Below are 57,671 nucleotides of genomic sequence, written 5' to 3' on the forward strand. Positions count from 1 at the left end.
CCACCCTAACCCTCCCCTTAGAAAGGGGAGGGAACTGAATTTCTCTTATTTCCACCCTTTCACGCGTGGGGATTAAGGGGGTAATATTGTGATTAAAATCACAACCAACCACTTTTCAAACAACCTCTGATAGATATGTCTTTTTGCGTTGTTTTTAATTAATTATCTTGCTACACAATAATTTCATAATGACAATCACTATTTCAATGGTAACTTTACACTTTTTTTGGTATTTGTTAAATATGGGTCTTTGCAAGCATTAGAGAAACCAGGGGAAATACTAAATCTTTTAAAGAGGAAAATAATTACGGCTTATACCAATTCCGTATGAAGATGCGCCTTATAAAACCCTTGTGTAGTTCCCCCAAGGCATCGGGGGATACCGGAGGCGGGGAAAAATAATTGCGTTTTCATAAAGAAACGGTATTAGTCTGAAGGAGTTTTCTCAAAGTCCACACTGAAAGAAGACCGGGGGTACTGAGAAAATTCTGAAAACTCACTAAGTTTTTAAACATTACGCTAGTCGTTTCTAAGCACGTAGGATTATGCTCCCTATGAATAAAAATTTATCCGCTTCGTCAAGTATTGAATCAGACAAACAATTAAATTACTGGAAACAACAACTAGCAAATGCTAGCTTAGTGTTGGAATTACCTACAGATAAGCCACGACCTTCAGTGCAAAGACGGGAAGTAATAAAGCAGTCTTTTATACTTAATCGAACTTTGTTACAAGCGCTGTATGTAGTATCGCAACAAGAGGGTATAACCGTTTTCTCCACATTATTAGCAGCTTTCCAAACTCTTCTGTATCGATATAGTCGGCAAGAAGACATCTTAGTTGGATGTCCCATCATGGCAGACGATCGCCACCTCATGGAGGCAAAAGCTAGTACTTTGGTGTTGCGAACCAATATGTCTGGCAATCCCAGTTTTCGGGATTTATTACAAAAAGTGCGTTTGGTTGTTTTAGAAGCAAGAGCTAACCAAGGCTTACCGTTTGAAAAACTTGTAGAAGAACTGCAGATAGAGCGATCGCCTTCATATCATCCGTTGTTCCAAGTCATGTTTGCTTTACAAAACACATCCGAGCAAACATTGGAATTCCCAGGGCAAACCATTACACCTGAGGATTTAGATAGCCTGACATCAAAATTAGATTTGACCTTATTAGTAGAAGAGCAGGAGAAAGAACTAAAATTACAACTGGTATACCAGTGCTCTTTATTTTCGCCAGAACGCATCAATTGCATTCTGAATCAATACCAATATTTGCTTGAACAAATTGTTGCCGATACAAACAAACCGATTAATTCCTATTCTCTGGTGACGCCAGAAACCCGTCCTTTACTTCCCGATCCAAGTGCAGTTCTACCCGAACCACGGTATGAGCTAGTCACTGATATGTTCGCATCGCGGGCTAACCTGACTCCAGAACAGTTCGCTATTTGTCAGGGCGATTGTTCTTGGACTTACGGAGAATTAGCTCGTCATGCAAATGCGATCGCAAAATTTCTGCTATCTCACAACATCAAGCCCGGAGATACGGTAGCTGTTTGCGGGTTAAAAAGTTTTGGGCTGATTGCCAGTATGCTCGGCGTCCTTTTAAGTAGAGGAGTCCTGCTAACTCTCGATAGCAACCTTCCTCGCAATCGCCAACAGCTCATGCTTGAGGCTGCAAAAGCAAAGCACATACTGTACGTTGGCGCTCGGCGACCTGAAGATAGCTGGATGCAGGAGATTGTGTCTGTTGATGTCACTTCGGTAGACTCAGACAAAGGGCTATTACTGGATAGCGAAGCTTTTTCAAACTTAGAAACAGTCAATCTCCCCGAACTCGATCCTGACGATGCTGCTTACATTTTCTTTACTTCTGGAACCACCGGCACTCCTAAGGGAGTTTTGGGTTGTCACAAAGGGCTGAGCCACTTTCTCAGTTGGCAGAGACAAACATTTGCCATCACACCTCAAGATCGTAGCGCTCAATTAACAGGTCTATCGTTTGATGTTGTACTGAGAGACATTTTCTTGCCCTTAACCAGTGGAGCAACTCTTTGTCTGCTGCAAGACAGTTATGACCTCAGACCAGATCGCATTATCACCTGGTTAGAACGCGAGCGGATCTCTATACTGCATACCGTTCCAGCACTTGCCCAATCGTGGTTGGTCGGGGTTCCGCAAGCAGTATCCTTGCCTTCTTTACGATGGGTGTTCTTCGCAGGAGAACCTCTGACAGATACTCTCGTGCGTCAGTGGCGTAAATTTTTTCCTCTATCGAGAGAAATTGTCAATCTTTATGGGCCAACAGAAACAACTCTGGCAAAATGTTTCTATCAAGTGCCTGTCGATCCTTCACCAGGCGTTCAGCCAGTAGGATTACCACTGCCTGAAACTCAAGCATTGGTGTTGGGAGAGAACCATACATTGTGCGGTATTGGTGAATCGGGTGAAATTGTTCTGCGTACACCATTCCGCACTTTAGGTTACGTCAATGCTCCGGAAGAATATCAAAAGCGGTTTGTGCAAAACCCCGATCGTAATGATAAGCAAGACCTACTTTACTATACAGGCGATCGCGGACGCTACCGTCTAGATGGTTCTTTAGAAATTCTGGGACGCCTCGACCACCAAGTTAAGATTCGCGGGATACGGGTCGAACTTGGAGAAATTCAGTCTGTACTGGGACAACACCCCGGCGTGAGAGAGAATGTTGTTTTATGCCGAGAGGACATTCTAGGCGAAAAGCGTTTGGTCGCTTATGTTGTTCTCAATCGAGAGCAGCCACCAACAATCACCGAACTGCGAAACTTCTTAAAGCAGCAGTTACCAGAATTTATGGTGCCATCAGTCTTCATGTTACTGGATAAGCTACCCCTGACAGCAAACGGCAAGGTCAATAGATGGGCACTACCTGCACCAGATACAAGCAGACCCGATATTGAAGGAGTTTTTGTAGCACCCCGAAATCAGGTAGAAGAAGACCTAGCAGGAATTTGGTCGCAAATCCTCAGATTGGACTGCATTGGTATCCAAGATAACTTCTTTGAATTGGGAGGACATTCCCTGCAAGCAATGCAAGTCATTGGTCGGGTGCGCCAAACCTTTGGTGTAGAAATTCCGTTACAGTCGTTATTTGAGACACCAACAATCGCGAGTTTAGCAAGTGCGATCGCCTTAAAGCAGAGCCAAGGAAACAAAGAATATCAAACCATAACTCGAACCACCAACCGACAGTCATCTCCTTTATCCTTTGCACAAGCTAGACTGTGGTTTTTGGAACAACTAGAGCCGAATAACGCCGCTTATCACATTCCCGAAGTTTTGCGGTTGCAAGGTGACTTAAACGTAAGTGTGTTGCAACAGTCCTTAGACGCAATTGTTACCCATCACGAAGTTTTGCGAACCAACTTTGTTGCAGAAGATGGCAATCCAGTACAGGTTATTCGCGAACCAAGAGCCGTAGAACTGAAAATTTACGACCTCAAGGCTGCTTCGGAAACTGAAAATTCCCCTGTTGTACAACAGTTACTTCAAGATGAAGTACAGCGTCCTTTCGACCTCACATCAGATTTGATGTTGCGTGGTTGCTTGATAGTGCGATCGCCACAAGAGCATATTTTATTGCTGGTGATGCACCATATCGCCACAGATGGTTGGTCAAAGAGCATTGTATTTGAGCAATTGACAACTCTTTACCAAGTATTCGTTAATGGTTTGCCCAATCCACTACCAGAATTACCCATCCAGTATGCCGACTATGCAAATTGGCAACGTCAATGGCTCTGTGGTGAGGTGCTGAAAAGCCAACTGAACTATTGGCGACAGCAAATAGCAGGTGCAAACCCAGTTTTGGAATTACCTACAGATAGACCGCGACCACCCGTACAAACTTACCGAGGTGCAAAGCAGTCTTTTCTCATACCTAAAGATTTATTTACATCCGTACAAGCACTGTCACGGCAAGAGGGTGTGACGCTGTTTATGACATTGCTAGCAGCATTCCAAACTTTGCTGTACCGTTATAGCGGTCAGGAAGACATTTTGGTTGGTTCTCCCATTGCAGGGCGAAATCATGCCGAGACAGAAGGATTAATAGGATTTTTTGTCAATACATTGGTTTTCCGCAGCAACCTGTCTGGTAATCTCAGTTTTCGGGAATTATTGCAAAAGGTAAGATTGACGGCGATGTCCGCTTACGCCAATCAAGACTTACCCTTTGAAAAACTTGTTCAAGAGTTGCAACCAGAGCGATCGCTCTCGTACCATCCCCTGTTCCAAGTGATGTTTGTCTTACAAAACACACCCAGACAAACATTAGAGTTGCCTGGATTGACTGTGACTCCTGTAGAAATAGATAGCTTAGCATCCCAATTAGATTTGGCTTTGTCAATTGAAGAAACCGAACAGGGATTGCGAGGAATATGGGAATACAACACCGACTTGTTTGACGTCGGCACTATCGAGCGCCTGAACGGGCATTTTCAGACATTACTAGAAGCAATTGTTGCTTTTCCAGAGCAAGTAGTTGGTCAATTGCCAATGCTCACATCCGCCGAACACCAATTGTTAAGTGAGTGGAATAATACTCAAGTAGATTATCCGCAACGGTGCATTCATGAATTGTTTGAAGAGCAAGTCAAGCGCAGTCCAAATGCCGTGGCAGCTGTGTTCGAGAATGAGCAATTGACATATCAAGAGTTGAACAATCGCGCCAACCAATTAGCCCACTACCTGAAAACTCTGGGTGTCGAACCAGGTGTCTTAGTTGGCATTTGTATGGAACGTTCTTTAGAGGTAGTCGTAGGGCAGTTGGGAATTCTGAAGGCTGGTGGGGCTTATGTACCTCTCGATCCAGAGTATCCAAAAGACCGATTAACCTTCCTCATAGAAGATACCCAAGTACCAGTCATACTGACTCACAAAAAGTGTATTGAAAGTTTACCAACTCATGAAGCGCAATTGGTTTGTTTGGATTCAGATTGGGAACTCATAAGTGGGTATAGCCAACAAAACCCTGACTGTCAGATAAGAGCTGATTCTTTGCTGTACATCATCTACACCTCTGGTTCTACAGGAAAACCCAAAGGTGTCATGATTCCTCACCGTGGAATCAGTAATATGCTCCACTGGCGGCAAGAAACGTTTAGACTGACTGCACAAGATAAAGTCTTACAAACCTATTCTTTGAGCTTTGACCCCTCAGTGTGGCAAATATTCTGGCCCTTATCATTTGGTGCTCAGTTGGTGATGGCTCGTCCTCACGGACACAAAGATACGGGTTATTTGGTGAATGAGATTATTGAGCGACAAATCACCGTTATTGGCTTAGTGCCATCTATAATGAATGCGTTGTTAGAGGAAAAGAAATTTGAACAGTGTCGAAGCCTCAGACACGTCACTACTGGTGGTGAAGTTCTATCAGTAGAGTTGATGGATCGCTTTCACGAGCGTTTAAATTTAGGCAATCTTTTGGTAAATTGCTACGGTCCTACAGAAGCGTCTATCGATGTTACGGCTTGGCTGAGTCAGCCCGGTGTACAAAACACTAATGTTCCCATTGGTCGTCCAATTCCTAACGTGCAGACCTATATCTTAGACGCAAATTTACAGCCCGTGCCTGTTGGTCATGTAGGAGAGTTGCACATAGGCGGGATTGGTTTGGCGACAGGTTATCTCAACCGTCCCGAACTGACACAAGAAAAGTTTATTCCCAACTCATGGAGTCATGAAACAGGAGCAAAACTTTACAAAACTGGAGATTTAGCACGTTACTTGTCAGATGGAAATATTGAATTTTTGGGTAGAATTGATTACCAAGTCAAAATTCGCGGTTTCCGTATTGAATTGGGAGAAGTTGAAGCATCGCTCAGCCAACATCCAGCAGTACAACAAACATTAGTCATGGCTAGAGAGGATGTTCCTGGGGACAAACGGTTGGTTGCGTATGTTGTTCTCAATCCCGATTCAAATGCCTTAAACTCAAATGAATTGCGAAGTTTTTTAAAAGAGTGTCTACCAGAGCATATGGTGCCATCTGCTTTTGTCATCTTGGATAAGATGCCATTGTACCCGAATGGAAAAGTAAATCGGCGTGAATTACCTGCTCCAGATGCATCTCATTTTAGCGCTCGTAACAACTTTGTTGCACCCCGAACTTCTACAGAGGAAGCTCTTGCTGAGATTTGGTCGCAAGTTCTGGGTATAGAACAAGTTAGCATTTACGATAACTTCTTTGAACTAGGCGGGCATTCACTATTGGTTACACAAGCAATATCCCGCTCGCGCCAAGCTTTCGGTATAGAAATGCCTTTGAGCCGCTTTTTTGAAACGCCAAGAATTGCTGATTTAGCTGAATTTATTCTCCAAATTCAAGCTGAGACAATAAAGGATGATGAAATAAATTCTTTGTTAGCTGAATTGGATAATTTATCAGATGAAGAAGCGCAATTTTTATTGGCTAATGGCTAATAGCTAATGGCTAATAGCTAATGGCTAATGGCTACTAAAAGTTAGCTCTGGTGCAATACTGCAAGGGCTGAGAGAATTGTAGGTTGGGTTGAGCACAAGCGTTACCCAACAAATGCCGATAAATGTTGGGTTTCGTTCCTCAACCCAACCTACCTTAAATTTGAATTTTTAGCTTAACCGACAAGTATTGGGTGATATCTAATATCATTTGAGGTGGGAATATTTTTGAGTATTTTTGCTGTATTCTCAATACTGTATCCACTGCTTGCTGCTTTTACCAAAATCTCAAACAAACTCTGCTGGTCATGAACTTCTCGATGATAGACTTCCCAAAAGCCGATCGCGAATCGCTCTTAATTCCTCCTGGCTATCAACCGGACATCGAGGCGGCGGCAGTTCAGTATTAGGCCAGCCAGCTAAATCAAAGCAAGGGCATAGCAGAGGCGGCATACCCATATTCCTTGCGGGTATTGGCATATTGCAACGAGCACAAGGAGCCACTTCCCAAGCAGGTGACAGCAATTGTGCTATTGTTTCGTGAGTACCTTCCAGATAACAGTCTCCTGCATCTGGCGAAGTAATTCGCTCCCAACACTCTTCAAATTCATCACTGTACCGATTGCCATTAACAACTTCTCTCAGCTGCAAGGTTGCAGCGCCGTTGTCAATAACAACCCTTTTGCCTAGCTGAAACCAGTAAGCTAAATACTGTTTAACGTCGTTTGTTGATGCCATATAACAATTTTACAGTTTGTATCTGGGCTTTTCAGTTGCGAATCTTGAATAAACAATTAAGAATAGTTTCTAATTAATTAGAAATGATTCATTAGTTATGAGTCATCTGTCATTAGTCAATTGTGTTCGTTACTCCCTCATCCTCCCGAACCTGATATTGGAGAACCAAGTATGTTGAGATTAAGAGCATAGCCCCCAGTGACCAAATAAACAGTATCAGCAATCCCACCTAACTGACGTACCAAAGAACCCAAGCGATCGCGAAACGTTCTCCCCGCAGAATAGGCAGGCACTACACCCCAACCCGTTTCCTCAGCGACAAAAATCAGATCGGCAGCAACAAGCTGCACGGTGTCTAAAAACTCTTGAACGGTATTTTGCCAGTTGCAATCATCTTGTTCTAAAAGATTGGCAACCCAAGTTCCTAAAGCATCTACCAAAAGGCACGTATTTGGTTTAGCCTCAGCAAGTGCAGCTGATAATTCCTCTGGCACCTCCAATGTCACCCAATCGTGGGGACGCCGTTGTTGGTGCTGTTGAACGCGTTGCATCCACTCTTCATCATTTGAATCAAGAGTTGCCGTTGCTATGTAGACAACTGCTTTGTTTGACTGTACTGCCAAAGTTTCTGCCCATTCACTTTTACCAGAACGTGTCGGTCCGGTTACTAAAATAATTTTACTCAAAGCTATTTACCAAATTTTTCATTTCGAGACTGGCATTTTGTAGCCTAATAACTTTAAATATAAAGACTGGCACGATTTCAAGGAGAAAGTGTAAAGTGAATAAATGTAATTTATTTTACAACTTTATCCTGAATCATTCATCCTTTATCCTTTCTAGAGATATTCATATGAGAACAGGAGTAAAACGCATAGAAGCAACTTTACACGATTTGGGGACTCGCAATACCGCCTCCACCGAACCAGAGACTTCCACCAAGAAACCTCTATCGTTTCGGATTAGCATTGGGACATCAGAAACAGCTTCTAATACTGAGGTACCATCTGAAAACGAGTTAACTACTCCACCAGAGGAGGATTTACCCCCTCATGATAATTCCGTGCAGACGTTTCCCGCGCAAGAAAGCGGTTGCAAAGCACCCAGTCTCCCAAAATTAAAAACTCCTAACTTTTCCAGCCACCGAAATGCAGCTAATCCAGGATTAGCAATGAATATATTGCTAGAAATCCAAGAGACTGTTGCTTCTTGGCAATCAGAATTACAAATAATTGTTAAGCAAATTCAAGATATTTACTTAGAGGGACCGATTGTCAATGGTTGGTTGGAGTCTCGCGAACGCCAATCGCAACAAGGAGGAACTGCAACATTGCGCCATGCAGAAGTCGATCGCCTCATGGATTATGTAGAAGAAATTTGTACATCTGACGGTAATGTTGCCTGTCAATCATCTCGTGCTGGGTATCGTTTGTGTGGCTTGGATACCTCAGGTAGAGTGTGGTCGCGCCCGTGTCCGCAAGAACAAGTTGCTAGTGTCAGTGTAGCGATCGCACGTTACCAAAAACTGCGCCAACTCCTGGGACGCAAGCAATATTTAGAAACCCGTCTTGCACGACTGGCAGAAACTCTCGTGATTTTGCACGGTCACATTCAAACACCGTAAGTTAAGAATTCTCGTAGTTGGACAAAAAATCAAAAATTCTTTTGTTTTCTCCGAAAAAACTCGGTTGGTGATATGGAAATCTTTGGTATAGATTAGCTCCAGAGTAGGCTAAAACAGTAATCAGTGAAGAGTTATCAGTCATAACTGATAACTGATAACCCATCACCGATCGCTAATAACTGATGACTAAATATGCCACAAATACCAATTTCTGCCATTATTTGTACTCACAACCGCGAAAAATACTTAGGGGCTGCCATAGATAGTCTTTTGGCACAAGACTTTGCTGGAGACTTTGAAGTCATAGTTGTGGATAATGGGTCGAGCGATCGCACCCGTGAAATTACGGAACAAAGAAACCACGATCCCCGGCTCAAGTATGTTTTTGAACCAGTTTTGGGACTTTCCGTTGCCCGCAACACTGGCGCTCAAGTAGCTAGTGGAGAAATTTTAGCGTACCTGGATGACGATGCAGAAGCGAGCTCGCGCTGGCTGCAAGTTTTGTACACAGCGTATCAAGACAACCCTAACTTAGCAATTGCAGGCGGCAAAGTTACCTTACTGTGGCCCCAAGGAACGCAACCTCCAAGTTGGCTATCTACAGGATTAGCCGCTAACTTAGGAGCATACGATCTAGGCAATAGCGTAGTCTACATCAAAGACCCAGGAGCAACCCCCAGGGGCTTGAATTACTCTATACGCCGTAGTTTTTTGCAAGAAATAGGAGGTTTTGATACAAATCTCGGTCGAGTTGGTACTAATTTACTATCGCAAGAAGAATTGCACGTGACCGAACTTGCTCTTGAGCGAGGGATGCAAGTTGCTTATCTTCCTGATGCTCTTGTAGCTCATAACGTTGCTCCCGAACGCCTTCAGCGCTCTTGGTTCCTAAATCGAGGCTGGTGGCAAGGAATCAGCGATTGCTACCGGGAAAACCTAATTGGCAAAGCTGGTATAGGTCAATTGCTGCGTGGTAGCGAGCGATTCTTGCGAGGTTTGTACAAATCATTGCAGCATTTTTCAGACCCTGCAGAACGCTTTGATAAACTTGTCTATACTTATGGTCAAATTGGTTATTTAAACGCTGCTATTAAGGGTCTTCTACTTACATCCAAAAAAGATAACAAATAAAGCTTAGTTATTATGTCTTCCAAAATACCAGTCTCTGTACTTATTCCAGCAAAAAACGAACAAGCCAATTTACCTGCTTGTCTGACCAGTGTTCAAAGAGCAGATGAAGTTTTTGTTGTCGATTCCCAAAGTAGTGATAAAAGTGTCGAAATAGCTCAAAGTTATGGTGCAAATGTTGTACAATTTCACTTCAACGGACGCTGGCCAAAAAAGAAAAATTGGTCTTTAGAAAACCTTCCATTTAGCAACGAATGGGTGCTAATTGTTGATTGTGACGAACGCATTCCAGACGAATTATGGGATGAAATTGCCCAAGCCATTGAAAATTCTGAATTCAATGGTTATTACCTCAACCGTCGAGTTTATTTCTTAGGAACATGGATTCGTCATGGAGGCAAATACCCCGATTGGAATTTGCGTTTGTTCAAGCACAAAAGCGGTCGTTACGAAAACCTCAACACTGAAGATATTCCCAATACAGGCGATAACGAAGTTCACGAACACGTTATTTTGGATGGAAAAGTAGGATACCTTAAACATGATATGATACACGAAGACTTCCGCGACCTATTCCATTGGATAGAGCGGCACAACCGTTATTCTAATTGGGAAGCCCGTGTTTATCACAATTTGCTCACAGGCAAAGATGACAACGGTACTATTGGTGCAAGTCTCTTTGGAGATGCCGTGCAACGCAAGCGCTTCTTGAAAAAATTGTGGGTAAGATTGCCCTTTAAACCGTTGTTACGATTTGTTTTATTCTACATTATTCAACGTGGGTTCCTAGATGGCAGAGCAGGGTACATTTACGGACGGTTATTAAGTCAGTATGAATATCAAATTGGCGTCAAACTTTACGAATTACGCCAACACAATGGGCGCTTAAATACCTCATCGCAACCCACTGCACAGCCCCCCTCCTTATCTAAAGAAATAGGGCAAACAGTAATATAAAAGTTAGTGGTTAGTGGTTAGTGGTTAGTGGTTAGTGGCAATTCCAACCAACAACTAACAACCAACAACTAACAACTAACAAATAACAACGAACAACTAACAACTAACGAATGACAAATGACAAACCTTTCGTAGATTTACGCAAATACGACCAATCTTGGTTTGACCGAGGGCGACCCGGTTGGTATATTTTATTATGGTGGTTTGTACAAGCGATCGCCTTTCCGCTCACCCCTCACCCCCTAAACGGTTTGCGCTGTGCTTTACTGCGCTTATTTGGTGCTCGTATAGGTCAAGGAGTCCTTATTCGACCAACTGCTCGTTTCACCTATCCGTGGAAAGTCACTATTGGTGACTACAGTTGGATTGGAGATGACGTAGTTTTCTACAGTCTTGACTGTATCCGCATAGGAGAGCACTGCGTCATCTCCCAAAAAAGTTACCTGTGTACTGGAAACCACGATCTTCGAGATCCAGCTTTTGGCTTAAAAACAGCAAGTATTACCGTTGGCAATGGAGCATGGATAGCTACAGATTGCTTTGTCGGACCGGGAGTTACAATTGGGTCTAATGCTGTTATTGGTGCTCGTAGCAGTGTTTTTAGCAACATTCCCTCTGCACAAGTTTGCTGGGGAAGCCCCTGTGTAGCTCGTTATGAGAGAAAATGTGAGTTAACCTCGTAAAAATAACTGCGTAATGTAGTAAGTACTGCCAATTTTCCAAACTCCGACCCCAGTCTCTCTAAAAATTGGACGTAAAATATTCTCACGGTGTCCGGGGCTTTTCATCCAACCATCCACTGCCACTGGTACAGGTTGGGGAATATTTGTACTTTTGAATAAATTTTCACCTACCACCCAGTAGATAATTCCTCCCGATTGTGCTCTTTGGGAAAGAGTACTTCCGTCAGATCCAGTATGGCTAAAAAAGTTTTTCTTAGCCATCTGGCGACTGTACCTTCGAGCAACTTCTGCTAGTTTTTCATTGTTTTGCAAAGGTTTCAGCCCGTATTTAACACGAACTTTATTAATATCTTGCCTAACTGCTGCTTCTATATTAGCTGTTGCAGAAGTTTGGGCGAGAACAGGAGGTTTTCGAGGTTTGCTAGATGGCACTTCAATTTTAGGTAAAGGAGGCAAATACTCTACAGCCTCCTCACAACCTGTAGTTAAAAATGCAAGTGTTAATCCTACAACTGAAATTATTTGGGTTCTCCAGCTTTTGCGCTTGTATTTTTTATGGAATTTCGACAACAAATTTCTCCTCTGAATTTTTCCCTCTATTGCAATCATAAATCATTTGTAAAATTCTCTCTTCTCTCTTTCCTTCGCGCTCTTTGTGTCTTTGCGTTTAACAATTTTTACCTATCAAATAGGACTCCTATCTAATAGATACAATCAGGAAAAATCAACTGATAACTAACATCACTAGCGACGCTCAGAAATTGCTACTAATATTGCTCAAGCACAGGCAAAGTATCACGCAGGTAAAGTATTCCGAGAAACAGTTGAGCAGATAATTTCTGAGTTGAGGCAGTAAGTGAGAACGATAGTTTTCGCATCTTCGTTCAAGCGAGCTTTCAAAAAACTACTGTTGATATTGGTTCTTATGATGAAGTGTATTAACACTTTCCTATTTTCTAGTATATCGATGCTTAACTCCTACAGGAAAATATTCAGGGTCACCAAATGGTGCTAAAGCAACTTGCGGCATTTGGTATTCTTGAGGTACGTAGTTAGCAAATTCGCTATTGAGGCGTTTTAGCTGTTCGAGAATAGAAAATGCGATCGCTTGTTTTTTATCTTCACTTTCTTCTATACCTGGTGCTAATTCCACAACTACAGATAAGTATCGATTTTTATCTGCATCTTCTTTCACCTGCAACACAAATTTACCCGTCACCCATTCTCTAATGACGGCTTGCTCCAATCCTACAGTGACGTTTTCTGGATAAATATTTGCTCCGAAATATGAAACCGTAAAGTTTGAGCGTCCGAAGACATAAACAAACGGTAGCGAACGAATTCCTCTGCCGCCATTTCTTTGAAGCTCCATCACAGGATCGAAGCCCCATTTTGCTAAAAACTGGAGCATAGCATCGTAAGGAACTATACCTCCATTATCCAATATATTATAACGAACCAGAGGGATACCGTTGTTTCCTGAAAATAACAACGCGCCATCTTTGACTTCAAAAAAGCGACTGATGGGATCGTATTGTACTAGTGTCGGTAAGCGCGATTCACCAAATAAAGCGCGTGCTGCTTCTGGATTGTTTGCCAAAAAACGCCGAATACAAATACTTAAAGGTGTCTCATTGCCCAACACGCCTGCATCAGCTGTACCATAGAGTGATGCCGAATCATAGCAGAAATTACGGGAACCGAGGCGATCGCCAACTAAGCTGCGCCATTCCTCACTAAATACCTCGCCTGCCATAACCAACTTTACCTGATATCGCTGCCACTCAATCCCACGAGCTATACCAGTGTCAATAATATCTTTTAAAAATGGTGGGTACCCCAACAGAACAACTTGCTCAAAAGCTGAACCCAGTTCCTGCACAACTCGAAAAATCTCTTCTTTATTATTACCAGGAGTAATCACAGTAATAGGATAACCTTTGCTCGCTAGATAACGACAGCAATTGGCTGTAAACATACCACCAACCCAAGTTCCCAGAGTGAAACAAATGACAGCGAGAGTGGATTTAGTATCTGCGGAAAAACTATCATGAAACACTTGCTCAAAACGCGTCGCAATTTGCATCTCATCAGAGAAAAATCGAGGCCAAAATGTAGGTTTTCCTGTAGAACCAGAGGAGACAGCCACCATATCGCACGTTTCTAGCTGTCCGTAACGGCATAAGTTAGCTAAAGAGTAACGCTGCAAGTAATTTTGTTTTGTCAGTTCCGGAAGTCTTTGGAAATCCTCAGCAATTTGGTACTCATCAGGATTTATCGCGTGTTGTGCCAAGAAATCTTTGTAAGCAGGGACATTACTAGCTATATCGTGAAATAATGCCAAGGCTGCTGTGAATGCATCCGTGTTGATATGTTGCTGTAGGAGGGAGTCTAAGGGTGTAGTTAAAAACTTTTGAAATGCTGTAATAGCACGTTGCTGTTGTTCTACCTTCATTTCCAACACTCCCCCCACTTTTTGTATAGCTACAGATTTAATGGTTCCACCATTACAATAAAAGCATATCTCGCAATTTTTGAATTATACTGCAGGCAAAGAGTTTTGAGCTTTTCCCGGAATGCGCGATCGAAGGAAGTCAAAAAGTGAATATCAAACTGGATGAAAATCTTGGTAATTTGCGGGTTGTTACTAGACTGCGTTTAGCAGGGCATGATGTCACAACAGTAAGAGAACAAGGACTAACTTCAGCACCAGATGAGGAGTTAATTGATGTCTGCCGTGATGAAGGAGGATATTGGTTACCTGCGACAGAGGATTTGGAAATCGCCTGAAATATAATCCTTAAAACTATGCAGGAATCGTGGTCATTCGGTTATCTCCCCGTTCTAACTTTAGTGATTGGTGTGAAGCAATAGAGACGTTAATCACTGGATTGGAAGCTGCAGATGTGACAGGACAACTATGGATTATCAAAAATGGAAATATTCAAGAGTACCGAACAATTGAACCAGAAAACAAAAATTGATAACTGAAACTTTATTCAACAATTTGTAGGAGCAATTGCTAAGTATGGCATTTGCAAGAGATTCGCATAACCATTACAATAAAAGTATATCTTGCAAATTTCATCGCATTTAGTATGACAACCGTCATCTACAGACCCTCATCCTTACTTGGCAGTATCAGAATGGAAAAGGTGGATAACTTTCACCTCTTTAAATTTAATAATGAACTACAAGCACGGATGGAAGAACTTCTAGAACGCAAAAAAGCTGATTTACTGACTCCTGAAGAGGTGATTGAACTTGAGGAAATCGGAGAGATGGACAGGATTTTCACCCATATAAACGCGATGTTGGTAGCTCAGCGATGACTATTGATGATGCTAGCAGAGAGTTTGTGCGAAGACGAGCCAATTATCTGTGTGAGTATTGCCACTCTCCAGAACGTATTTGTACAACAAGGTTTACAGTAGACCATATAATACCAAAGTCTCTTGGTGGTTTGGATGGTTTTGATAATTTAGCTTTGGCTTGTCGGCGCTGCAATAAACGTCGCTACAATTTTTTAGCAGGAATCGATCCAAAAACTCAAGCCATAGTACCTCTGTTTAATCCCAGGACTCAAGTGTGGTCTGAGCATTTCACTTGGTCAAAAAACCTAGAGCGTTAGTACACTAGTCAAATAGTCAAGCAGGGGGGCAGAAGCTTACAACAATGGTAATCTACCATTATGGTTGTTCTATCTTCATTTCTAACACTCCCCAGCTTTTTGTATGGCTACAGATTTAATGGCTGAAAAAAGTAGAAGAAGAAAAGCTACTCTCTCCGGTGCTATAAGATTACCGCTTGTATGTTCTTTTTTCTCCCTTGCTCTTTGCGTCGAGTGCGGTTTATTTAAATAGGTAATCTTTGGGTGAGAAGGGAGTAATATGCGTAAAAGGAGCTTATCGCCTTGTAGCCATCTATAAAAATCTTTGATTCATCCTTCAGCACCATGCACGTCTATTGCAGCAAAAATCACGCCAATAAAGAGGGTAACCGCTTTTGCACTCAGTGCGGAGAACCATTGCCTCTTGCACCAGAACAGGTTGTGGACAATCGGTATCGAATTATACGACATTTAGGGGAAGGTGGTTTTGGGCGCACCTACGTAGCTGAGGATTTAAAGCAGTCTCCACAACAGTGCGTGCTGAAGGAATTTGCACCCCAAGTTGAAGAACAGCAGGATTTACAGAAAGCAAAAGAGCTTTTTGAACGAGAAGCGAGTGTTTTGAAACAACTACAGCATCCTCAGATTCCGCGTTTTCATGAATCGCTGCAAGTGAAGGTTGGTAACAAAGATTTTTTCCTACTGGTGCAAGACTATATAGAGGGTGATAATTATTGGGATCTGTTACAAGAGCGTTACGAACAGGGGCAAAGCTTTAGTGAAGAAGAAGTTGTCAAACTTCTGCAACAACTTCTACCTGTATTATCTTACATTCATTCTCGCAATGTGATTCACCGCGATATTTCTCCTGATAATTTGATTTTGCGGCGTAGCGATCGCATGCCAGTGTTGATTGATTTTGGTGGCGTTAAACAATTACCAGCTTCTAAAGGTTTTTGGTTTACTCAGCTCAGTGGCAATCGCACTATCTTAGGTAAAAAAGGATATGCTCCAGAAGAACAGTTACGTCAGGGCAAAGCCTATCCTTGTAGTGACTTATACTCTTTAGCAGTGACTGCACTCGTATTATTAACAGGTAAAGAACCGCAGCAACTTTACGATACTTATGGAGGAACTTGGCGCTGGGGAACAGACATTCAAGTTAGTCCAAAACTGGAAGCAGTGTTAAAAATAATGCTTGCCTACAAACCAAGCGATCGCTACCAAAAAGCTGACGAAGTTCTCAAAAATCTACAACTATATGCTCCTGTGAAACCAACAAGCCCCCATCAAACGACCAAAATCAAAACAATGGTTGTAGCACCGGGAAGAAAACCCATCAGAACTATTGTTACCAATCTTCATAATAGAACTCAAGCCATTGCCCAAACACTCCCATTACCTGCTTGGCTTCGCCCCTTTGCTTTCAGCCTTGTAGGGACAAGTGTTGTTCTGTTAACCTTTGCAGGAACTTGGGCGCTAGTGAATGCTGTTATTGCTACAGTATCATCTATTACTATACCAAGCATTTCTTTACCAAAATTACCCGATGGTTCCAACCCAGCTACCAATCCCTCAACCAATAATGAAGGAAACCGGATAAATGCGATCGTGAGTCGTCGCCAGCAACTAGAAATTCCAGATGCCTATTTTACTCCAACTATAGATAAACTTTTTTATACCAAACATCCTGAAGCACAAGGACGCGTTTTAACAAATAATCCAGAAGATGCTGCTTTAAGAAATAACTGGTATCGTATTGCCGAAGACTTGCTAGATAAGTTAGAAAGAGCAGAACTGAGCACCAGAGCTAGGAACAAACTAGGAAGGTACAGTGGTACAGATTACCAAACTTGGAGGAAACAAGCAGAATCAGGACAATTAGGAGATTATACTATCGAACAACTCACCAAAGATACAAATAAAAAATTTGATAGATTATTTCCAGGGTTGCGCCGTGGAAGTGAGAAACTCGAAACCCAAACATATGGTCAAATTTGGTATGCTCTAGCTGCCGATCGAGTGAGTAAACTAGAATCTGCAAACTAAGAGAGGTTAGTGGTTAGTGGTTAGTAGTTAGTCGTTTCCCCCTACTAACAACTAACAACTAACAACTAACAACTAACAACTAACACTGTTATGGTTTATTGCTCCAAAGGACATGAAAATCCCACAGGTAGTCGCTTTTGTCTTCATTGCGGCGAAAAATTGGATAACCAGGTAAATCTTGCTGGTATTCAACCGGGGCAAACTTTGGGCAATCGATATTTTATAGTGCGTCAACTTGGGCAAGGAGGATTTGGGCGCACGTATTTGGCTGAGGATAGTAATCGTTTTAACGAACTTTGTGTTTTAAAAGAATTTTCGCCTCAAGTTCAAACACCATACGTTTTACAAAAAGCGGAAGAACTCTTTCAACGGGAAGCCACAGTTCTCTATAAGTTGCAACATCCTCAGATACCCCGCTTTCGAGAATTATTCCGCAATAATATTAACGGGAAGGAATACTTATTTCTCGTACAAGATTATGTAGAAGGGCGAACTTACGGATCTTTATTAGATGCCAGAAAACAGCAAGGTTCGCGATTTTCAGAAGCAGAAACCCGTTTGCTGTTGGAGCAAATTTTGCCAGTTATACAGTACATCCATTCTATAGGAGTTATTCACCGCGATATTTCTCCAGACAATTTAATGCTTCGCCAAATTGACCAACTACCAGTTTTAATTGACTTTGGTGGTGTTAAGCAAGTGGCTGCGGCTGTTGAATCACAATATTATCAACCTGAGGCTGTGGTATCTCCCGTGCCACCCACGCTTCTGGGTAAGGCTGGGTATTCTCCCCCCGAACAGATGCAGACAGGGTTAGTTGAACCGCACAGCGATTTGTACGCTTTAGCAGCAACGATTCTCGTTTTATTGACAGGCAAACAACCACAAGAATTAATTGATACGCAAAGTTTGGCTTGGCAGTGGCGGTTGTTCGCGAACATCACCCCTTCTTTAGGGATGATTTTGGATAAAATGCTGTCTCCAACACCAGGAGTCCGTTTCCAAAGTGCGGCTCAAGTCCTCCAAGCACTTAACCCAGTTCCTGTGGTTTCGCCACCATCACCTCCTTCTCCTCCACCAACACCTCCACAACGCACAGAACAAACCATAGCTATATCCCCTCCTCTTCCCCCTTCCCCCCCTCTCCCCCTCCCCTCCCCGTATCGCCCACTCCCGCCAAAAGTTGGTGGACACCAGCTAAAATCATCGTCATAGCCGCAGTATTGACTATAACGGCTGGTGTAGGTTTTTGGGGAGTGAGTCAGTTAATCAACTCTTCTGGTGATGGAATTCTGTCATCAGACGATCCCAAGTTACCCCCAGAAGAACGACAGCGCAAAGCAAGACTTGAGGAACGCCGACAGCAATTGGGGATCGATGTCCAATTTTTAAACGATGTCGTCAATCAATTGTTTTGGGAAAAAAAACCGAATTTACGCAACCGCACACTGACAGATTCTCCAGATGATTTACAATTGAGAGCGGATTGGGACGCTATTGCAGATGACACTTTATCAAAAATTTCTGTGTTGAGTTCTGGTTCACGCAGGCAGTTGGGTAGTTTTACATCGGCAGATCGCGATCGCTGGAAAGTGCAAGTCAATCAAGTAAATGTTGGTAGCCGTTCTTTATTTGATTTAGGAGATGCGGCATTCTTTAGATATTTTCCACAACAGCGAGGTAAGAATTTTCTCGCTCAACCTATCGGGCAAATATGGCATGGATTTGTGACTGATAAACTCAATGCTATCTTAGCTGGAAGTGCTTTTAGAAAAATTTCATTTGAAACAGGAACTACCAGTACCAGAAGACAGGGAACTTTAAAACCAGGTGAAGGTCAAGTTTTTATAGCAGAGCTTCGGAAAGAGCAGCTGATGGAAGTCAGATTGAGTGCGAGCCTCAAAATTTTGCTTTCCGTCTACTCTCCCAGTGGCAAGCTTAAAATTTTAGAAGATTCACAAAAACGGAATTTATCTCTCAAACTGAACGAGAGCGGATTTTATGAATTTGTGGTTGTCTCTACAGCTTCAAGAGACGCTTTAGATTACACGTTAACCATTACAGCAACTACAGAAACTCCCAAGCCAACGATCACTCCTACACCAACACCAATAGAAACACCAACGCCCACTCCGACACCCACAGAAACACCTACACCAGTGCCAACAGAAACACCTACACTCACTCCGACATCAACAGAAACACCTACACCAATACCTACAGAAACACCTACAGAAACACCTACACCAATACCTACAGAAACACCTACCCCTACTCCATCAAATATCTAAAATCAAAAATGATAAGCAAAAAAAAAGTATACACAAAGACACTATAGGTGTGCCATAATTGCCGTTCTGTGCAGTTATGCACGGCAGCCTCTTAAGTACAATTATTTACTGTAAAGTAGCGAAATACAGCAGATTTCAACTTGGTGAGGTACAAAAATTACCCCCCTCTGTCCCCCCAAAGCATCGGGGGGATGAAAGGGGGGTGTACCTCATTCAGATGCAAAGCGCTGTATGTATTTAATGCCAGGAGTTCATTATTCTGTAGTCTTTTGTGTTTTAAGGGTGGAAATTTGGAAATGCAATCTTACCTGGTGGGGGACACACCTTTGGTTCCAGTTGGCAGACACTGCATTTTAGAGCTTTACGACTGTCCAACATACTTACTCGACAATCCTGTTTTTATTAAACAGGCTCTTGAGGAAGCAGCTAAAGTGGCAAAGTCCACTTTGCTTTCTGAGGTGACTCACCATTTCGAGCCTTATGGAGTTACTGGTCTAGCACTTTTAGCTGAGTCTCACATCTCAATACATACTTGGCCGGAATATGGTTATATAGCTGTGGATATTTTTACCTGCGGTGAATATGCCGAACCGGAGAAAGCCTGCAAATACCTTGTGCTCGCTTTCCAAGCCAGCAGTCATACCCTCTTAACACTTCCCAGAGGGAAGTTATCGCCTGAAATCCAAAAACGACTTGAGGACAGTTTGGTTATTCAATAATTTGTAATTAGGGCTTGCAAGATGCCCGACTTGTTGAAGGATGCTGTTAGCAAATCAGAAATATCACCGCTCAGTTGATGCTTTCTCGTCCTCTCGTTCCCAGCAGAACCGGGAACGAGGTGATAAGGTGACAAGTTATTTTAGAGCAAGTTCATCAAGAGAACACCCAAAATGCCCTGCACCTCGAATTAATTGAGAGCTAGCGATCTGATTATCAAACGAACTATAGACTACTTTATCGAAGAAAAGAGAACCTTTATAGATATTGGTTAACAAGAATTTTAAGCCAGAAAAGAGAAACTCTGGAAGAGAGTTATTTCCAAATTTAATGGATTCGACAGTAGGTAAGAGTGCTTTGAAATGACCTGGATCGTTAAAGACAAGACATAAGCTGCTAAATATTAAATATTCTTCATTGCTATGGTTAATTCCTAACAAGGATGTTGTTTGTCTTTCGGCAATGTATTTTAATGTTTGTGCTGCTGCTACAAATTGTTGAACTTTAAGAATTAATTCATCTGCAGTTAACGAATCGCAATTTAACCAGGATATATAGCTGAGGCACGTGTTGTTAAATTTAATTGCACTTAGGGAGAAGTTAGCTTGTAGCTGTTGAAAGAAACACATAATTTCAGCTTCTGAGAGGACGGGACAAGTGTTTCCATTCTCGGGAAACACTTGAGCCAAGCTGAGTGTTTCTTTGGGGCAATGCAGGGTTGCGATCGCATGAGAAAACCAAGAACCTAAATTATTTTGTGTCTCTTCATGCGCGAGTTGTCTAAGAATTTTGTCCTGTTCAGTTTTTGAATTTGTAATGAAGAGGAACCCTTTTGGGCTTAAAGCATGAATTATATGAGTTTCATAATCTTGAAATGTTCTTAAGTGATAGATTTTCATAATCCTGTCTCCTTAATTTTTCCTTTAGATACGTAGAGCGACACCCAATACTACGTAGGTTTTGCTAAAAACACAAATTCAAGGTAGGTTGGGTTGAGGAACGAAACCCAACATCTATCAGCATTTGTTGGGTTTCGCTTACGCTCTACCCAACCTACAATTTCTCTCAGCCCTTGCAGTATTGGAGCGACACCCTTTTAAAGCGTGAGCGTTAAATAACAGAAAACCTATACAAAAGTTTTTTAAGTCAGTCGCCATAAATAACACAAATAATCCTTAGTGGTTCGTAGTTGCGCTGAGCACGCTAAAGCGAAACTACGAACGGAAGTTAGATACTTTACATTTAGTTACAAAACCGTGTTTTTTCTTGCCGACCTACTTAAGTACTTTTGCTCAGTTTGGTGCCGTTCAGTTTTTAAGCTAAAGGAAAATTGTGAGGAAGTTGTGAGTGACACCTGTTCCTTAGTCGATCTAATCAAAGTCTGTGGGCAAATTTGGATTGCGGTAATGTTCAAAAAGTCGAGCGATTTGAGTTGGTGTCACGCGCCCAAGAGACAGTTGTGGAATGCCATCTTCAGGAAAAAAATCGACTTCTTCGGTTTCAATACTGGGTGATGGAGAACCACTTATAAGTTCGCAAAGAAAAAACAGCTTGTAGACGTAATTCGGATGGGGTGGATGTCCGTGTCTGTTCCTGTCATAAACAGCTAGCAGTTTGACAGCACGGGTAAGATAACCAGATTCTTCTCGGATTTCTTTGACGACGGCTTCGCTTGGCGATTCTCCAACATCAGCCCATCCGCCAGGTAACGTCCAACAACCGTCTTCTCGTTCTTTCACTAACAATATCTGATTGTCGCGAAACACAACTCCGCGCACGTCAACCTTGGGTGTTGCGTACCCAACTTCACGAGTAAATAAATCAAGAATATAGCTATGTTCGACGTTTGAATGAGTCGCTGCGATTTCAGCTGCAATAAGCTGTATTGATTTAAACCGTTCTATGTCGTAAGGATTTTGAGAATAGGTCAGACCAATTTGAGCGATCGCTTGCAATTTTTGCGCCCATTCAAGCCACTGCATAATTTTTTGTTAGTAGTTAGTAGTTAGTAGTTAGTAGTTAGTAGTCTTTCTACTATCCACTAACAACTAACCACTAACAACTAACCATTATCCCATTTTACGCTTCATCCAAGGCAGCGATACCGGGTAGTACCTTACCTTCGAGCAACTCCAAGCTAGCGCCCCCACCAGTGGAGATGTGACTCATTTGGTCGGCTAAACCAACTTTTTCCACAGCCGCTACAGAATCACCACCGCCAATAATGGTGATAGCGCCTGTTTTGCTGATATCGGCAAGAGTCTGGGCAACTGCCTCAGTACCAGCAGCAAACTTATCAAATTCAAACACACCCATTGGACCGTTCCAAATGACCGTTTTGCAATCAGCAAGGGCATCTTGGAAAAGTTTTACAGAGTCGGGACCAATATCCAACCCCATCCAACCATCGGGTATATTTTCCACACTCACGGTTTGTGAGTTGGCATCAGCAGCGAATTTATCTGCGACGACCACATCAGTAGGAAGTAGGAAAGTTACGCCCTTTTCCTTTGCCTTAGCTTCCAAAGACTTAGCTAATTCTAGCTTGTCCTCTTCCACCAAAGACTTACCGACACTTAAACCACGGGCTTTAAAGAAAGTGAATATCATACCACCACCCAGGATCAGTTTGTCACACTTCTCCAGGAGGGCTTCAATCACGCCAATCTTGCTGGAAACTTTAGAACCACCAATAATAGCCACCAAAGGACGTTGGGGATTCTCGATCGCGTTTTGCAGGTACTGCAATTCTTTTTCAATCAAATAACCAGCAACAGAAGGGGATAGGTATTTTGTGACACCTTCAGTAGAAGCATGGGCGCGGTGTGCGGTACCAAAAGCATCATTAACATACAAATCTGCATTTGCCGCTAATTTTTGGGCAAATTCAGGGTCATTTTGTTCCTCTTGCTTGTAAAAACGGACGTTTTCGAGTAAGAGAACTTGACCGTTTTGCAGCCCTGCCACCTTGGCTGCAACATCATCGCCGATGGAGTCATCAGTTTTTACAACTTCTTGCCCCAATAACTCAGAGAGGCGCTTGGCAACCGGAGTTAGGCGAAGTTTATCATCGACACCCTTGGGTCGTCCAAAATGACTTGCTAGAATTACCTTAGCTCCCTTCTGTGTCAAATCCTGAATGGTTGGTAAAGCTGCCCGGATGCGCGTATCATCTGTGATGTTACCGGCATCATCTAGAGGTACGTTAAAGTCAACTCGCACTAGGGCGCGTTTACCAGACAAGTCTGCTGCAGACAAATTTGCCAAAGATTTCTTTGACACGTTACGAACCTCCTGATTGCCTTTTTGATATGTTTTGATAAGTAGACCCATCCAGATTTTACCGACTCAGGGGGGCGGAGGTGAATCCAAATGTTTAAAACTGTTTTATTTCCAATTGACCAAAGTAGGGAAGCACGAGAAGCAGCCGATATGGTTGTGAATATTGTGCAAAAGTATGGTAGTAACTTGGTGCTGCTGAGTGTGGTTGAAGAAGTTGCAGATTCCACTGGAAGTGTAATGACATCCCCAGAGACAGTAGCCCAACTGCTAGAAAGTGCCAAATCCTTGTTTTCCCAACAAGGAATTTCAGCCGAAACTCTTGAACGGCAAGGAAAACCAGCTTTTACTATCTGCGATGTTGCAGATGAGGTAGGAGCAGATTTAATCATCATGGGCTGTCGCGGCTTGGGATTAACGGACGAGGGGTCACAAGATAGCGTGACAACTCGCGTCATTAATCTTTCCCCCTGTCCCGTGTTGATAGTGCCGTAGCAGTGACCAGTGACCAGTGACCAGGTAGATAGTTTTTTGGCTAGGGAGTGTATCTACCTTTGAGTTCTTGTAGGGTGGGCATTTTGCCCGCCTTATTACTTATGACGGGCGAGACGCTCATACCACAATTTAAATCCAAAATCCAAAATCTAAAATCTAAAATTTTAAATCCACAATACGCTTGGCTAGATTTTCCAACAAGAGCGACTGTGCTGAATTTATAAAAAAGTGGTCACCTGGAAGCATCTTTAATGAGAAAGCAGAATTTGTTTGTTCTCGCCATGCTTCCAGTTCCTCATAATTAGCTTCTGTATCTTCCAAGCCACCAAAAGTAGCTATGGGAAAGTTAAGCGGTGGCTCATAACTGTAAACATAGGTTTCCAAAACTGCAAAATCTGCTCGTACAATAGGGACTAGTACTTCCATCAATTCGGCATTTTCCAGTACTGCTTTGGGAGTCCCATTGAGGCGGCGTAATTCTTCTTTGAATTCAGAATCGCCTAAAGTGTGGATCGGAGGCTTTGTATTGGGGATTTGAGGAGCGCGACGACCAGAAACGAACAATTGTACTGGTTCTAAAGTGTACTGTTTTCTTAGAAAACGGGCAAGTTCAAAGCTGACAAGGGCACCCATACTGTGACCAAAAAAGGCAAATGGTTTGTCTAAATGTGGTTTGATAGCTTGAGCTAAAGCCTCAACTAAAGATTCCAGTAGAGTGAATGGAGCTAGCTTCATTTGGCTTCCCCGTCCGGGAAGTTCCACTGGGCAAACTTCTACATTTCGGGGTAGACTGTCTGACCATGTGCGAAAAATCAGAGAGCTACCACCTGCATAGGGGAAGCAGAACAAACGTAAGTTTGCGCGAGGGTTGGGTTTGGGATAGGTTACCCAGGATTTAAAGGTCGATGTATTAGTCATAACTTAATAATTTTACTTTAAACAAATCTCCGATGGGCGCACTCCAAAATGGTGTGTTACGGCGCATGAAGTGAGTGTATACTTAAATGCGTAAAAGTTTAGCACCTACCAGAAGAGAGAAATAATGTTCTAATAGCGAATATTTATGATGATGTATGTTTATGATAGATATTTTATATGAATACTGTGTTGCTCAATGCTGCGTACTTCTCTTAAGATGACAGCAAAGAATTGATAAATACTCTCAACAAGTATTCTCTTGTAAGGTTAGAAGCTACAAGCAAGCGATCGCTATTTGCTCAAGCTTGCTTAGACTTTTAGGGTATGCCTCTTTTCAGCTAGGTGTTAGTCTTGCATGAGAAATATAAAGGACGGGCTGGATGCTCATCCCACACAACTATGAAAAATATCCTGGAAATATGCAACGCCAGCGCTCCAATATCATTTCTAAGAGGGAATTAGGACTTACGCACTGTACAAATTGACCATCATATGAATCAACGAATAATGGTCGTTTCAGGCTTGTAGGGGCGCAAGGCATTGCGCCCCTGCGGTAGGTGATGATGGTTCTCAGGTATGTCTTCATTTCCAAGCAAGTGTCAATCATCTTGCCAATAAAACTTCTTCAGTACTTCAATAGAATTGGCAATATTGGTCGTGCATCAAGAATTTTTCCTCTCATCTCACTATCAAACGTCAACTCTAGCAGTGGGGATGTTCTTTTTTCTATAGTGACAATCCCATGCAAACACAGCAAGGAGATAGCATGACTTAAAGGTCGATCGCCACTAACTGTCACTTTAACTCCTGTTAGCTTGTTTATACCGAGAGGATGAGACATTAACTGCCGATGTGCTGACAATGAGGCATCAAGCGAAGTTGTAAGAGCAATGGAGTTAGGAATAACAAAGCAAATAGGCTCTTCCAAACTGGCAACATTAGGGACTGCAAAGTGAACAGACACATCTGGTTGCGTACTTTCTATTCTTCGTCGCCTAAAAGATAAGGGTGATTTGGCTGTAACAAACTTGGAACGTAAACCAATACCGAAGGGTGATGCTCCCGTGCGCTGCCAGTCAAAACGTGCTGAAGTATGGATACCAGTACACGCAGCGTGCCGTTCAAAAGCACGTTCGTCTTCTACCCAAATCAGTTCAAGATAAGTGTTCTCAAAAAAAATTATCCTTGAGGCTGTTCCTTGTTCTACACGTTGAACCAGATGCGGTGAGCAATGAAGACCAAGTTCTTGAAGAACTAAAGCATCGGCAACACATTTTGTTGTGCAAACAAAAATGTGATCGATTTCTAGTATGAAATTATTCACGCTTAGTTGTAGTGAGGAAGTCAACATAGCAACTATTTTTAGATGTGGCTTTATCTACTGAACTTGGAGCGAGGTCAAGAGATTTGATTTGCCTCGCTCCAAGTGTGGAGAAGATTGGAATGGAATTTAGAAAGTTTTTATTGACTTGCCGTAAGACGAGCAAGACCATGACTTGGAGGTTAATAGATTGCGAAGCAAAGACCTGCTGTACAAGCAACCGCTTTATAAAAGTTAACCAAAATTGGTTAACAAAGAACCAAAAAAACCTGCCCTTAGGGCAAAGTCTGACAAATTTTGGACGACATTACCCAAATCTAAAACATCACTATGTGGGATACTCCACAAAAATTTTGGCTCTAAAACCTTGGTTCTTTCATTTGTCATGAGTGAATACAGTATTTAATTAAAATATTTCTCATTAAGAATACCATGGAATTGAGCAATCTACAATCGGATTAACATTATAATATTGACTTAAATATTTTGAAGGGCTTTGAAAACTTGTGTAGCTTGGCAAAAGCAATTAACCAACTAGAGTGAAGTCAGGATAACCTTGAAGGCATTGCGGAATTTAAATATGAGTAACTTTCTCAATAGGAGCGCATTTGTTACAAAGAATTTTTTGGCATCTAGCGTGCCTACTCAAATCTAGTCAAGTGGCTTCTCGAAAATTCGTAATTATTACCCTACGGAAGTTTCGGGGAGCTTGAATAAAGAAGCTCCGTATTTGTGCTAATCTACACTAAATAGTAAATGCCATACAATAATATTATACGCTTAAAGTATATAACCTAATGCTACAAGGAAAGCAGCCTAAAGGAATTGTAAGCAAGTTGGAAAAACAGAACCAAGTAGTCACTGGTTTTGACTATGATGCTTTGGATAACAAACAGCGTAGTGTTGTTCAGCAGCGAACCGGAGAAATTAAAGAGCGTTTGCGGCGCACAGCTCAGGATATATGGGAAATCGGTCAAAAGCTGGCAGAGGTGCGATCGCAGCTAAAGCATGGTCAGTTTGAGACGTGGCTGAAAGCTGAGTTTGGGTGGAGTCGGCGTACAGCTTATAACTTTATTAATGTTTATGAAGCGTTTGGTGAATGTGCAAATCTTGCACAAATAGATATTGGCACAACTGCTCTTTATATACTAGCTGCACCATCAACCCCACAATCCGTGCGTCAGCAATTTCTACAACGAGCTAAAGAAGGTGAAAATATAACTAGCAAAAACCTTCGTCAGGTGATTGAGTCAGAAAAATCACAACCAACTTCTGCTGTTGTTTCGTCTAAGCCACCAAAGCCACTCACTCAAGAGCAGGAGAGCACTACTACAGTACCTCAGGCAGTTGCTGAGGTCAAAACACCAATGATAGAGGTGACTGCACCGAAGAAATCTACGACTTCTTCTGCTGTTGCTATCGGTAACGAACTTCAACCAGGGTGGTATTTGCTGGGAAAGCAGCATCTTTTATTTTGTGGTGATACAGCTTCACAAGAGTTTATCGAACGCATACCCTTTTCTGCTCTTGCGATTGCGATTACCTCTGATGACTGGGATCACGATTGGTTAATTGAACGGGCGAAGAGGGTGATCGTTCTTCCAGAATCGGATCTCAAAGAGCAAGTGATTGAACAGCTCATTAAGATGTTTTCTGCAACTGAGGAGACAATCATTTTACCCTGGTTACCAAGCCGAGATATGATAGAAGTTGCTCATAAGCTACAGAGAAAGATTTTTGCAGGCGATCCGTCAGAGGAGCGGTGTCTTCAAGCGATCGCTCAATCGGGGCTAACGGCTGCGCTATTAAGGATGCCATAGCTGTTAAGTCTTCAATCTTTACAAATCAACACACCTTTTTTAAGTTCTGTCTGGAAGAATTGGGCAACAGCCTTACCTTGAACCGTCTGCAAGGCTTGGCGATCCTTGTTAAGCAAACATCCCATTAATAAGATCGCGATAGCGTTCCATTACGATGTGTCGCCTAACTTTTAGTGTTTGTGTCATCATGCCATTTTCTATAGAAAACGGCTCCAAAATCAACTTGAATAAACCAATGCGGTCATTAGGTCGATAACCAGGACGGTTTTGCACTTCCCGATTCAATTCTTGCCGAAATAAATCCTGAACTATTTTACTCTCTAGATCCACTTCCGTTTTGAATTCTGAATTCTGAATTCTGAATTCTGAATTCTGAGTTTCTGCCCATTTTTGCAGGGCTTCCAGATTGGGAACAATCAAAGCACCGAGACTACGTCGATCTTGCCCAACAAGCATAATTTGATCGATATAGGGCGATCGCAAACAAGCGTCTTCTATCGGTTGTGGCTCGATATTTTCTCCATTTGTTAATACAATTGTGTCTTTCGCCCGTCCAGTCAGTACCAAATCATTTTGCGGTGTAACCCAACCCAAATCACCGCTATCAAACCAACCTTCGGTGTCAATTGCTTTCGCCGTTGCTTCAGGATTTTGGTAATAGCCTTGCATAATTTGCGGTCCTTTGAGCAGCACCAAACCTCGCTCTCCAGTGGGTAGGGGTTTGCGAGTCTCAGGATCTACTATTTTAGTTTCTGTACCAGATATCGGTTGCCCTGCAGAACCGCGTAAATTATGCCAAGAACGACGCACATGAGTGACGGGAGAAGTTTCCGTTAAACCATAGCCCTGCAAAAGCTCGACATTAATAATCTCAAAAAAGTTATCTATATGCTTGGGAAGTGCTCCACCACCACTAATCATCTGCTTGATTCTTCCCCCTGTTGCTTCTCGTACCTTGGCATAAACTAGCCGTTCTCCCAAAGCGTGGAGAGGTAACAAAGCTGATGCTTGTATTCTAGCTGCTAAGCGAGCGACTAATGAGGGGTTCAAATTTTCTAAACTCAATCCTTGGGCAACTCGTTGCGCTTTGATATATTTCTCACTAACGCCCAGAAAATAGTTAATCAAGCGTTGCTTATTTGCAGGTTGTTCGCGAAACTGCTTTTGTGCTCCTTCATAAATCGATTCCCATAGGCGCGGTACACCCAACATATAATTGGGTTTAAATTCTTTCAAATCCTGTTTGACAAAGCGTAAGTTGGTGTAGATTTGCGTGCAACCTTGAGAAAGTAAAAAATATTCAACCGTCCGTTCATAAACGTGCCAAGTAGGAAGGATGCTGAGGGCTATGTCTCCTGGTTGCGGTTGCAGTACTGTCCCTAACACTATCACCTGATGTATCAAATTGCCGTGAGAAAGCATCACCCCTTTGGGTTTGCCTGTGGTACCAGAAGTATATATGAGTGTCGCCAAAGTATCGTGGGTTTGCTTTACTGGTGTCAAACTACGCTTTGCCCCAATTTCCAACAACTGAGTGAAGTTAACTATTTTTAGGGTTTCGTCTGTCGGGGAGGCTTCATCTGAAAGTAAGACGACTAATTGAATTGGCAGCTCGTGAAGACGCTCTTGTAACTTATTGAAAGTTTTTAAATCTTCCACAACCAGCGCCGTGCTGCCACTATTGGCGATGATAAATAACAGTTCTTCTCGTTCAGCTTGGGAGCTACGCACCGCATCAACCGCCCCTGCAGTCATAATGCCCTGATCTGCAACGAACCAACGAGGACTATTATCCGAAATCAGGGAGACACGCTCAAGGGCTTTCACCCCTAATGCTTGTAAGCCAGCAGCAAATTGTTGAATTTGTTGATTGAGTTGAGTAAATGTCAAAATGACTTCTGGTTTAGCATGAGGGTCGCGAAGGACGACAATATCATTAAATCGCTTTGCTGCCAATGGCCAAATTTCTGGAAGAGACTTAATGTTGGAGTAATCTGCTAAACGCTGTAATCCTTGGCGTTCTTGCTCAGTAATGTTAGATAGTAAAGAAGAGTTACCGTATGTTTTTGTCATAAAACATTGTCTAAATAGTAAATCTGTTGTGTGTCCAGTTTATTCCGATAACGGCTGAGCTATTGAGTATGCCATAGTTGTTGAGTTTTTAATCCCTACAAATCAACATACCTTTTTTGAGTTCTGCCTGGAAGAATTGGGCAACAGCCTTACCTTGAACCGTCTGCAAGGCTGGCGATCCTGGTGAGTAAAGAAAATAAGTCCATCGGGATCTCGAATAAAGTCAATGTCACGGAGCATACAGCCGAAGGAGCAATCCAAATTAATGGGTTCTTCTGTGCCATCTGGGGGTTCAAAGTGAGCCACAAACTCACGACAGCCAAAATAAGGTTGTTGAAAGCATTGACCTTTTTTCAGACGGCGTAAGAATTGTTCTTCATAAGCACGTACTAGCTTATCAGCATGAGGTAAAAGTTCCGTGTGTGCTGATACTAAGTAAGCAACGTCTTTAAGAATCAGTGAGTGCCGTTGGGTTCTGTCTGTTTCGATAAAGTATTTACCTACACCATTTTACGCCAATTTGCCAGCTAGGCGATCGCTCTGTCGTGATTTAATCTTGTTTCTCATAATCGACTTTGAGCATTACATCCCGATTTTAGGGGGCAGACTCGCCTCTTTTTTTGTCACTATCAATTGTCAATTGATTACGGCGTGTGGGTGACAGTTCTATTGTAGAATCGCTACTCCTAAATTTAGCTCGATAACGATACCGCCACATCACAAAGCCAGTGATGAACAAAATTAACGGTGCAAGTCCAACAAACACGTAGAGAATGCGCGTTGGTAATCCACCGAAAGTACCGAAGTGTAAAGGGACAAAAGAATTGAGGATGCGATCGCCCAATGATAGCTTTAAAGAACTATCTACTCGCAAAACTTTACCACTATATTGGTCGAGATAAACAATGCTTTGACCATAATCTGCATTTTCTTGGGGAAGCTTCAAGCGAACCATTAAGGCTTTTTCTGGTTTGTCAGGAAAATAAATTCCCCTGAGCGTTGCATCTGGTAAAGCAGCTTGAGCGGTTTTTAATTGTTCTGTAAGTCCGAGCGCTTCCTGACTTGTCAGGGGAACAGATACTGGATCTGCTTGCTTCTTGCTGAAGGTGACAGCGTAGATCATTGGGTTGACGAACTCAGCAAAGCTCCAGCAAAATCCTGTAAAAAATGCAAACAGGAGAAAAACTGCTGTGACAACGCCAGCCACTTTGTGAACATCAAAGTTAACCCGCTTGGGATGGGCATTCCACTTAATTTTGAAGCCGGAAATCAACTTGCGCCAACCGGGCCAAAGAATAATACCTGTTATGCTCATGAAAGACATCAGTAAACCAATAATACCAACAAACTTATAGCCCATGTCACCACTTAAGAGAGTATAGTGGAGTGGGTAGACGATTTCAAAAAACTTATTCACAAAACTTGGCTGCAAGTTATTGCCGAGAATCTCTCCTGTGTAAGGGTTAACGTAGTTTTCTGTCCAGTCCTTTTCCTTGGTTTTTAGGACAACATTTATCGGCTCATTTGGCTTCAAGGGCAGAATAATAGTCTGGAGAGTTGCGTCTGGTTGATTGGCATATGTCTTTTTCACAGTATTCAGGACAACTTCAACTGGGAGTTGTGTACCTTGAGGGGTAATTTTGCCAATTCGACGATGCTGCTCGAAGTTGCTAATTTCGGAGTGGAAAACTAATAGACTACCAGTTAAGCCGACAATAATTGCAATCAGTCCCACCGCTAAACCGATGTAGCGGTGTAGGGTAAATACCAAGTCGCGTAGTTTTTTAGATTTCATAGTAGGTACGTTGAAATATTTTTGTTTGCCAAGCTAGAGGGGAGTCAGCCGTGGAGAGTGGGGTCTCTTTTTATTTGTCTTTTATAGGTCCAATGAACTACTTTTTTGCGCTCGCGAAATGGCGGTTTCCGCATCGCAATTTTGGCAAAGCCTAAAAAACCCATTCTGTCGTCAGTAATTTGAAAACTTAGATCGTACAGGAGCAAACGGACAGTTATCAGTGGGATTAGCTTTTACGAAAGTCACTTGCACTACTTCAGGAGTTGGTGCTGTTTCTGGTGTTGGCGACTGTATTAACTGTTGAGTGCTGGTGTGAGGAAGTTCTACTTCCCCTAATCGTGGAATCTCTCTAATCGTCCTAGGATTGAGTAATACAAGAGCGATCGCAGAAGAATTTTGTCTGTGTTGAGAGGGTACTTGCTGAGCAGTTGCACGGATTGCAACGCAGAACCAAATAGAGCTTGTAAGCAATAAAATTTTCAATATTTGCCTTAACACCATTTGCCACCCCTACACTTACTCCCTATCTGCCATTAACTCTCAATAATTTAGCAAATAGCTGCTAGTTACTGAGATCGGTAATGAGCTACTTGAGAATAAATCTTACAGGAGATGACTCAGCAATTGCAAAGAATTATTAGATTTTCTTTACAACAAGAGATGACAGACGGCAGGATTTTACTTTGATGACTGTGATTTCAGTTACTTGATTGACTGAGTTAATTGATAATTATCTTCAGTCAAAAAATTATTAATGATAATTATGGCGTTGCATAAATGCGGGATGATTAGGTAAATACGGGTAATTCTCTATACTTTAAGTAATGAAGTAGTAATCTAATTGAGTGTTTAAGCATATCCACGGATTTTGAATAACATAGTGTTTTTCGCCGTAATCTTGCCAGATAATGACGTAGGCGAGTATTTTCGCCTTCAACCCTAGTCATATAGGTTTTACTAACAATATGGTCGCCTGGATCAATAAAACAAGGGTAAACTACCCAACCATCTGTTACGTAAAAATAACATTCCCAACAAGAAACAATGTTCCACAAAAATTTAAACGTTTCACTACTGCGATCGCCAAGAGTCCAAGCTAAAATTCCTGGGCGAAAATGATTTACCGCTGTCCATAACCAAACTTTGTTTTTTTTGACCCTACAAAGGTTTCTAGCTCATCTAATTCACCAACTTCTGGTATCTCTTGAAATTCCGGTGCGTCTGGAAGTTGCGAGCCAACTTGTTTAACCCAGTTAATTATGGTCGTATGATGAACCCCTTTGTCTCGCTCGATAGCTCGGAATCCCATGCCATTTACGTATAATCTTAAACATTCTTTTTTTACTTCATCTGAGTACCCTCTCGGCGGACTGTAAACATCTATAAATTGACGACCACAATTAGTACACTTGTGGTTTTGTTTACCTCTTCGCTTGCCGTTTTTCAGAATCTCCGTAGACTCGCAGTATGGACATTGCATAGTAGAACACCTCAAATCCTCCCTCTATTATGCAACGCCGATTCTGTTTGGGGTGCTGGCGACTGCACTAGTAGCATTTGGGCGCTGGTGATGGGACGCTCTATTTCACTGAGTTGCCGAATCTTTCTAGTCGCCTCAACAAGCTGCGCTTTGGTCACAATAGGTGCAAGTCGAGTAGAACTGACGCTCTTGTCAGTAGATGCCGTATTGTTTTTCCGGTTAGTTGATAATATTTCCTCACTTCTACTAGGAGTTGTGACCAAGACTACGATCGCGCCTGTTAGCAACAGACACCGAACAAGTTGCCCTAATTTCATTGTTTCTGTCTGAACTCCATCACGCCACTGAATCTGCAGCTAGTTACGCAAGCAGGATAGAGATTATTAAAAGTTATTTGCACTGAGTAAAGCAAGCCCAATGAGACTACAACAAATAAAAATTTACACAAACAGAGGAAATCTTAACCTAATTATTGCTACTTCTTATCACTTATTGATGAGATTTAGCCGTTATGTTAAGTCGGTATTCAGCCAAACCTTGGAAGCCTCTTGTGTATTTCTACACTAAACAATTCACCGTATTTTAAAAGAAAGCATTGCGCTATCAAATCTTCTTGGTGAGTTCATCTCAGTAACTAAGACTACACAGAATCTGTAGACTAGAGCGAGACAAGCAAAATTTAGAGATTTTGTATTTATCATCTATCAAAAGTCATAACTTTTGGCAAATTAGTGGCACCAGATAGTTAGAGAAAACATTGATAACTTTTGTCTATAACTCCGGAGGTTGCAAAAAAAATAAAATGCCCGTAGAGTAAAAAGAGTTAACTGAAAATTAATAGCAACAAGTTAGAACCAAGACCTGCGTGGCTATCTGGGTGGTTGCGCTATAGATTCTGTAAAGTAACTGTTGAGGTTTATCAGAGAAAAATTTTCCAAACATTAATTATGAAGGCTTAAAGGCAGTGTCTCTTCTCAAGAGAGGGTTGAATTTGTCATTGAGCTTGCCCTGTTTAACCATTGAAAGCGTATATCTGATTGCTTGAGGCAGAAAATGACTCAAATTTTCAATAAATTACAAAACATTTCCCATCAGTATGCGACAATTGTTGATGTTCTGCGCGATCGCAGTTCCAGAACACCGCACACACAAGCATTCACCTTCCTTGAAGACGGAGAGACTTTAGAATCGACGCTGACTTACCATGAGTTGGATCGGCGCTCTCGGGCGATCGCATCTCAACTCCAAGACTTGGGGTTAAGTGGTGAACGTGCTTTACTGCTGTATCCGCCCGGTCTAGATTACTTAACGGCATTTTTTGGTTGCTTGTATGCAGGAGTCGTAGCGGTTCCTGCTTACCCGCCGCACAATCAGCGCAACACCCCCAGAGTACAGGCGATTGTCTCAGATGCACAAATTCGTGTTGCGCTAACTACAACCACTCTGTTGTCTAAATTACAATCTCTGCTTGCTCAAAAAACGAATTTAAAGGATTTGCGATGGCTAACGACTGACAACCTAGCACAGGAAATAGAAGACTCTTGGGAACATCCTGCTATTCATCAAGATTCTCTAGCCTTTCTACAATACACATCAGGCTCTACAGGAATGCCGAAGGGAGTGATGGTGAGTCATGGCAATTTGCTACACAATTCGGAGTACATAAAGCAAGCGTTTGAACTCACACCAGAAAGTGTGTCCGTTACGTGGTTACCTAGTTTCCATGATATGGGACTGATTGATGGGATTATCCAACCCTTGTATACGGGATTTCTGGGTGTTTTGATGCCGCCCGGAGCTTTTATTCAGAGACCAATTCGATGGCTTCAAGCAATTACGCGTTACAGAGCAACTCATTGTGGTGGTCCCAACTTTGGCTACGAGCATTGTGTTAACAAAATTACTCCAGAACAACGGGAAACTCTTGACTTAAGCAGTTGGCGTAGCGCTTACAGTGGAGCAGAGCCGATTCGCCAAGAAACCTTGGAGAAGTTTGCAACATTTTTCAAACCCTGTGGTTTTCAGTCTAGCTTTTTCTATCCCTGTTATGGTATGGCTGAAGCCACTTTGATGGTTTCAGGCGGTGATGTGAAAGATGAACCGATTTACTGTACTGTTCAAGCAAATGCTTTAGAACAAAACCAAGTTGTGGAAGCATCTGAAAATACCGAGAATGTTAGCCATTTAGTAGGATGTGGACATTCGTGGCTGGATACAAAAATTGTGATTGCTGACCCAGAATCACTAACTCTGTGTGCTTCTGACAGAGTGGGGGAAATTTGGGTATCAGGAGCGAGTGTTGCTCGGGGTTATTGGAATCGTCAAGAAGAAACGGAACAAACCTTCCATGTCTACTTGCAAGACACAGGAGAAGGACCTTTTTTGCGAACTGGGGATCTAGGCTTTTTGCACAATGGAGAGCTTTTTATCACCGGGAGAGCCAAAGATTTAATCATTATCCGGGGTCGCAACCTCTACCCACAGGATATAGAACTGACAGCTGAGCGCAGTCACTCTTCATTGCGTTTAAGTAGTAATGCTGCTTTTTCCGTGGAAGTGGGTCATGAAGAACGGCTGGTTGTGGTGCAAGAATTGGAGTTTCGCGCTAAACCGAATATTGATGAAGCGATCGCAGCAATCCGTCAAACAGTCACCGAAGAACATGAGGTGGAAGTGTATGCGGTAGTGCTCATTAAACCAGGTAGTATTTGCAAAACCTCTAGTGGTAAGATTCAACGCCGCGCTACTAAAGCAGATTTTTTGGCTGGCAAATTGGATGTAGTTGGTAGCAGCATCCTCAAAACAGCTGATGTTGAAACCCAGGAAAATAGGTTGCAACGCGACGCTCTCTTGGCGCTTACCCCACAAGAGAGTCAGCCGTTGTTAGAGTCCTATTTAGTAGAACAAGTAGCGCGTGTGCTTTCAATCACACCGCAATCCGTCAACTCTCAACAACCACTTAGTACTTTAGGACTCGATTCTTTAAAAGTTTTTGAGTTAAAAAATCGAATAGAGGTTGACTTGGAAGTGACTGTATCTGTTGCTGATTTCTTTGAAGGCTTGAGTGCGCGATCGCTTTCCATCAAAATACTTGCTCTTCTAACAACAGAGGCTGATAAACCCTCCGTTTCTCAAGTGCAAAAAACTACTTCCTTTCATCCTCTCTCTTTTGCCCAGCAGCGATTGTGGTTTATCAATCAACTAGCTCTGAACTCCCCTGTATATAATATTCCTATCATTATTAACCTAACAGGACATATTAACGTAGCTGTACTAGAGAAAAGCCTAAACGAAATCATCAGACGCCACGAAGTTTTACGGACTAACTTTATAGTCAATGAAAGCAAACCCGTTCAGGTTATCAAATCAGATGTAGCTTTAACTTTGTCAGTTGAGGACTTGCGAGAATTATCAGAGAGCGAGCGCACAAAAGAAGTACAACGTTTATCCACTCTCATCGCTCAACAACCCTTCGATCTGTCGAGGGAACCTCTTTGGTGTGCAAAACTTCTACGAAACGCCGAACAAGAGTACAAACTACTCCTGACACTGCATCATATTATTGCAGATGGATGGTCTACAAAAGTCCTTATTAAAGAACTAGCAGCACTGTATGAAGCATTCTCGCAAGGAAAACCCTCTCCACTTCCTGAATTACCCATTCAATATGTAGATTTTACTTATTGGCAGCACCAGTGGTTACAAAGCGAGCAAATTCAACCTTTGTTAGAGTACTGGAAGCAGCAGTTAAGTGGAAATTTGCCAGTATTGAACTTACCGACCGACCGACCGCGATCGCCAGTTCAAACCTTCAATGGTGCTCAAGCGAAATTAGTTCTGTCTCAAACTCTGACAAAAGCACTGAAGAAACTGAGCCATGAAGAAGGCGTAACCTTGTTTATGACCTTGCTTACAGCCTTCAAAATCTTGCTTTATCGCTACACAGGGCAGACTGATATTGTAGTCGGTTCGCCAATCGCCAGTCGTAACCGAGCAGAAATTGAGTCATTAATAGGATTTTTTGTTAATGTTTTGGTACTGCGTACAGACTTTTCTGGCGACCTGAGTTTTCAGGATTTGCTAGCGCGGGTGAAGTCAACAGCTTTAGAAGCTTATGTTCATCAGGACTTACCTTTTGAAAAATTAGTAGAAGAATTACAGCCAAACAGAGACTTGAGCTACAATCCACTGTTTCAGGTGATGTTCGTTCTTCAAAATGTGCCAAAACCCAATCTAAGTCTATCGGATGTATCAGTGACTTATGAAGAAGGTTACAACGGCACATCTAAGTTTGATTTGACATTGTTCATGGAGAATTCCGAGCAAGGTTTGGTTGCGACTTGTGAGTACAACACAGATTTATTTAATCCAGATACCATTACCCGGATGCTGGGACATTTCCAGACTTTACTGTCAAGCATAGTTAGCGATCCCAAACAACGTATTTCAGAATTGCAATTATTAACGCCACCTGAAGTACAGCAGTTACTAGTGGAGTGGAATGATACCAAGAAAGAATATCCACAAGATAAGTGCATTCATCAACTGTTTGAAGCCCAGGTAGAGAAAACGCCGTCTGACATTGCTGTTATCTTTGAAAAGCAACAAATAACTTACCGAGAGTTAAACAACCGAGCAAATCGGCTGGCACGCTACTTGCATCAGCTAGGCGTGAAGCCAGATGTTATGGTTGGTATCTGTATGGAGCGTTCTATTGAAATGGTGGTAGGATTACTAGCCATTATGAAGGCAGGGGGTGCTTATATGCCCCTAGATCCAGCCTATCCGAAAGAGCGCTTGGCTTTTACTTTGGCAGATTCTCAGGTATCGGTATTGTTAGCACATCCTCATTTAGTTAATGACTTACCACCAAATTCGGCACAACTAGTATGTATAGACACCGACAGTACAGCGTTTGCTGATTACAGTGCAGAAAATGTAGTCAGTAATGTGAATCCAGAAAATTTAGCCTATGTAATTTATACATCTGGTTCAACTGGGAAACCCAAAGGAGTACAAATTCCTCACGGTGCTGTGGTTAATTTCCTAAGTACCATGCGTCAAATCCCAGGACTCGCTAAGGAAGATATTCTCCTATCTGTCACCACGTTATCTTTTGACATTGCAGCACTAGAATTGTACCTGCCACTGATTGTTGGCGCTCGTTTAGTATTAGTTAATCAAGAGGTGATCGCCGATGGCACTCAGTTGTTAAAAGAATTAGTCTCCAATGATGTAACAGTTATGCAAGCTACCCCTGCTACTTGGAGAATTCTGGTAACTGCTGGGTGGCAAAGCCAGAATAGCATAAAAATTCTTTGTGGTGGTGAAGCCCTCGACTCTTCACTTGCTCATCAATTGCTAGAACGAGGTCAAGAAGTGTGGAACTTATATGGACCGACAGAAACCACTATTTGGTCTGCTGCACTTCATGTAAAATATAAAGAGCAACAGCAGGCTGTTAGCTCTATTGGTTGTCCCATTGCCAACACCCAGTTCTATATTTTAGACTCACATCAACAATTAGTTCCTGTTGGAGTTCCAGGTGAATTGCATATTGGCGGTGTTGGACTGGCGCGAGGTTATTGGAATAGACCTGAGTTAACTGGAGAAAAGTTTATTCCTAGTCCTTTTGAATCAGGAAAACGTCTTTATAAAACTGGAGATTTGGCGCGTTACCTAACAGATGGCAAGATTGAATTTTTGGGCAGAATTGACCATCAAGTGAAAATTCGCGGTTTCCGTATTGAACTAGGAGAAATTGAAGCTTTATTAGAGCAACATCCACAGGTACGAGAAACGGTAGTAGTAGCTAGAGAAGATATACCAAATGACTATCGTCTAGTTGCATATCTAGTTACTCATGAGAATGCTAAGCTTTCTGTAAATGAACTACGGGGATTTCTTAAACAAAAACTACCCGAATATATGCTTCCTTCTGCCTTTATCGGGTTAGATGCTTTACCTTTGACTCCTAATGGCAAAATAGACCGTCGTGCTTTACCAGCACCAGACAATCAGCGTCCAGAGTTAACAGCGACTTTTAAGCCACCCCAGTCTGAAATGGAACAGCAGATTGCCAAGTTTTGGCAAGAAGTGCTGCATCTAGGTAAAGTGGGTATTCATGATAACTTTTTTGATTTAGGCGGGAATTCATTACTGATGCTTCAAGTTAATAACAAACTGCGTACAATTTTGCAGCAAGATATATCAGTAGTGACGATGTTTCAGAACTCAACTATTTACTCTTTAGCGCAATATTTAAGTCAAACAACAGAAGAGAAATCTATTTTTGAACCGATGCGCGATCGTGTGCAAAAACAAATAGAAGTGCGTCAGAAACAAAAACAATTACTTATGAGGAAATCAAGAAATAATTCTCGCTGATGTTAAGTGGCAATTTTGGAGTTTATCAATAATGCTTTCTATCCCTCCTCGTCCTTGGCAGCTATTAGTAATTTCTGCTCAGACTGACTCAGCACTAAAAACTGCTACTGTAAACCTTGCAGATTATTTGAGACAGCATCCTGACTTAAGCCTTGCGGATGTAGCTCATACATTGCAACGCGAACAACAGGCTTTTAAGCATCGGCGGATGGTTGTTTGTCAGGATATAGAAGATGCTCTAGTTGCACTTGAAGATCCCAAGCGGATACTTACCAATATCCAAGAAACAAAAGAACGTCCTCTAGCCTTTATGTTTCCTGGACTTGGTACTCATTATGTAAATATGGCTTGGGAACTTTACCAAGGTGAACCAATATTTTGGGATCGAGTTGACTACTGTTGTGAATTTCTTAAACCGCTTCTCAATCAAGATTTGCGAGATATAATTTATCCTAAAAGAGCTTCTCAGCAAGACCAGCAGTTGTCTCTAGAAAATTCTGAAGGCTTAGATTTACGAAAAATGTTAGGTCGCAGCCAGACACAAGCGGACGCTTTGACTGTGGCTGCAACATCTTTACTCAATCAAACTCACCTCGCTCAACCAGCCATTTTTGTGATTGAATATGCCTTAGCGCAGCTATTGATATCCTGGGGAATTCGTCCTCAAGCAATGATAGGCTATAGCATAGGTGAATATGTAGCAGCAACTTTGGCAGAGGTTTTATCTTTAGAAGAGGGTTTAACACTGATTGCTGCAAGAGCGCAGATGATTCAAAAATTGCCAAGTGGAGCAATGCTTGCAGTTCCACTTTCGCAAACAGAGATATCTTCCCTACTCAATGACAAACTCTCACTTTGTGCGGTCAATGGCCCATCTATGGGTGTAATCGCTGGTGAAACCGATGCTATAAAAGCTTTGGAACAACAGTTAACTAAAGAAGGTTTAGCTTGTCGTCGTCTAGAAACTTCTCATGCTTTTCACTCTCACATGATGGAGGGTGCTGCCTCTGATTTACATAAGTTGGTAACAACATTTAACCTGCAAGCCCCAAAAACTCCTTATATATCTAACGTCACAGGAACTTGGATAACAGCAGCATCAGCTACAAATCCCGATTATTGGGTTAAGCATATGTGTCAACCTGTATTGTTTGCTCCGGGTATACAAGAATTGTGGAAAAAACAATATCCAATTTTGTTGGAAGTAGGCCCTGGACAGACTCTAGGTAGCTTTGCGCTGCAATGCATAGAAGATAATCCAGCGGTAAGTCAGATTATCTTACCCACTCTCAGATATTCCTACGATAAAAAACCAGATCTGGCATTCTTACTGAAAACATTGGGTAGGCTTTGGATAGCAGGAGCACACATAGATTGGGCGGGATTTGTATCGGCTCAAAAAGTATGCCAAGCTTAGTTCCTTCGTCTGAATTACATAGCTAATATTAAGACATCCACGATTATGTTATGTCAGAAAAACTAACAGTACCGAAACCTACACTTTCTACAATCGATGCAGGAGCTTTGATTGTTGGAATGGTGGTGGGTGTAGGTATTTTTGAAACGCCAACTTTAGTAGCAGCAAATGCCCAAGATGCTGGAGTTACGATATTTGCATGGTTTTTGGGCGGAGTCATGTCTTTGATTGGTGCTTTGTGCTACGCAGAGCTAGCCACAGCCTATCCGGATGCGGGTGGTACATATTATTACCTGATGCGGGCTTTCGGTAAGAATTTAGCCTTTCTGTTTGCTTGGGCGCGGATGGCGATAATTCAGACAGGCTCGATCGCCCTGCTAGCATTTGTATTTGGTGATTATGCTTCCCAGATGTTACCTTTGGGGGAGTTTTCTTCAGCCTTGTACGCCAGTGGAGCGATCGCACTCTTGACAGTCATAAATTTACTGGGTTTAAAGCAAGGTAAACGGGCGCAAAACTGGTTAACAGTAGCCAAAATTTTAGGATTACTGTTGGTGATTGTCGCTGGAATCGTTCTTGCAACAACCCAAGGTGGGAATGAAGCGATGGAGCAAAGCACCAGCCTTGCGAATGCATCTAGCAATCAAACAGGTAATTTTGGTTTAGCGATGGTATTTGTCTTGCTTACCTATGGCGGTTGGAACGAAGCTGCATATATTTCCGCCGAAGTGCGCGAAGCAAAACGAAATATGGTATTGGTATTATTAGGAAGTATCATTATCATCACAGCCATATATCTACTAATTAACTTTGCTTACTTGCACGGCTTGGGACTAGTAGCAATGCAAGTGTCCAAAGCACCAGCAGCCGAATTAATGCGTCGTGCCTGGGGAAATAGCGGTGCAGTCTTTGTGAGTTTCCTAATCGCAGTCTCTGCCTTGGGTACAGCCAATGCTACTATTTTTACAGGAGCGCGGACTAACTATGCTTTAGGGCGAGACTTTCTAGTGCTGGGATTTTTGGGCAAGTGGGGAAAACGCACTTCCTCACCTAGCAAAGCCCTGATTTTGCAAAGTGCGATCGCCATCCTCCTGGTAGTCTATGGTGCAATCCAACGTAAAGGCTTTAGCACAATGGTAGATTACACTGCACCCGTCTTCTGGTTTTTCTTCCTACTCTCAGCAGTCAGTCTTTTAGTTCTACGTTTCCGAGAACCAGAAACACAACGTCCCTTCCGAGTCCCTCTCTACCCTGTGATCCCCTTGCTTTTTTGTGCAATTTGTGGATATATGCTGCAATCCAGCCTTGCTTACACGGGTTCCGGCGCACGTCTGGGAATCGTAGTTTTACTTACAGGCATACCTGTATTACTGCTTAACTACCGCATTTCCAGTAGTCAGCACCATTCAAATATCAGAGAAAAGAAAAAAGTTTAAATATTTTCTTGCATCAAGTCACATTCCTAATAGGAGACAAATATCTAAATATCATGTTAGCAAACTCACTTTTAAAAATCTTTCTTGTCACTATGAGTGTAGGTAGCCTCTTAGTTGCAGGCTGTACCCAACAAACAACTTCCGAATTCAACACCAATCCTGCAACAACAAACTCCAATACGGTAGAAGTTCAGCAATCGACCCCCGAAAGTCTACCCAACAAAGGAGATCCAGATTACCTAGATGGTGCATTTTACGAACCCACACCTCAAGCAATAGTAGATAAAATGCTGAAAATAGCAAAGGTAGGCAAGGATGATATACTTTATGACCTTGGTAGCGGCGACGGTAGGATTCCCATCACTGCGGCGAAAAAGTTTGGTGCTCGTGGTGTCGGTATAGATATCAACCCAGAACTTGTCAAAACAGCAAATGAAAACGCTAAAAACGCGGGTGTAACCGATAAAGTCAAGTTCCTTCAGCAAGACATTTTTAAAAGTGACTTCAGGGATGCAACAGTCGTGACTCTGTACTTGGATGACGGAGTTAACATAAAATTGAGACCACAATTATTTAAGCAACTTAAACCTGGTACTCGTGTAGTATCTTTCCAACATCATATGGGAGACTGGGTAGACTACGAGCATATAGAAGAAGCTGATTGTCAGCCAGAAGATAATTGTAGTTTAGAAGATAAACATAGTGTAATTTATATGTGGAAGATTCCGGAAAATGTGCCAGAAAATTTGCGACCCGATCCTAACATCGATTCCCAGCGTCTTAAATAGCAAGGTTTTTGTACTACAGGGGTAATGTGACCCAAGTCAAACTGTTGGCGTTTTTAGAGGATGATAAATTGAAGTTATGAACATTCAAACAGTAGGTGTTGTCGGTGCAGGCGTAATGGGGATAGGGGTTGCACAAAACCTCGCTCAAACAGGTCATCAAGTTATCCTGGTAGATATTTCAGAAAATATCCTAGATAAAGCTAAACACGAAATTAGGAATAATATTCGCTTTCAAAGTTTTTTCAAAAAAAGCGTAGGCGAAGCCCGCCAAAGGCATCGCAAAGAAAATCCAGATGATATCATAGAAAAAATAGAGTTTTCTACAAACTATAAAATTTTAGAAAATGCAGATTTTGTAGTTGAAAATGTCACCGAAAAATGGGATATTAAAAAGCAGGTATACTCACTACTAGATTCTATTTGTCCAGCAGATTGCGTATTCGCTGCTAACACATCAGCAATTCCTATTACCCGCATTGCTTCAGTTACAAAACGTGCTGATAAGGTTGTTGGTATTCACTTTATGAATCCTGTACCGATGAAGCCAATGGTGGAGATGATTCGTGGCTACCATACTTCTGAGTTAACAATTGAGACAGCAAAAAAAATGCTAGCTCAAATGGGAAAAGAATGCATCATTGTGAATGATTCACCCGGTTTTGTTTCCAACCGCGTGTTAATGTTAACTATTAACGAAGCTGTTTTTCTGTTACAAGACCAAGTTGCGACAGCAGAAGATGTAGACAAAATCTTTAAAGGCTGTTTCGGTCACAAAATGGGTCCTTTAGAAACAGCAGACTTGATTGGGCTAGACACCATTTTATTTTCTATCGAAGTCTTGTACGAAAACTTTAACGATAGTAAATACAGACCATGCCCCTTACTCAAAAAAATGGTGGATGCAGGATTGCATGGTAGAAAAAGTGGTAAAGGATTTTACGTATATCAATAAATAGGAATAATCTCAGAATCATGAACGAAATTCAAGCTAGAATCAAAACTTTCCTGTCAAAATTTTTCGGCAATCACGATTTACAACCAGATGAAGACATTTTTGCTCTAGGTTTTGTCAATTCCATGTTTGCCATGCAACTTGTTTTATTCGTAGAGCAAGAGTTTCAGATATCTATTGAGAATGAGGACTTAGAATTTGAAAATTTCCGGACAATAAATTCTATTACCAATTTAATAGAACACAAAACTGCTATTATTGTACAGTCATAAAATAGAAATTGCCATTTTCTAAGGCATAAATGGTACTATGAAACTAGAAATATCTGCTCAACAAAAAAACGATCAAGCTGAATTTAGAGCTTTTGTTAATCAAGAAATATGTCCTAGTGCTGGCGAATGGGATAGGAAAGAATTTACTCCACCAGAACTAATTAAAAAAATAGCTCGACTTGGTTTTCTCGGTGCCATATTGCCCCAAGAATATGGTGGTAAAGGAATGGACATGATTACCTATGGCATACTCAACGAGGAAATTGGACGCGGATGTTCTTCGGTACGAAGTTTACTGACAGTTCACAACATGGTTTCCCAAGCGGTGTGTAAATGGGGAAATAAATCTCAAAAAGAGTATTGGCTTCCCAAGTTTGCATCAGGAGAAATCATTGCTGCTTTTGCATTAAGCGAACCAAATGTAGGTAGCGATGCTAAAAGTGTAGAAACAACAGCAACACTTGCTGGTGATGCTTATGTCTTAAATGGGCAAAAGAAATGGGTTACCTATGGGCAAATAGCAGATGTCTTTTTGGTCTTTGCCAAATGCGAGGGGAAAGCAGGTGCTTTTGTAGTTGAAAAAAATAGCCCAGGACTTTCAGTAAAACCGATGTCTGGTATTTTAGGTATAAGGGCTTCAATGACTGCAGAATTGCATTTTGATAACTGTCACGTTCCTCTAGAAAATTTAGTAGGTAAATTAGGCTTTGGATTCTCCTACATTGCTTCTTCTGCACTGGATTATGGTAGATATAGCGTAGCAACAGGTTGTGTAGGTATTGCTCAAGCTTGTTTGGAAGCTTGTGTTAAGTATACAAACGAGCGAAAACAGTTTGGTGTTTATCTTAAAGAACATCAATTAATTCGCCAAAAGATTACTCAGATGATAACTAACGTGAAAGCAGCGAGACTGTTATGTTATCAAGCTGGTTATCTCAAAGAGATTAACAATCCCAACTCAATTATAGAGACTTCTATTGCCAAGTACTTTGCATCCACAGGAGCGACTAAAATAGCAAGTGATGCTGTACAGATTCACGGTGGTAACGGTTGTAGTAGTGAGTATCCCGTAGAAAGATATTTGCGCGACTCGAAAATTATGGAAATTATTGAAGGTAGTACTCAAATTCAAGAAATTACTATCGCAGAATCAGGTTATCAAGATTATCTTTTATCCAATGTTCCTACTGTTAAGGAAAAGAAATTAGCAGAAAGTATTTAAATTATGATTAATACTAAAGAGCAAGACGTAAATAGTAAAATAAAGATGAAAATTTGATTAAATGTGTCGTTTGAGATTTAGATAGTACTCTATGGTATGGAGTTTTGCTGGAAGATGAAAAGGTTTATTTACGATAAAAAGATTAAACAACGATTATTTGCTTTTTTTTCTTCTGTTTAAGACATATTCATACTTTCAATTAGAACGCCGAAATTCAAGAAATTAAGTAGAACGGTGTAAATAAACCAAATGTAATGAAAAGTAAAGTTGCCTAAAGACCTCTTCCCTTCTGCCTCCTGCCTTGTTATAACGACGATTTTTAACACCGACCTACTTGCCACCACCAAGTCAACAATTGAAACAGTAAATTCGACTTTGAACCAGTAATGATATAGGTGTTTTATGAAAACTCACGCTGTTGAAAAAATTTTGAGAATCAAAAATCCTAGTAAAAAGCAATTTTTAGAGATGTGGAAGAAATATCAACCTTTTATAATTGAAGATGTCTCTACACATTGGGATGCTTGTAATAAATGGTCTAACAATTATCTTCGAGAACAATGTGGAAATAAAATAGTGTCAATACAGGTTCGTGATAAAGACTTTTTCTATAATGATAGAAAATTTGCTAATGGTGAAGGCTTTGTCAATAGGAAAGAAATGAAGTTTAGCGAGTACATTGACTATATAGAAAATGAAGTTAATGGAAAAAACAATAATCATGATTTAGGATTTTATTTAGGTGAAGGACCTTTTGAAGAGTGGTTTCCTGAAATTGTTGGAGATGTAACTTATCAAGGATACTTCAATAGGAAACCATTTGTTCAGTTTTGGTATGGTTGCTCAAGTAAAGGTCATACTTCAACTACTCCCCTTCACTTTGACGGAATGCATAATCTTTTTGCTCAAATTAGAGGTAGAAAAAAATTGCTTTTATTTTCTCCTTCAGATTATTTGTCATTCTATCCATCTATTGAGGATAGCACTGGATATGCACATCATAGTAAGGTACTTCCGCATCTTTATGATTTAGAATTATTTCCCAAATTTCCTTGGCAAGACAAAATAGAAGTTATACTTCAACCGGGAGAAATACTCTACATACCAGCTTTTTGGTGGCATCATGTTACAGCAGTAGATGAAAATATATCATTATCTTTTTTTTACGATTTTAAAATTCAAGATTTTTTCATGCAAAAAAAGCTTTTATCAACTGTTCTAAATATTGCACCTCATTATCTTTATCATGCAACCTCTTCTAAAGAAAGTTTATCGAATACTATAGCCCTAATTAAAAGTTGGATTTTACCTACGAATTTTACAGATACCCTAAAATAAGTAAGCAATTATGGAAGCTAGTACTCAAATTCAATAAATTACCATCGCCGAGTCAATAATTGAAATAGCAAATTCGACTTTAAACCATCAATGATGTACTTACCAGAGGAAATAAATCTTAAAAATAATATTGGCTTCCCAATTTTGCATCTGGAGAGATAATAGCTGCCTCTGAGTCAGGCTATAGAGATTATGTTCTTTCAAGCGTCTGTTTCTATAGGCTTGAAAAATAAACTAGTAGAAAGGATTTAAGCTATGATTAGTACTAAAGAGCAGGACGTAAACAGTAAACAAAAAGACAAAAAAAACATTAAATGTGTCGTTTGGGATTTAGATAATACCCTATGGCACGGAGTTTTGCTGGAAGATGAGAAAGTCTCTCTGCGAGAAAATATAGTAAATTTGATTCAGACTTTAGATAATCGTGGTATACTACAATCTATAGCTAGTAAGAATGAACACACTGCAGCAATAGCTAAACTGGAAGAGTTTGGTTTAAAAGAGTATTTTTTATATCCACAAATAAATTGGAACTCTAAAGCTAGTTCCCTGAAAGAAATTGCTAAGTTACTGAATATTGGTCTGGATGCGATCGCCTTCATCGACGACCAATTATTTGAACTAGAAGAAGTAAAGTTTTCCTTACCCGAAATTCTTTGTATTAACGCAGATGAGATAGGAACAATTTTAGATATGCCTGTCATGAATCCCCGGTTTATTACGGAAGATTCACAGATTAGAAGGTTGATGTATATTAGTGATATTGAGCGTCAAAATGCAGAGAAAGAATTTGTTGGCACAGCAGACGAATTTTTAGCTACTCTCAAGATGAATTTCACTATATCTTCTGCTAAAGAAGAGGATTTGCAACGTGCAGAAGAGTTAACACTAAGAACTAACCAATTGAATACAACTGGTTATACTTATTCTTACGATGAACTGAATCATTTTCGCTCTTCAGAAAACCATAAACTGCTGATTGCCAGTCTGGAAGATAAGTATGGTAGCTATGGGAAGATAGGTTTAGTTCTGATTGAATGCCAAGCAGAAATATGGACAATCAAGTTGTTGCTGATGTCTTGTCGGGTGATGTCGAGGGGAGTTGGGACAATTATGTTGAATCATGTCATGAGGCTGGCTCAAAACAATAATGTTCGTCTTTTAGCAGAGTTTGTATCAAATGATCGCAACAGAATGATGTACATATCTTATAAGTTTGCCGGGTTTAAGGAAATTGAGAAGAATGGCAATTTGGTAGTTTTTGAAAATGATTTAATTCGGATTCAAGATGTGCCAGGATACGTAAATTTTCAAGTGATTGATTAAGCTATTATATTGAATTCAATTTTCTCTGAAGATCCGCTGAATTTTGGTGAAACGAACCACAGAAGCCAGAAAACACAGATGGAAAGAGCAGATAATGATTTAGAGTCAATAGTTTGAAGTTAAGAAAAGCAATAAAGGTTTAATGATTATGAATAAGCAAGATGAAATTGATAAAAATTATGAGTTAATGGAGGGAGTTGCTATTATCGGGATTGCGGGGCGTTTTCCTGGAGCCATCAGCGTAGAGTCTTTTTGGCAGAATTTACAAGATGGGGTGGAGTCATTATCTTTATTTACAGATGAAGAGTTAATTGCTGCTGGTGTACCTGCAGCGTTGGTAAATGATAGTAATTATGTGAAAGTTGGTGGTATTTTAGATAATATCGATTTATTTGATGCTGGATTTTTTGATTTGAATCCGAAAGAAGCGGAAGTCACAGATCCTCAACATCGCCTGTTTTTGGAATGCGCTTGGTCGGCTTTAGAAAATGCTGGTTATGACTCAACTAAGTGTGAAAGCAGGATTGGTGTTTATGCTGGTGCTAGCTTAAATAACTATTTCTCTTTTGATTTAAATCACGACCAATTAGGGTCTGGGGAATCATACCAAAAGTTGATTGGTAATGATAAAGGATTTCTCTCAACTCGTGTTTCTTATAAATTAAATCTTACAGGTCCAAGTATTACAGTTCAAACGGCTTGTTCTACATCATTAGTTGCTACTACCCTCGCATACCAAAGTTTGCAGAATTATCAATGCGATATGGCTTTGGCTGGAGGGGTTTCCATTCGATTGCCACAAAAAACTGGTTATTTGCATGAACCAGGAGGGCCACTATCACCTGATGGTCATTGTCATGCTTTTGATGCCAAAGCACAGGGAACGACCATTGGTAATGGTGTAGGAGTTGTTGTTCTCAAACGAGTTAAAGATGCGATCGCTTCGGGTGATTGCATATATGCTGTGATTAAAGGTGCGGCTATCAATAACGATGGTGCGATGAAAGTTGGCTATACAGCGCCTAGCGTCGATGGACAAGCAGAAGCGATCGCCGAAGCGGTAATGCTAGCAGAGGTAGAACCGGAAACAATCAGCTATATTGAAGCCCACGGTAGCGGTACAGCTTTGGGCGACCCGATAGAAATTGCCGCGCTGACCAAAGTTTTTCGTGCCAGTACTGAGAAAAAGAATTTCTGTGCTGTTGGTTCAGTCAAAACCAATATTGGTCATTTAGATGCAGCAGCTGGAATTGCAGGATTAATCAAGACTGCTCTGGCTCTAAAACATCAATTGATTCCACCAAGCTTAAACTTTGAGCAGCCCAATCCTGAAATTGATTTTGCTAATAGTCCTTTTTATGTCAACACAAAGCTAACGGAATGGAAGAGCTCAACTCCACGTCGTGCTGGTGTTAGCTCTTTGGGAATGGGGGGAACAAATGCCCATATAGTTATGGAAGAAGCCCCAACACTTCCAGCTTCTAGTCCTTCTCGTCCTTGGCAATTGTTGGTACTCTCTGCAAAAACCGAGTCTGCGTTAGCAACTGCTACGCAAAATCTTAGCCAACATCTGACGCTACATCCCGATATTAATCTTGCAGATGTCGCTTATACTTTACAAATCGGACGCAGAGACTTTAGTCATCGGCGAATATTGATTTGCTCTGATGTCCAAGACGCAATTCGGGGATTGAATCAATCAACCTCACAACAAGCTGTAACTCAATTGCAAGAGTCAGGAACTCGCTCCGTTGCTTTCATCTTTCCTGGGGTAAATGCGTTGTATGCAGATATGGGCAGAGAACTCTACGAAACTGAGTCAGTGTTTCGCGCCCAGGTAGAACGGTGCTGTCTCATATTAAGACCACATCTAGAGTTAGATTTGCAATCCGTAATTTATCCTAACGAATCTGATAAGGAAACCGCACTAGAGAAACTCCAACAAACTTGCTTTGCTCAAAGCGCACTGTTTGTCATTGAGTATGCCTTGGCTCAATTATGGATGTCGTGGGGTATTTCGCCTCAAGCAATGATTGGACACGGTATCGGAGAATACGTTGCTGCTACTTTAGCCGGAGTTTTTTCTCTTGAAGATGCCTTGGCACTAGTGGCGAATGAGTTTTCCACTGAGTTGTTACAAAAAGTTCAACTCAATCCTCCGACAATTCCATTTATATCTAATGTTAGTGGAACTTGGATTACTCAAGCTGAAGCAACAGACCCTAAATATTGGGTACAACCACAGCAACCAGCACATTTTAATGAAAGAATTACCGAGTTACTCAAAGACAGTCAGCGAATTCTACTAGAAGTTGGTTGTGGAGAGACTTTGAGTACTGAAGAATTGACTATACTAACCTCAATACCCCATCCTCACGAGCAGCATTCAGATGTAGCATTTTTACTCAATACCTTGGGTCAACTTTGGATGATGGGAATCAAGATTGATTGGTCAGGTTTTTACGCCAATGAATACCGTCATCGCCTCCCCTTACCAACCTATCCTTTTGAGCGTCAGCGTTATTGGCTGGGGCCAAATCGAAATACAACTATAGCAATCAAGTTGCAAGAAACCTTAGAGTTAGGCAAACAACCAGATATTGCTGATTGGTTCTATATTCCTCGCTGGAAACAGTCCACACCTATTCAGCTTTTCCAAAAGGAAAAACTGATAGAACAAAAATCATGTTGGTTGGTGTTCGTCAATAGCTATGGAATAGGAACAGAGGTTGCCGAAAGTCTCAAACAACAGGGTCAGGATGTGATTACCGTCAAGATTGCAGATAATTTTGCCAAACTTGGTGAGTGTGCATATGCAATTAATCCCCAACAAAGGGATGATTATGATGCCCTGCTTCAAGCACTACAACGACAGAATTGGACTCCACAGGGAATAGCCCATTTTTGGAGCGTTACTCCCAGCGGTGCTTCATCTGTTCAAGAGCTATGTGAAGAAACACAGTTACAATTACGGTATCAATTTTTTGAAGATTGTCAAAACCTTGGTTTTTACAGCCTACTGTTTTTGACACAGGCCTTGGTGAAGCAGAATATAACCGACTCAATCAAGCTGATGGTTGTCACCAGCAATATACATGATGTAACAGGCGGTGAGAATTTATGCCCTGAAAAATCAACCATATTAGGTCCATGTAAGGTAATTCCACAGGAATATCCCAACATTACCTGTTGCTGTTTTGATATTTTACTTCCAGAATCTCAAACCCAGCTATCAAATAAATTCATAGATTATCTTATTGGAGAATTTGCAGCGCAGCCAACTGAAAACATTGTCGCCTACCGTGGTCATCATCGCTGGATTCAAACATATGAACCAATCCGTTTAGATAAAAGTGGTGTTAGTAGAAATAAGTTAAGAAAAGGTGGAGTTTATCTGATTACAGGTGGTCTTGGTAATATTGGGTTATTATTGGCAGAATATCTAGCTCAGACAGTACAGGGAAAACTAATTCTACTTGGACGAAAAGGTCTACCAGAAAGAGAGGAGTGGCAAGAATGGCTAGCAAATCATGATGAGGATGATAGTATTAGCCGCAAGATTCGCAAAGTGCAGTCACTTATAGCTTTAGGTGCAGAGGTTCTCGTCATTAGTGCTGATGTTGCTGATGAGAAACAAATGCGTCATGCAGTTGCGATCGCCACTCAACAATTTGGTGCTATTAATGGTGTTATCCATGCTGCGGGAGAGAAAGCAGGTTGTGTAATCATCGATACTTCCAAAGCCCAAGCACAATCCCAATTTAATTCCAAAGTTTATGGACTATTTGTTTTGGAAAAAGTCCTGCAAGGACAAGAATTAGATTTTTGTCAATTAATATCTTCATTATCATCTGTGTTGGGGGGTTTAGGATTTATATCCTATTCTGCCGCAAACATTTTTATGGATGCTTTTACCCATAACTATAACAAAACTAGCCTTTACCCTTGGAGCAGTTTTAATTGGGATGATTGGGTAATAGAAGATGAACAGCAAGATAAAAATGTGACGGACATATCTCATCAATCTTTATATAGATATGGCATGACATCGAAAACGAATAGCATAGATGCATTTGAAAGGCTACTATCTATGTGTGGATTGCCTCAAGTTGTTGTCTCAAGTGGAGATTTACAAGCTAGAGTAGAGGAATGGATTAAGCTGGAATCATTGCCAACCAGAGAATTATCAAATAGTGAAAAGTCATTCTTAAAACACCAAAGACCAAACCTGGGGGTTGAATATATTGCACCGACAAATAAATTAGAAGAGATGGTTGCTGACATATGGCAAGAAATTTTAGGTATCGAATCCATAGGAATTCACGATAACTTTTTTGAGTTAGGAGGAAATTCTATAAACGCGATTCAAATAGCAGCCAAAGCAAATCAATTAGGATTGAAGTTAACAACTCAACAATTCTTTGAACACCAAACAATTGCTGATTTAGTAACAGATATATGTATTAATCAAACTATCCAACCAGAAGAGGATTTAGGAACAAAAGAGTTAAACCTCACACCAGTTCAGCATTGGTTTATTGAACAAAACCAGCTTAATATAGATAGTTGTAACCAGTCTTTACTACTGGAAATACAACAGGTATGCAATCCGAATTTGTTAGAGCAGGCTTTACAGCATTTGATTCAGCATCACGATATATTTCGCCTACGTCTTGTCGAAAAAGAATTTGGCTGGAAACAAATTTATGCAAGTTATCATGGTAATATTGAATTGAAACGAGTAAATTTGTCTGCACTCACAGAGGCTGAACAAAAATTAGTTATTGAATCTGTCACTACGGAGCTAGAAGCAAGCTTAAACTTATTTGCAGGTTCACTTATAAGCTTTGCCTTCTTTGACTTAGGAACACAGTACCCTAGCTACCTGTTGATTACCATTCATCACCTTGCTGTCGATAATGTATCTTGGCAAATCTTCCTAGAAGACTTGCAAACAGCTTATCAGCAAATTAGTCAAAATCAAGCAATAGATTTGCCAGATAGTAAGACATCATATGTGCAATGGGCAGAACTTCTACAGAGGTACGCTCAATCATCAGAAATAATACGAGAGCAAGAATATTGGCTCCAAGAAATACAAAAACCATTCAAGTGCTTACCTGTTGACTATTCAACAGATGGAAATGTTACAGATAATGTAGATGTAGTATCAGTATCTCTAAATAAACAAGAAACAAAAGCTCTACTTGATGATATCCACAAAGCATATAATACCCAAATAAAGGATGTCCTAATCACGGCTTTGATAGAAGCTTTTGCAAAATGGACAGGAGAAAATAAACTGCGCTTAGATATTAAGACAAATAGCCGAGAACAAATTTTTAAAGATATAAATGTATCTCGTACTTGTGGCTCATTTACAACTTATTACCCAGTTATTTTGGACATTACAAAATGTTCTGACCTAGGGGATTCATTAATTACCATTAAAGATTACTTACGCAATATTCCAAATAAAGGTATATGTTATGGGATACTCAAGTATTTAGGTAAGGAAGTGGAAATACAATCAAAGCTGCAAAATTTCCCCCAAAGTGAGGTAAGTTTTGACTACCTCGGTCAATATGACAAAATGACATCAGCCTCGTCTTTGTTTAGTCTTCCTCAAGATTCTCAAGGTGTTAGCTACAGTAGACCAAAGAATCCAACTTATTTACTAGACATTACCGCAATTCTTGTCAAAGAAAAATTGCAGTTATACTGGACATATAACCGAAATACTCATCGACAAGAAACAATAGAAGCTCTAGCGGAAAATTTTATAGAAGCATTACATCGTCTCATTGCTCACTGTCAGTCTTTGGAAAAAGTTGTTTATACCCCTTCTGACTTTCCAGACGCTAACTTGAGCAAACAAAAATTAGACCAGTTTCTAGCAAAAATCAACCACAAAATTTAAAAATATGAAATCAGAAAATATAGAAGATATATATGAACTTACACCTCTACAAAAGGGTGTTCTCTTCCACTGTCTGTACGAAAATGAATCACAGCTTTATTTTTTTCAAATAGTATATAATATCCATAGCAGTATTAACGCCGATATTTTTGAAAAAGCTTGGCAAATTGTAATTGATAGACACACAATTTTACGTACAGGTTTTTATTGGGAAGAGATTGAAAATCCCCTACAAGTTGTGTACAAACAGGTAAAAGTACCCCTAACTCATTATGACTGGCGTCATTTAGATAGAGTTGAACAAGGAAATCAATTGCAATCTTTTATCGATGATGATCGCAAACAAGGGTTTGAGTTATCCCAGTCTTGCCAAATGCGTCTATCTTTAATTCGTCTTGCTGATGATTACTACCAATTTATTTGGAGTTATCATTTCATGATTATAGATGGTTGGACAGATTCATTAGTAATTAAGGAGTTTGTACAAATCTATGAAGCACTTTCTCAAAATCAGCAAATACCTCTAGCACCTACTCGCCCTTATAAGGATTATATTAACTGGTTGAAACAACAGGATATATCTAAAACCGAAATTTTTTGGCGGAAAGCACTACAGGGTATTAAAACACCTACTCCTCTTACTTACATCGAAAAAATTGACCAGTCACCCACTCAGGAGCAAAGATACGATGAAGAAAAGATTAAACTATCATCAGAGGATACACAGACTATACAATCTTTAGCCATACAAAACCGTCTTACACTCGCAACTATATTTAATGGTATCTGGACTATTCTTCTCAGTCGCTATAGCAGACGCAAGGATATATTATATGGCTGTACTGCTAATGGACGACCAGTAGATTTAAATTCAGCAGAGTCGATAGCTGGTGTATTTCTCAATACTTTGCCAATCTATGTCAATATAGATAACCAACAGCCTTTATTGTCATGGTTCCAGTATTTACAAACTCAACTAGTTGAGGCACGTCGCTATGAGTATACTCCATTAACAGAAATTCATGGATGGAGTGAAATTCCACGCAGTTTACCTCTATTTGAGAGTATTGTTGTAATGGAAGACTTTTCAGTCAAGAGATTTGCAAAAGACCGTGGAATTAATTTGAAAATTGAATACCATAAAACCTATTACAAAAGTAATTATCCTCTAAATCTAGTGATATATCCAGACGAAGAGTTATTCATCGCTTTTTCGTATGATTCTAGAAGATTTGAAACAGCTACTATTGTGGCAATACTTGAAGATATTGAAATCATCTTGCAACAGATGATAAATAATTGTAATATAAAAATTCAAGACTAAAATTTTTGAGATAGAGGAGGAAGAATAACTTTAATGCTTAAAAAGAAGTATCTTTTGATTTTGCTTTTACTTCTTACAGTTAAACTATTACAGTTTTTAATTATAGTGTACCAAAGTTTACCTCATCCTTGAAATACTTACATCCTAACTAATACTTAGTGAAAGTGATAAAAGAGAAATCATGAATATAAATTTACGCCCAGATAACTTTTTAAATCAAAAGATTTATTGGATAAATAAATTATCTGAAGAACTTCCAGAAACTAACTTGATTCTCGACTTTATAAGACCTTCGCTTTCTAATACTAAAAATAAGTCTCTTAACTTTGATTTATCCTATGATTTATCTCAAGCAATCATGAAGCTAGCTAAAGGTTCTTACTTTTCAATGTACTTGATACTTGTATCCGCATTGAATATACTGCTGCAAAAATATACTCAAAACAATGATGTTATTGTAGGCATACCAATCTATGATGAAATTGGTACAAGTGATTTAAGTAGCAAAGTTATTCCCTTACGTATTCAGGTAACACCTGAGATATCATTCAAGGATTTTTTGTTTCAAATTAAAGATGCAGTTATCGGTGCTTACAGTCATCAAAACTATTATTTTGATGAATTAATTAATTTATTAAAAATACCGACAAGCCCGAACCGTTGTTCACTTTTTGATATAGTAGTTTTATTAGAAAATATTCATAAAAAAAATAATTTAATTCATCTCAATAATGATATTACATTTTATTTTTTAATTAACGATGAAAATATTAGTGCAAATATAGAGTACAGCGAACACCTTTTTCAAGATGAGACTATCCAATTGATTAGTAGATATTATACTAATGTTATTGAAAGTATTATCAATAATGTTGATACTAAAATATCAGATATTATTTTATTGAAAGACTCCGAGCAGTACCATCTGTTAAAACAATTCAATGACAATACTAAAGAATATCCCATTGAGCAGACGATCAATAAATTATTTGAACAACAAGTAGATCAAACTCCAAACAATATAGCTGTAGTTCATAGACAAACAAAACTAACTTATCAAGAGTTAAATGAAAAAGCTAATCAATTGGCTATAATGCTGCGTCAACTAGGACTCGGTAAAGGTGAGTTTGTAGGCATATTTAAAGACCGTGATATAAATTTTCTTATCGCTATTCTGGGTATATATAAGGCTGGTGGTGCTTATGTACCGATTGATAGCACTTATCCGTCAAATCGAATTGAATATATGTTATCTAATAGCGAAGTTAAGTTTCTCTTAACTGATACTTCCTTATTAACTGTTTTGACAGACTTAATAGATAACTGCCTTCAATTAAAATCGATTATTTGTTTAGACGGGGTTATTCCCGAAGGCATACAACTAACTCATCATCAGAAATTAACAATATACGATCAACTTGGTTTTATTAACCTGCCCAAAGAAAATATAGAGTCAATAAATGATGCTAGCGACCCAGCTTATACGCTCTATACCTCCGGTTCTACAGGACTACCCAAGGGAGCAATAGTTAGACATGATGGTGCAGTTAATCACATTTATGCCCAGTTTGATGAGTTGAAATTGACCGAGGAATTTTGTTTTCTGCAAAGCGCCCCTTCTTCAACTGATATTTCGGTTTGGCAGTTTTTAGCACCGCTTTTAATTGGCGGAAGGACGGTAATAGTAGATATTGAAACTGTTGCGATTCCTGAGCAACTATTTAAAGTACTTAAATCAGAAGAAATAACAGTTGTTGAATTAGTACCAGCATTATTTGGCGGGTTGCTTGAACACACTTCGGGGATACCAAGTAACGAAAGAGAATTGCCGTCTTTAAAATGGATGA

At 40.8% G+C, this 57,671-nt stretch carries 42 protein-coding genes (1 of these 42 running past the window's edge); 27 read left to right on the forward strand and 15 right to left on the reverse strand.

Going from position 1 to position 57,671, the window contains the following annotated elements:
* Positions 1 to 554 precede the first annotated feature (554 nt).
* Complete coding sequence (locus F7734_RS21925; protein WP_243147016.1) at positions 555 to 6,467, forward strand: non-ribosomal peptide synthetase; 5,913 nt, start codon at positions 555 to 557, stop codon at positions 6,465 to 6,467.
* 303 nt (positions 6,468 to 6,770) lie between these two features.
* On the opposite strand, the gene F7734_RS21930 is transcribed toward F7734_RS21925, so the two are convergent.
* Both F7734_RS21930 and cobU read right to left on the reverse strand, forming a co-directional pair.
* Positions 6,771 to 7,202 carry a hypothetical protein gene (locus F7734_RS21930; protein ID WP_155746651.1) on the reverse strand — a complete coding sequence of 144 codons (432 nt, stop codon included), beginning with the start codon at positions 7,200 to 7,202 and terminating at the stop codon, positions 6,771 to 6,773.
* 137 nt (positions 7,203 to 7,339) lie between these two features.
* The gene (gene cobU, locus F7734_RS21935) at positions 7,340 to 7,888 is read right to left on the reverse strand and encodes a bifunctional adenosylcobinamide kinase/adenosylcobinamide-phosphate guanylyltransferase (protein WP_155746652.1); all 549 of its coding nucleotides are present in this window, start codon (positions 7,886 to 7,888) and stop codon (positions 7,340 to 7,342) included.
* Positions 7,889 to 8,055: 167 nt separating this feature from the next.
* Between cobU and F7734_RS21940 the strand changes: the two genes are divergently transcribed.
* From F7734_RS21940 to hpsU, 4 genes are all read left to right on the forward strand, one after another.
* Entirely contained in the window at positions 8,056 to 8,826 is a 771-nt protein-coding gene (locus tag F7734_RS21940; protein ID WP_155746653.1) for a hypothetical protein, read from the forward strand.
* A 192-nt stretch (positions 8,827 to 9,018) separates the two neighbouring features.
* The gene (locus tag F7734_RS21945; RefSeq protein WP_155746654.1) at positions 9,019 to 9,957 is read left to right on the forward strand and encodes a glycosyltransferase family 2 protein; all 939 of its coding nucleotides are present in this window, start codon (positions 9,019 to 9,021) and stop codon (positions 9,955 to 9,957) included.
* Between the two features lie 12 nt (positions 9,958 to 9,969).
* Positions 9,970 to 10,911 (forward strand): glycosyltransferase family 2 protein, encoded by a 942-nt coding sequence (locus F7734_RS21950; protein WP_155746655.1) that lies wholly within the window; start codon positions 9,970 to 9,972, stop codon positions 10,909 to 10,911.
* Positions 10,912 to 11,021: 110 nt separating this feature from the next.
* Complete coding sequence (hpsU, locus tag F7734_RS21955; protein ID WP_155746656.1) at positions 11,022 to 11,594, forward strand: hormogonium polysaccharide biosynthesis acetyltransferase HpsU; 573 nt, start codon at positions 11,022 to 11,024, stop codon at positions 11,592 to 11,594.
* Here the strand turns inward: hpsU and F7734_RS21960 are convergent.
* Both F7734_RS21960 and F7734_RS21965 read right to left on the reverse strand, forming a co-directional pair.
* On the reverse strand, positions 11,583 to 12,203 hold the full coding sequence (locus tag F7734_RS21960; protein ID WP_155746657.1) for a CAP domain-containing protein: 621 nt from the start codon (positions 12,201 to 12,203) through the stop codon (positions 11,583 to 11,585). The two genes, hpsU and F7734_RS21960, sit on opposite strands and share 12 nt — an antisense overlap.
* A 340-nt stretch (positions 12,204 to 12,543) precedes the next feature.
* Entirely contained in the window at positions 12,544 to 14,049 is a 1,506-nt protein-coding gene (locus F7734_RS21965) for a phenylacetate--CoA ligase family protein (RefSeq protein ID WP_155746658.1), read from the reverse strand.
* A gap of 146 nt (positions 14,050 to 14,195) precedes the next feature.
* Here F7734_RS21965 and F7734_RS66205 point away from each other — a divergent pair, with 146 nt between their 5' ends.
* The 8 genes from F7734_RS66205 to speD all read left to right on the forward strand — a co-directional run bounded on the left by F7734_RS66205 (position 14,196) and on the right by speD (position 20,263).
* On the forward strand, positions 14,196 to 14,384 hold the full coding sequence (locus tag F7734_RS66205) for a DUF5615 family PIN-like protein (RefSeq protein ID WP_347566257.1): 189 nt from the start codon (positions 14,196 to 14,198) through the stop codon (positions 14,382 to 14,384).
* 29 nt (positions 14,385 to 14,413) lie between these two features.
* Positions 14,414 to 14,578 (forward strand): hypothetical protein, encoded by a 165-nt coding sequence (locus tag F7734_RS66210; protein WP_347566258.1) that lies wholly within the window; start codon positions 14,414 to 14,416, stop codon positions 14,576 to 14,578.
* Between the two features lie 114 nt (positions 14,579 to 14,692).
* A complete protein-coding gene (locus F7734_RS21975; protein WP_155746659.1) occupies positions 14,693 to 14,926 on the forward strand; it encodes a hypothetical protein in 234 nt (77 codons plus the stop codon).
* A complete protein-coding gene (locus F7734_RS21980; RefSeq protein WP_155746660.1) occupies positions 14,923 to 15,225 on the forward strand; it encodes an HNH endonuclease signature motif containing protein in 303 nt (100 codons plus the stop codon). Before F7734_RS21975 ends, F7734_RS21980 begins: the two co-directional genes overlap by 4 nt.
* A gap of 324 nt (positions 15,226 to 15,549) precedes the next feature.
* The gene (locus F7734_RS21985) at positions 15,550 to 17,253 is read left to right on the forward strand and encodes a serine/threonine-protein kinase (RefSeq protein WP_155746661.1); all 1,704 of its coding nucleotides are present in this window, start codon (positions 15,550 to 15,552) and stop codon (positions 17,251 to 17,253) included.
* Between the two features lie 90 nt (positions 17,254 to 17,343).
* Entirely contained in the window at positions 17,344 to 18,468 is a 1,125-nt protein-coding gene (locus F7734_RS63720; RefSeq protein WP_243147017.1) for a serine/threonine-protein kinase, read from the forward strand.
* Between the two features lie 8 nt (positions 18,469 to 18,476).
* Entirely contained in the window at positions 18,477 to 19,544 is a 1,068-nt protein-coding gene (locus F7734_RS63725) for a hypothetical protein (RefSeq protein ID WP_243147018.1), read from the forward strand.
* Between the two features lie 296 nt (positions 19,545 to 19,840).
* The gene (speD, locus tag F7734_RS21995; protein WP_155746662.1) at positions 19,841 to 20,263 is read left to right on the forward strand and encodes an adenosylmethionine decarboxylase; all 423 of its coding nucleotides are present in this window, start codon (positions 19,841 to 19,843) and stop codon (positions 20,261 to 20,263) included.
* A gap of 135 nt (positions 20,264 to 20,398) precedes the next feature.
* Here the strand turns inward: speD and F7734_RS22000 are convergent, their stop codons facing one another.
* The 3 genes from F7734_RS22000 to F7734_RS22010 all read right to left on the reverse strand — a co-directional run bounded on the left by F7734_RS22000 (position 20,399) and on the right by F7734_RS22010 (position 23,543).
* On the reverse strand, positions 20,399 to 21,160 hold the full coding sequence (locus F7734_RS22000; protein WP_155746663.1) for a hypothetical protein: 762 nt from the start codon (positions 21,158 to 21,160) through the stop codon (positions 20,399 to 20,401).
* Between the two features lie 471 nt (positions 21,161 to 21,631).
* Positions 21,632 to 22,243: an NUDIX hydrolase gene (locus F7734_RS22005; protein ID WP_155746664.1), complete on the reverse strand. Its 612-nt coding sequence runs from the start codon at positions 22,241 to 22,243 to the stop codon at positions 21,632 to 21,634.
* A gap of 97 nt (positions 22,244 to 22,340) precedes the next feature.
* On the reverse strand, positions 22,341 to 23,543 hold the full coding sequence (locus tag F7734_RS22010) for a phosphoglycerate kinase (protein ID WP_166482062.1): 1,203 nt from the start codon (positions 23,541 to 23,543) through the stop codon (positions 22,341 to 22,343).
* 90 nt (positions 23,544 to 23,633) lie between these two features.
* Between F7734_RS22010 and F7734_RS22015 the strand changes: the two genes are divergently transcribed.
* Complete coding sequence (locus tag F7734_RS22015) at positions 23,634 to 24,035, forward strand: universal stress protein (RefSeq protein ID WP_155746666.1); 402 nt, start codon at positions 23,634 to 23,636, stop codon at positions 24,033 to 24,035.
* Positions 24,036 to 24,191: 156 nt separating this feature from the next.
* On the opposite strand, the gene F7734_RS22020 is transcribed toward F7734_RS22015, so the two are convergent.
* From F7734_RS22020 to F7734_RS22030, 3 genes are all read right to left on the reverse strand, one after another.
* Positions 24,192 to 24,953: a thioesterase II family protein gene (locus tag F7734_RS22020; protein ID WP_155746667.1), complete on the reverse strand. Its 762-nt coding sequence runs from the start codon at positions 24,951 to 24,953 to the stop codon at positions 24,192 to 24,194.
* Between the two features lie 625 nt (positions 24,954 to 25,578).
* The gene (locus tag F7734_RS22025) at positions 25,579 to 26,277 is read right to left on the reverse strand and encodes a VOC family protein (RefSeq protein ID WP_207714173.1); all 699 of its coding nucleotides are present in this window, start codon (positions 26,275 to 26,277) and stop codon (positions 25,579 to 25,581) included.
* Positions 26,278 to 26,508: 231 nt separating this feature from the next.
* Entirely contained in the window at positions 26,509 to 26,661 is a 153-nt protein-coding gene (locus F7734_RS22030; RefSeq protein ID WP_155746669.1) for a hypothetical protein, read from the reverse strand.
* Between the two features lie 410 nt (positions 26,662 to 27,071).
* Here F7734_RS22030 and F7734_RS22035 point away from each other — a divergent pair, with 410 nt between their 5' ends.
* Positions 27,072 to 28,094: a DUF3102 domain-containing protein gene (locus F7734_RS22035; protein WP_155746670.1), complete on the forward strand. Its 1,023-nt coding sequence runs from the start codon at positions 27,072 to 27,074 to the stop codon at positions 28,092 to 28,094.
* A gap of 108 nt (positions 28,095 to 28,202) precedes the next feature.
* On the opposite strand, the gene F7734_RS22040 is transcribed toward F7734_RS22035, so the two are convergent.
* The 5 genes from F7734_RS22040 to F7734_RS22065 form a co-directional block, all read right to left on the reverse strand.
* Positions 28,203 to 30,167, reverse strand: a complete 1,965-nt coding sequence (locus F7734_RS22040) for a long-chain fatty acid--CoA ligase (protein WP_155746671.1) — start codon at positions 30,165 to 30,167, stop codon at positions 28,203 to 28,205.
* 595 nt (positions 30,168 to 30,762) lie between these two features.
* Entirely contained in the window at positions 30,763 to 31,962 is a 1,200-nt protein-coding gene (locus F7734_RS22050) for a PepSY-associated TM helix domain-containing protein (RefSeq protein WP_155746672.1), read from the reverse strand.
* A gap of 171 nt (positions 31,963 to 32,133) precedes the next feature.
* Entirely contained in the window at positions 32,134 to 32,463 is a 330-nt protein-coding gene (locus F7734_RS22055; protein WP_155746673.1) for a hypothetical protein, read from the reverse strand.
* A gap of 287 nt (positions 32,464 to 32,750) precedes the next feature.
* A protein-coding gene (locus tag F7734_RS22060; protein WP_155744830.1) for an IS1 family transposase occupies positions 32,751 to 33,442 on the reverse strand; the annotation gives its coding sequence in 2 pieces (ribosomal slippage) (positions 32,751 to 33,104 and positions 33,107 to 33,442; 690 coding nt in all).
* Between the two features lie 11 nt (positions 33,443 to 33,453).
* Positions 33,454 to 33,759 (reverse strand): hypothetical protein, encoded by a 306-nt coding sequence (locus F7734_RS22065; protein ID WP_243147019.1) that lies wholly within the window; start codon positions 33,757 to 33,759, stop codon positions 33,454 to 33,456.
* Positions 33,760 to 34,495: 736 nt separating this feature from the next.
* On the opposite strand from F7734_RS22065, the gene F7734_RS22070 reads away from it, so the two are divergent.
* From F7734_RS22070 to F7734_RS22125, 12 genes are all read left to right on the forward strand, one after another.
* Positions 34,496 to 39,829 (forward strand): non-ribosomal peptide synthetase, encoded by a 5,334-nt coding sequence (locus tag F7734_RS22070; RefSeq protein WP_155746674.1) that lies wholly within the window; start codon positions 34,496 to 34,498, stop codon positions 39,827 to 39,829.
* A gap of 31 nt (positions 39,830 to 39,860) precedes the next feature.
* Positions 39,861 to 41,246 carry an acyltransferase domain-containing protein gene (locus tag F7734_RS22075; protein WP_155746675.1) on the forward strand — a complete coding sequence of 462 codons (1,386 nt, stop codon included), beginning with the start codon at positions 39,861 to 39,863 and terminating at the stop codon, positions 41,244 to 41,246.
* A gap of 50 nt (positions 41,247 to 41,296) precedes the next feature.
* Positions 41,297 to 42,682 (forward strand): amino acid permease, encoded by a 1,386-nt coding sequence (locus tag F7734_RS22080; RefSeq protein ID WP_155746676.1) that lies wholly within the window; start codon positions 41,297 to 41,299, stop codon positions 42,680 to 42,682.
* Positions 42,683 to 42,735: 53 nt separating this feature from the next.
* Positions 42,736 to 43,470: a class I SAM-dependent methyltransferase gene (locus F7734_RS22085; protein ID WP_155746677.1), complete on the forward strand. Its 735-nt coding sequence runs from the start codon at positions 42,736 to 42,738 to the stop codon at positions 43,468 to 43,470.
* Between the two features lie 76 nt (positions 43,471 to 43,546).
* Positions 43,547 to 44,422, forward strand: a complete 876-nt coding sequence (locus tag F7734_RS22090) for a 3-hydroxyacyl-CoA dehydrogenase NAD-binding domain-containing protein (protein ID WP_155746678.1) — start codon at positions 43,547 to 43,549, stop codon at positions 44,420 to 44,422.
* A gap of 20 nt (positions 44,423 to 44,442) precedes the next feature.
* Positions 44,443 to 44,694, forward strand: coding sequence for an acyl carrier protein (locus F7734_RS22095; RefSeq protein WP_155746679.1), 252 nt, complete (start codon positions 44,443 to 44,445; stop codon positions 44,692 to 44,694).
* 37 nt (positions 44,695 to 44,731) lie between these two features.
* On the forward strand, positions 44,732 to 45,916 hold the full coding sequence (locus tag F7734_RS22100) for an acyl-CoA dehydrogenase family protein (RefSeq protein WP_155746680.1): 1,185 nt from the start codon (positions 44,732 to 44,734) through the stop codon (positions 45,914 to 45,916).
* Between the two features lie 402 nt (positions 45,917 to 46,318).
* Entirely contained in the window at positions 46,319 to 47,254 is a 936-nt protein-coding gene (locus F7734_RS22105; protein WP_155746681.1) for a cupin-like domain-containing protein, read from the forward strand.
* 255 nt (positions 47,255 to 47,509) lie between these two features.
* Positions 47,510 to 48,580, forward strand: a complete 1,071-nt coding sequence (locus tag F7734_RS22110; protein ID WP_155746682.1) for an HAD-IIIC family phosphatase — start codon at positions 47,510 to 47,512, stop codon at positions 48,578 to 48,580.
* A 148-nt stretch (positions 48,581 to 48,728) separates the two neighbouring features.
* Positions 48,729 to 54,500: a type I polyketide synthase gene (locus F7734_RS22115; RefSeq protein ID WP_155746683.1), complete on the forward strand. Its 5,772-nt coding sequence runs from the start codon at positions 48,729 to 48,731 to the stop codon at positions 54,498 to 54,500.
* A 4-nt stretch (positions 54,501 to 54,504) separates the two neighbouring features.
* Positions 54,505 to 55,824: a condensation domain-containing protein gene (locus F7734_RS22120; protein ID WP_155746684.1), complete on the forward strand. Its 1,320-nt coding sequence runs from the start codon at positions 54,505 to 54,507 to the stop codon at positions 55,822 to 55,824.
* Between the two features lie 181 nt (positions 55,825 to 56,005).
* Positions 56,006 to 57,671 carry the 5' portion of a non-ribosomal peptide synthetase gene (locus tag F7734_RS22125; protein ID WP_155746685.1) on the forward strand. It continues 1,103 nt past the right edge of the window, so 1,666 of the gene's 2,769 nt are visible here — the first part of the coding sequence; it begins with the start codon at positions 56,006 to 56,008; the stop codon falls past the right edge of the window.

It is taken from the genome of Scytonema sp. UIC 10036 (assembly GCF_009725235.1).

What these genes read in the sequence shown, in the direction of transcription:
- F7734_RS21925 (WP_243147016.1), top strand. Translation starts at nt 555, where the DNA reads ATGAATAAAAATTTATCCGCTTCGTCAAGTATTGAATCAGACAAACAA.
- F7734_RS21930 (WP_155746651.1), bottom strand. Translation starts at nt 7,202, where the DNA reads ATGGCATCAACAAACGACGTTAAACAGTATTTAGCTTACTGGTTTCAG.
- F7734_RS21940 (WP_155746653.1), top strand. Translation starts at nt 8,056, where the DNA reads ATGAGAACAGGAGTAAAACGCATAGAAGCAACTTTACACGATTTGGGG.
- F7734_RS21945 (WP_155746654.1), top strand. Translation starts at nt 9,019, where the DNA reads ATGCCACAAATACCAATTTCTGCCATTATTTGTACTCACAACCGCGAA.
- F7734_RS21950 (WP_155746655.1), top strand. Translation starts at nt 9,970, where the DNA reads ATGTCTTCCAAAATACCAGTCTCTGTACTTATTCCAGCAAAAAACGAA.
- hpsU (WP_155746656.1), top strand. Translation starts at nt 11,022, where the DNA reads ATGACAAATGACAAACCTTTCGTAGATTTACGCAAATACGACCAATCT.
- F7734_RS21960 (WP_155746657.1), bottom strand. Translation starts at nt 12,203, where the DNA reads ATGATTGCAATAGAGGGAAAAATTCAGAGGAGAAATTTGTTGTCGAAA.
- F7734_RS21965 (WP_155746658.1), bottom strand. Translation starts at nt 14,049, where the DNA reads ATGAAGGTAGAACAACAGCAACGTGCTATTACAGCATTTCAAAAGTTT.
- F7734_RS21975 (WP_155746659.1), top strand. Translation starts at nt 14,693, where the DNA reads ATGACAACCGTCATCTACAGACCCTCATCCTTACTTGGCAGTATCAGA.
- F7734_RS21980 (WP_155746660.1), top strand. Translation starts at nt 14,923, where the DNA reads ATGACTATTGATGATGCTAGCAGAGAGTTTGTGCGAAGACGAGCCAAT.
- F7734_RS21985 (WP_155746661.1), top strand. Translation starts at nt 15,550, where the DNA reads ATGCACGTCTATTGCAGCAAAAATCACGCCAATAAAGAGGGTAACCGC.
- F7734_RS63720 (WP_243147017.1), top strand. Translation starts at nt 17,344, where the DNA reads ATGGTTTATTGCTCCAAAGGACATGAAAATCCCACAGGTAGTCGCTTT.
- speD (WP_155746662.1), top strand. Translation starts at nt 19,841, where the DNA reads ATGCAATCTTACCTGGTGGGGGACACACCTTTGGTTCCAGTTGGCAGA.
- F7734_RS22000 (WP_155746663.1), bottom strand. Translation starts at nt 21,160, where the DNA reads ATGAAAATCTATCACTTAAGAACATTTCAAGATTATGAAACTCATATA.
- F7734_RS22005 (WP_155746664.1), bottom strand. Translation starts at nt 22,243, where the DNA reads ATGCAGTGGCTTGAATGGGCGCAAAAATTGCAAGCGATCGCTCAAATT.
- F7734_RS22015 (WP_155746666.1), top strand. Translation starts at nt 23,634, where the DNA reads ATGTTTAAAACTGTTTTATTTCCAATTGACCAAAGTAGGGAAGCACGA.
- F7734_RS22020 (WP_155746667.1), bottom strand. Translation starts at nt 24,953, where the DNA reads ATGACTAATACATCGACCTTTAAATCCTGGGTAACCTATCCCAAACCC.
- F7734_RS22030 (WP_155746669.1), bottom strand. Translation starts at nt 26,661, where the DNA reads ATGACAAATGAAAGAACCAAGGTTTTAGAGCCAAAATTTTTGTGGAGT.
- F7734_RS22035 (WP_155746670.1), top strand. Translation starts at nt 27,072, where the DNA reads ATGCTACAAGGAAAGCAGCCTAAAGGAATTGTAAGCAAGTTGGAAAAA.
- F7734_RS22040 (WP_155746671.1), bottom strand. Translation starts at nt 30,167, where the DNA reads ATGACAAAAACATACGGTAACTCTTCTTTACTATCTAACATTACTGAG.
- F7734_RS22050 (WP_155746672.1), bottom strand. Translation starts at nt 31,962, where the DNA reads ATGAAATCTAAAAAACTACGCGACTTGGTATTTACCCTACACCGCTAC.
- F7734_RS22055 (WP_155746673.1), bottom strand. Translation starts at nt 32,463, where the DNA reads ATGGTGTTAAGGCAAATATTGAAAATTTTATTGCTTACAAGCTCTATT.
- F7734_RS22065 (WP_243147019.1), bottom strand. Translation starts at nt 33,759, where the DNA reads ATGAAATTAGGGCAACTTGTTCGGTGTCTGTTGCTAACAGGCGCGATC.
- F7734_RS22070 (WP_155746674.1), top strand. Translation starts at nt 34,496, where the DNA reads ATGACTCAAATTTTCAATAAATTACAAAACATTTCCCATCAGTATGCG.
- F7734_RS22075 (WP_155746675.1), top strand. Translation starts at nt 39,861, where the DNA reads ATGCTTTCTATCCCTCCTCGTCCTTGGCAGCTATTAGTAATTTCTGCT.
- F7734_RS22080 (WP_155746676.1), top strand. Translation starts at nt 41,297, where the DNA reads ATGTCAGAAAAACTAACAGTACCGAAACCTACACTTTCTACAATCGAT.
- F7734_RS22085 (WP_155746677.1), top strand. Translation starts at nt 42,736, where the DNA reads ATGTTAGCAAACTCACTTTTAAAAATCTTTCTTGTCACTATGAGTGTA.
- F7734_RS22090 (WP_155746678.1), top strand. Translation starts at nt 43,547, where the DNA reads ATGAACATTCAAACAGTAGGTGTTGTCGGTGCAGGCGTAATGGGGATA.
- F7734_RS22095 (WP_155746679.1), top strand. Translation starts at nt 44,443, where the DNA reads ATGAACGAAATTCAAGCTAGAATCAAAACTTTCCTGTCAAAATTTTTC.
- F7734_RS22100 (WP_155746680.1), top strand. Translation starts at nt 44,732, where the DNA reads ATGAAACTAGAAATATCTGCTCAACAAAAAAACGATCAAGCTGAATTT.
- F7734_RS22105 (WP_155746681.1), top strand. Translation starts at nt 46,319, where the DNA reads ATGAAAACTCACGCTGTTGAAAAAATTTTGAGAATCAAAAATCCTAGT.
- F7734_RS22110 (WP_155746682.1), top strand. Translation starts at nt 47,510, where the DNA reads ATGATTAGTACTAAAGAGCAGGACGTAAACAGTAAACAAAAAGACAAA.
- F7734_RS22115 (WP_155746683.1), top strand. Translation starts at nt 48,729, where the DNA reads ATGAATAAGCAAGATGAAATTGATAAAAATTATGAGTTAATGGAGGGA.
- F7734_RS22120 (WP_155746684.1), top strand. Translation starts at nt 54,505, where the DNA reads ATGAAATCAGAAAATATAGAAGATATATATGAACTTACACCTCTACAA.